General features: G+C 71.6%; 47 protein-coding genes, 1 tRNA gene and 1 other RNA gene (2 of these 49 running past the window's edge). 30 read left to right on the top strand and 19 right to left on the bottom strand.

Annotated elements, in window-relative coordinates; translation table 11 throughout:
* Both BLW32_RS26100 and BLW32_RS26095 read right to left on the bottom strand, forming a co-directional pair.
* Positions 1-806, bottom strand: partial view of a PE-PPE domain-containing protein gene (locus BLW32_RS26100; RefSeq protein ID WP_068742423.1) — the 5' portion only. It extends 718 nt beyond the left edge of the window; 806 of the gene's 1524 nt are visible here — the first part of the coding sequence; it begins with the start codon at positions 804-806; its stop codon lies off the left edge, out of view.
* 84 nt (positions 807-890) lie between these two features.
* Complete coding sequence (locus BLW32_RS26095; protein WP_068742422.1) at positions 891-1733, bottom strand: alpha/beta fold hydrolase; 843 nt, start codon at positions 1731-1733, stop codon at positions 891-893.
* Positions 1734-1818: 85 nt separating this feature from the next.
* Here BLW32_RS26095 and BLW32_RS26090 point away from each other — a divergent pair, with 85 nt between their 5' ends.
* The gene (locus BLW32_RS26090; protein ID WP_231857420.1) at positions 1819-2259 is read left to right on the top strand and encodes an SRPBCC family protein; all 441 of its coding nucleotides are present in this window, start codon (positions 1819-1821) and stop codon (positions 2257-2259) included.
* 61 nt (positions 2260-2320) lie between these two features.
* Here the strand turns inward: BLW32_RS26090 and BLW32_RS26085 are convergent.
* Positions 2321-2409: transfer RNA gene (locus BLW32_RS26085), tRNA-Ser, on the bottom strand.
* A gap of 61 nt (positions 2410-2470) precedes the next feature.
* On the opposite strand from BLW32_RS26085, the gene ffs reads away from it, so the two are divergent.
* The 7 genes from ffs to BLW32_RS26050 all read left to right on the top strand — a co-directional run bounded on the left by ffs (position 2471) and on the right by BLW32_RS26050 (position 11196).
* An RNA gene (gene ffs, locus BLW32_RS26080) (signal recognition particle sRNA small type) lies at positions 2471-2565 on the top strand.
* 34 nt (positions 2566-2599) lie between these two features.
* A complete protein-coding gene (locus BLW32_RS26075; protein WP_068742420.1) occupies positions 2600-3886 on the top strand; it encodes an aspartate aminotransferase type Ic in 1287 nt (428 codons plus the stop codon).
* A 28-nt stretch (positions 3887-3914) separates the two neighbouring features.
* Entirely contained in the window at positions 3915-5219 is a 1305-nt protein-coding gene (locus BLW32_RS26070; protein WP_068526012.1) for a glycosyltransferase 87 family protein, read from the top strand.
* Positions 5209-6432 (top strand): threonine/serine exporter family protein, encoded by a 1224-nt coding sequence (locus BLW32_RS26065; RefSeq protein WP_068627305.1) that lies wholly within the window; start codon positions 5209-5211, stop codon positions 6430-6432. Before BLW32_RS26070 ends, BLW32_RS26065 begins: the two co-directional genes overlap by 11 nt.
* Before the next feature lie 65 nt (positions 6433-6497).
* Positions 6498-7967, top strand: coding sequence for an alkaline phosphatase (gene phoA, locus BLW32_RS26060; RefSeq protein WP_068742419.1), 1470 nt, complete (start codon positions 6498-6500; stop codon positions 7965-7967).
* 242 nt (positions 7968-8209) lie between these two features.
* Positions 8210-8791, top strand: a complete 582-nt coding sequence (locus tag BLW32_RS26055; RefSeq protein ID WP_068742418.1) for a hypothetical protein — start codon at positions 8210-8212, stop codon at positions 8789-8791.
* Between the two features lie 77 nt (positions 8792-8868).
* Positions 8869-11196, top strand: coding sequence for a DNA polymerase III subunit gamma and tau (locus tag BLW32_RS26050; protein ID WP_074850855.1), 2328 nt, complete (start codon positions 8869-8871; stop codon positions 11194-11196).
* Between the two features lie 30 nt (positions 11197-11226).
* Here the strand turns inward: BLW32_RS26050 and BLW32_RS26045 are convergent, their stop codons facing one another.
* Together BLW32_RS26045 and BLW32_RS26040 are read right to left on the bottom strand one after the other, a co-directional pair.
* On the bottom strand, positions 11227-12528 hold the full coding sequence (locus tag BLW32_RS26045; protein WP_068526008.1) for a class I SAM-dependent methyltransferase: 1302 nt from the start codon (positions 12526-12528) through the stop codon (positions 11227-11229).
* Between the two features lies 1 nt (position 12529).
* Positions 12530-13927 (bottom strand): FAD-binding oxidoreductase, encoded by a 1398-nt coding sequence (locus BLW32_RS26040; protein WP_068742504.1) that lies wholly within the window; start codon positions 13925-13927, stop codon positions 12530-12532.
* 189 nt (positions 13928-14116) lie between these two features.
* On the opposite strand from BLW32_RS26040, the gene BLW32_RS26035 reads away from it, so the two are divergent.
* Positions 14117-14566 carry an SRPBCC family protein gene (locus tag BLW32_RS26035; RefSeq protein WP_068742416.1) on the top strand — a complete coding sequence of 150 codons (450 nt, stop codon included), beginning with the start codon at positions 14117-14119 and terminating at the stop codon, positions 14564-14566.
* Between the two features lie 37 nt (positions 14567-14603).
* Entirely contained in the window at positions 14604-15542 is a 939-nt protein-coding gene (locus BLW32_RS26030) for a pseudouridine synthase (RefSeq protein WP_068526006.1), read from the top strand.
* A 24-nt stretch (positions 15543-15566) separates the two neighbouring features.
* Here BLW32_RS26030 and BLW32_RS26025 read toward each other — a convergent pair whose 3' ends face one another.
* The gene (locus tag BLW32_RS26025) at positions 15567-16355 is read right to left on the bottom strand and encodes an Rv3717 family N-acetylmuramoyl-L-alanine amidase (protein WP_263865936.1); all 789 of its coding nucleotides are present in this window, start codon (positions 16353-16355) and stop codon (positions 15567-15569) included.
* 128 nt (positions 16356-16483) lie between these two features.
* On the opposite strand from BLW32_RS26025, the gene BLW32_RS26020 reads away from it, so the two are divergent.
* The 6 genes from BLW32_RS26020 to BLW32_RS25995 are packed head-to-tail and all read left to right on the top strand — an operon-like array spanning position 16484 to position 19661.
* Positions 16484-16792 carry a YbaB/EbfC family nucleoid-associated protein gene (locus BLW32_RS26020; protein WP_074850853.1) on the top strand — a complete coding sequence of 103 codons (309 nt, stop codon included), beginning with the start codon at positions 16484-16486 and terminating at the stop codon, positions 16790-16792.
* A gap of 10 nt (positions 16793-16802) precedes the next feature.
* Positions 16803-17456, top strand: a complete 654-nt coding sequence (gene recR, locus BLW32_RS26015; protein ID WP_068742415.1) for a recombination mediator RecR — start codon at positions 16803-16805, stop codon at positions 17454-17456.
* Between the two features lie 3 nt (positions 17457-17459).
* Entirely contained in the window at positions 17460-18008 is a 549-nt protein-coding gene (locus BLW32_RS26010; RefSeq protein WP_068526002.1) for a uridine kinase family protein, read from the top strand.
* Positions 18009-18040: 32 nt separating this feature from the next.
* The gene (locus BLW32_RS26005) at positions 18041-18637 is read left to right on the top strand and encodes a DinB family protein (RefSeq protein WP_068742414.1); all 597 of its coding nucleotides are present in this window, start codon (positions 18041-18043) and stop codon (positions 18635-18637) included.
* Between the two features lie 9 nt (positions 18638-18646).
* Positions 18647-19135 (top strand): SRPBCC family protein, encoded by a 489-nt coding sequence (locus BLW32_RS26000; protein WP_068742413.1) that lies wholly within the window; start codon positions 18647-18649, stop codon positions 19133-19135.
* A 1-nt stretch (position 19136) separates the two neighbouring features.
* On the top strand, positions 19137-19661 hold the full coding sequence (locus tag BLW32_RS25995; protein WP_068742412.1) for a methylated-DNA--[protein]-cysteine S-methyltransferase: 525 nt from the start codon (positions 19137-19139) through the stop codon (positions 19659-19661).
* Here the strand turns inward: BLW32_RS25995 and BLW32_RS25990 are convergent, their stop codons facing one another.
* The 3 genes from BLW32_RS25990 to BLW32_RS25980 form a co-directional block, all read right to left on the bottom strand.
* Positions 19662-19871, bottom strand: a complete 210-nt coding sequence (locus tag BLW32_RS25990; RefSeq protein WP_068742411.1) for a PIN domain-containing protein — start codon at positions 19869-19871, stop codon at positions 19662-19664.
* Between the two features lie 72 nt (positions 19872-19943).
* Positions 19944-20651, bottom strand: a complete 708-nt coding sequence (locus BLW32_RS25985) for a type 1 glutamine amidotransferase (RefSeq protein ID WP_068526291.1) — start codon at positions 20649-20651, stop codon at positions 19944-19946.
* 26 nt (positions 20652-20677) lie between these two features.
* Positions 20678-21919 (bottom strand): Mur ligase family protein, encoded by a 1242-nt coding sequence (locus tag BLW32_RS25980; protein ID WP_068627303.1) that lies wholly within the window; start codon positions 21917-21919, stop codon positions 20678-20680.
* 28 nt (positions 21920-21947) lie between these two features.
* Here BLW32_RS25980 and BLW32_RS25975 point away from each other — a divergent pair, with 28 nt between their 5' ends.
* Entirely contained in the window at positions 21948-22694 is a 747-nt protein-coding gene (locus BLW32_RS25975) for a class I SAM-dependent methyltransferase (protein ID WP_068742410.1), read from the top strand.
* On the opposite strand, the gene BLW32_RS25970 is transcribed toward BLW32_RS25975, so the two are convergent.
* A complete protein-coding gene (locus BLW32_RS25970) occupies positions 22581-23576 on the bottom strand; it encodes an EamA family transporter (protein WP_082791513.1) in 996 nt (331 codons plus the stop codon). The genes BLW32_RS25975 and BLW32_RS25970 overlap by 114 nt on opposite strands.
* A gap of 72 nt (positions 23577-23648) precedes the next feature.
* Here BLW32_RS25970 and BLW32_RS25965 point away from each other — a divergent pair, with 72 nt between their 5' ends.
* The gene (locus BLW32_RS25965; protein WP_068525995.1) at positions 23649-24539 is read left to right on the top strand and encodes a LysR family transcriptional regulator; all 891 of its coding nucleotides are present in this window, start codon (positions 23649-23651) and stop codon (positions 24537-24539) included.
* 57 nt (positions 24540-24596) lie between these two features.
* Here the strand turns inward: BLW32_RS25965 and BLW32_RS25960 are convergent, their stop codons facing one another.
* Genes BLW32_RS25960 through BLW32_RS25950 form a run of 3 tightly spaced genes read right to left on the bottom strand, consistent with a single transcriptional unit; the run spans position 24597 to position 28185 of the window.
* A complete protein-coding gene (locus BLW32_RS25960; RefSeq protein ID WP_068742409.1) occupies positions 24597-26351 on the bottom strand; it encodes an FAD-dependent monooxygenase in 1755 nt (584 codons plus the stop codon).
* Between the two features lie 59 nt (positions 26352-26410).
* Positions 26411-27331: a VOC family protein gene (locus tag BLW32_RS25955; protein WP_068742408.1), complete on the bottom strand. Its 921-nt coding sequence runs from the start codon at positions 27329-27331 to the stop codon at positions 26411-26413.
* 5 nt (positions 27332-27336) lie between these two features.
* Positions 27337-28185: a fumarylacetoacetate hydrolase family protein gene (locus tag BLW32_RS25950; RefSeq protein ID WP_068525992.1), complete on the bottom strand. Its 849-nt coding sequence runs from the start codon at positions 28183-28185 to the stop codon at positions 27337-27339.
* 130 nt (positions 28186-28315) lie between these two features.
* Here BLW32_RS25950 and BLW32_RS25945 point away from each other — a divergent pair, with 130 nt between their 5' ends.
* The 3 genes from BLW32_RS25945 (at position 28316) to BLW32_RS25935 (ending at position 30324) form a co-directional block, all read left to right on the top strand.
* Complete coding sequence (locus tag BLW32_RS25945; RefSeq protein ID WP_068525991.1) at positions 28316-28993, top strand: GntR family transcriptional regulator; 678 nt, start codon at positions 28316-28318, stop codon at positions 28991-28993.
* Positions 28994-29068: 75 nt separating this feature from the next.
* Positions 29069-29884 carry an MFS transporter gene (locus BLW32_RS25940; RefSeq protein WP_139286320.1) on the top strand — a complete coding sequence of 272 codons (816 nt, stop codon included), beginning with the start codon at positions 29069-29071 and terminating at the stop codon, positions 29882-29884.
* Positions 29827-30324: an MFS transporter gene (locus BLW32_RS25935; RefSeq protein ID WP_068742406.1), complete on the top strand. Its 498-nt coding sequence runs from the start codon at positions 29827-29829 to the stop codon at positions 30322-30324. Before BLW32_RS25940 ends, BLW32_RS25935 begins: the two co-directional genes overlap by 58 nt.
* Here the strand turns inward: BLW32_RS25935 and BLW32_RS25930 are convergent.
* The gene (locus tag BLW32_RS25930) at positions 30292-30873 is read right to left on the bottom strand and encodes a TetR/AcrR family transcriptional regulator (RefSeq protein ID WP_068742405.1); all 582 of its coding nucleotides are present in this window, start codon (positions 30871-30873) and stop codon (positions 30292-30294) included. The genes BLW32_RS25935 and BLW32_RS25930 overlap by 33 nt on opposite strands.
* Before the next feature lie 91 nt (positions 30874-30964).
* Between BLW32_RS25930 and BLW32_RS25925 the strand changes: the two genes are divergently transcribed.
* From BLW32_RS25925 to BLW32_RS25915, 3 genes are all read left to right on the top strand, one after another.
* Positions 30965-32680 (top strand): FAD-binding dehydrogenase, encoded by a 1716-nt coding sequence (locus BLW32_RS25925; protein ID WP_068742404.1) that lies wholly within the window; start codon positions 30965-30967, stop codon positions 32678-32680.
* Complete coding sequence (locus BLW32_RS25920; protein WP_068742403.1) at positions 32677-33483, top strand: SDR family oxidoreductase; 807 nt, start codon at positions 32677-32679, stop codon at positions 33481-33483. The genes BLW32_RS25925 and BLW32_RS25920 overlap by 4 nt, the downstream gene beginning before the upstream one ends.
* A gap of 98 nt (positions 33484-33581) precedes the next feature.
* On the top strand, positions 33582-34748 hold the full coding sequence (locus BLW32_RS25915) for a globin domain-containing protein (RefSeq protein WP_068742402.1): 1167 nt from the start codon (positions 33582-33584) through the stop codon (positions 34746-34748).
* On the opposite strand, the gene BLW32_RS25910 is transcribed toward BLW32_RS25915, so the two are convergent.
* Positions 34732-36144 (bottom strand): aminotransferase-like domain-containing protein, encoded by a 1413-nt coding sequence (locus BLW32_RS25910; protein ID WP_068742401.1) that lies wholly within the window; start codon positions 36142-36144, stop codon positions 34732-34734. The two genes, BLW32_RS25915 and BLW32_RS25910, sit on opposite strands and share 17 nt — an antisense overlap.
* Between BLW32_RS25910 and BLW32_RS25905 the strand changes: the two genes are divergently transcribed.
* Positions 36143-37120: a DMT family transporter gene (locus BLW32_RS25905; protein ID WP_068742400.1), complete on the top strand. Its 978-nt coding sequence runs from the start codon at positions 36143-36145 to the stop codon at positions 37118-37120. The two genes, BLW32_RS25910 and BLW32_RS25905, sit on opposite strands and share 2 nt — an antisense overlap.
* 361 nt (positions 37121-37481) lie before the next feature.
* Here the strand turns inward: BLW32_RS25905 and leuA are convergent, their stop codons facing one another.
* Entirely contained in the window at positions 37482-39350 is a 1869-nt protein-coding gene (leuA, locus tag BLW32_RS25900; RefSeq protein WP_068742399.1) for a 2-isopropylmalate synthase, read from the bottom strand.
* 561 nt (positions 39351-39911) lie between these two features.
* Between leuA and BLW32_RS25895 the strand changes: the two genes are divergently transcribed.
* The 3 genes from BLW32_RS25895 to BLW32_RS25885 are packed head-to-tail and all read left to right on the top strand — an operon-like array spanning position 39912 to position 52275.
* Entirely contained in the window at positions 39912-51185 is an 11274-nt protein-coding gene (locus BLW32_RS25895) for a non-ribosomal peptide synthetase (RefSeq protein ID WP_074850851.1), read from the top strand.
* Positions 51182-52021: an ABC transporter permease gene (locus BLW32_RS25890; protein WP_068525980.1), complete on the top strand. Its 840-nt coding sequence runs from the start codon at positions 51182-51184 to the stop codon at positions 52019-52021. Before BLW32_RS25895 ends, BLW32_RS25890 begins: the two co-directional genes overlap by 4 nt.
* A gap of 50 nt (positions 52022-52071) precedes the next feature.
* Positions 52072-52275 (top strand): MbtH family protein, encoded by a 204-nt coding sequence (locus BLW32_RS25885; protein WP_068525979.1) that lies wholly within the window; start codon positions 52072-52074, stop codon positions 52273-52275.
* Positions 52276-52377: 102 nt separating this feature from the next.
* On the opposite strand, the gene BLW32_RS25880 is transcribed toward BLW32_RS25885, so the two are convergent.
* Positions 52378-53598 carry a mannosyltransferase family protein gene (locus BLW32_RS25880; protein ID WP_068742503.1) on the bottom strand — a complete coding sequence of 407 codons (1221 nt, stop codon included), beginning with the start codon at positions 53596-53598 and terminating at the stop codon, positions 52378-52380.
* A gap of 47 nt (positions 53599-53645) precedes the next feature.
* Positions 53646-54443 carry a hypothetical protein gene (locus tag BLW32_RS25875; protein ID WP_068525978.1) on the bottom strand — a complete coding sequence of 266 codons (798 nt, stop codon included), beginning with the start codon at positions 54441-54443 and terminating at the stop codon, positions 53646-53648.
* Between the two features lie 151 nt (positions 54444-54594).
* Here BLW32_RS25875 and BLW32_RS25870 point away from each other — a divergent pair, with 151 nt between their 5' ends.
* Together BLW32_RS25870 and BLW32_RS25865 are read left to right on the top strand one after the other, a co-directional pair.
* Complete coding sequence (locus tag BLW32_RS25870) at positions 54595-55860, top strand: aspartate kinase (protein ID WP_068525977.1); 1266 nt, start codon at positions 54595-54597, stop codon at positions 55858-55860.
* Between the two features lie 2 nt (positions 55861-55862).
* Positions 55863-56888, top strand: coding sequence for an aspartate-semialdehyde dehydrogenase (locus tag BLW32_RS25865; RefSeq protein WP_068742397.1), 1026 nt, complete (start codon positions 55863-55865; stop codon positions 56886-56888).
* 76 nt (positions 56889-56964) lie between these two features.
* On the opposite strand, the gene fahA is transcribed toward BLW32_RS25865, so the two are convergent.
* A protein-coding gene (fahA, locus tag BLW32_RS25860) for a fumarylacetoacetase (RefSeq protein WP_068742396.1) crosses the window boundary here: on the bottom strand, positions 56965-57671 show its 3' portion. It continues 490 nt past the right edge of the window; the window shows 707 of its 1197 coding nt (coding positions 491-1197); its start codon lies beyond the right edge, outside the window; it ends in the stop codon at positions 56965-56967.

Raw genomic sequence — 57671 nt, 5'->3', positions numbered from 1 at the left:
CAGTTCGCGGTGGCGGCCTCGACGGCCGCGCGGACCTCGTCCGGGGTGTAGCCGATCGGCGTGGCCGACGGATCGTCGGAGCCCTTGGGGGTCAGCATCTTCCCGTGCACGTACCAGAACCCGGCGAGTGCGTTGGCCGTCGCGAGCAGGTTGGCCGGGTACTTGGGGAAGTCGGTGACGCCGTCGTACTGGAAGCCCACGTCAGTGGTGTTGACGGGGCGGGTAGGGGTGCCCGTGTTCGTGGGCGTGCCCGGGCCGAAGGTCACATCGAGGATCGGGGTGTGGCCGAGGAACGACGGCCGGGTGAAGAACCCGCCGTTGGGGCGGCTCGCGTTGCCGATGAGCACGAAGGAGACGTTGTCGGGGACGCCGCCGTTCTCGGCCAGCTGCTTCTTCACCGCCGTGACCACCGTGCCGCCCTGGGAGTACCCGAAGATCACGATCGGGGAGTCCTTGTCGGCGGCGGCGTACTGCTCGTTCAGGCTGGTGACGCCGCTCGCCACAGAGTCGTCCCACTTCGCACCCTCGAGCCCGCCCCAGCCGGAGAGCGGGATCGGCCAGAACTCGGCAATGTAGGGCACGGGCTTCGCGACGCAGGCGGTCGCGCCGCACGCGCCCGTGGGCTGCACGTAGTAGCCGATGACGTTCTCCTGGTACCCCGTCACCTTCGACGGATCCTTGGTCCCCGTCCCGGGGACGACGAGCACCGTCGTGGCCGCCCAGGCGACTGCGGACGTGAAGGTGAGGGCGATCGCACCGAACAGTGCGACCAGGACGTAGCCGAGCTTGCGGGCGGTTTCGCGCATGACGGTGCGACCTCTCGTGTTCAGGTTGCGCTCAGTTTCGCACGACTCGTCTCGTTGTGCTTGCGAACTCAATCGGCGCGGGGGCTACCGCCCGGCGGCGGCCAGGACGCGCTCCGCGCGGTCGGGGAGCAGGTGCCCCGCACCGGGCAGCAGGGTGACCGCGTCGTCGCCGAAGACGGCCCGCGCGTGCGCGGCGGCCCGCGGACCGTCGAGCATCTTGTCCCGGTCGCCGAACGCGGCGGTGACCGGCGCGGTGATGCCGGACAGGGCCTCGTCGGCGAAGACGGGTAGGCCGTCGGTGCGCGGCCGGAAGGCCCGGAACGTGAGGTCGCTGAACGCGGCGAGGTCGCGCTCGAGGCCCGGCTCGTCCGACGGCGTCCAGCCCGTGAAGTAGCGCATCGCGGCGCGCCGGCCGGGCGCGCCCAGCAGGCTCAGCAGGCCCGCGACCAGGAGCGGGGCCGTCCGGCGCGGCCCGAGACCGCCCGGCACGAGCAGGCCCAGCGACCGCACGCGCGACGGGTGCTCGGTGGCGTAGTCCAGGGCGACCCAGCCGCCGAGCGACTCGCCGATCACCGCGGCGCGCGGCGCGCCCAGGGCGTCGGTCACGCCCGCGAGCCAGGCGGCGTGCGCCCCGGGCTCCAGCGGCAGCCGTTCGACGACGGTGCCGCCCGGCTCGCCGGGGAGGTCCAGGGCGTGCACGCGATGGGACTGCGCCAGCAGGGGGATCTCCGTCGCCCAGTTCAGCGACGTGCCGCCCGAGCCGTGCAGGAGCACGACCGTGGGCGCACCGTCGGGCCCGGCGCTGAGGACGTGCGTCCCGTCGACGACGGTGCGCTCCACGTCCGGCAGGTGCGCCGACAGCAGCCGGTCGTACTCCTCGCGCACCGCGCGGCCACCCTCGTCGTTGCGGAATCGGTCGTCGGTCATCGCGCCCCCTCGTTCCGGTTCAGTCTGGCAGGCGCGAAGACCCCGGGGCGAGGCGCGACCGTGGTCTACTGGTCGCGTGTTCGAGATGGAGCGCGACCCGGCGATCGTGGAGCTCGACCGCTTCGTTCCGCGAGCCCCGGCAACGGTCTGGCGCGCCCTCACCGAGCCCGACATCGTGGAGCAGTGGCTGGTGCGGTCCGTCGGGCTCCGGCCCGCGGAGGGCACGACGTTCATCCTGGAGATCCCGTCGGACCCGCCGGGGGAGGTGTCCTGCGAAGTCATCAACGCCGTTCCCGCCGAGCGCTTCACGCACAGCTACACCGACCTCCGCGCCCCGCGTCCGGCGCGGTGGATCGTGGATTGGCGGCTGGTCCCGGAGGGCAAGGGCACCCGCGTCGTGATGACCATGTCGGGTTTCGACGCCGGCGACCGCAAGCAGATGTTCGCCCGCAACGCCGTGGAACGCGGCTACCGCAACACGCTGATCCCCAAGCTGGCCGACGCCGCCCTAGCGCTCGACGTCTGACCGACGCCCCGCGGATACAGGAACGGCCCGTGACCAACAGAGCTGGTCACGGGCCGTTCCGTGGCGGAGGATAGGGGATTTGAACCCCTGAGGGCTATTAACCCAACCCGCGTTCCAGGCGAGCGCCATAGGCCACTAGGCGAATCCTCCGTGGACCACTGTAGACGAAGGCCCCCGTCGACCCAAACCAGCCCGGACCCGTATAGTGGTCCACGGACTCCGCGCGGCGTCCATCCTGTGAACTCCCCCAGGGCGGGAACGCAGCAAGGGTCAACGGGCTCTGGCGGGTGCGCGGAGTCCCCTTTATGTCCGGGCCCGAATTCCGCCGGAGGCGCACCCGATGTCCACGTACGTGTCCCTGAGTCAGTCCGAACTCGCCGACGTCCACGCGAAGCTGACGGGGCTGTTCGAGACGCTGAAGGCGCAGGGACTGAAGCTGGACCTCACCCGCGGCAAGCCCGCCCCCGACCAGCTTGACCTGTCGAACGCGCTGCTCGCGCTGCCCGGCGAGGGCGACTACCGCGCCGCGGACGGCACCGACACCCGCAACTACGGCGGCCTCGCCGGCCTGCCCGAACTGCGCGGCATCTTCGGTGAGCTGCTGGGCATCCCCGTCGCGAACCTGTACGCGCAGAACAACTCCAGCCTGGAGATCATGCACCGCCTGATCACGCTGGCGTGGATCCACGGCACGGTCGACGGCGAGCGGCCCTGGGGCGCCGAGGAGAAGGTCAAGTTCCTCTGCCCCGCCCCCGGCTACGACCGGCACTTCGCCATCACCCAGGAATTCGGCATCGAGATGATCGTGGTGCCGCTCAACCCCGACGGCCCCGACATGGCGGTCGTCAAGGAGCTCGTCGCGAACGATCCCGCGATCAAGGGCATCTGGGCCGTGCCGAAGTACTCCAACCCGACGGGCTCGGTCTTCTCGGAGGAGGTCACCCGCGAGCTGGCGTCGATGCCGACCGCCGCGCCCGACTTCCGGATCTTCTGGGACAACGCCTACGCCGTGCACGCACTGGTGGGCGACGCACCGTCGGACCCCGACATCCTGGGCCTCGCCGCCGCGGCCGGCCACCCGAACCGGCCGTACGTGCTGGCCAGCACCTCGAAGATCACCTTCGCCGGCGCCGGCGTCAGCTTCCTCGGCGCCTCCGCCGAGAACCTCGCCTGGTACGGCAAGTACACGGGCCTGACCTCGATCGGCCCCGACAAGGTCAACCAGCTGCGGCACGCACGCTTCTTCGGCGACGCCGAGGGCGTGCGCGCGCACATGCGCAAGCACCGCGACCTCATCGCACCCAAGTTCGCGCGCGTCCTGGAGATCCTCGAGGACCGGCTCGGCGCCGCCAAGGTCGCGTCCTGGAGTGAGCCCACGGGTGGCTACTTCATCAGCCTCGACGTGCTGGACGGGACCGCCAAGCGGACCGTCGACCTGGCGAAGGAGGCGGGGATCGCGCTGACCGCCGCCGGCGCCACGTTCCCGCACGGGGAGGACCCGCACGACCGCAACATCCGGCTCGCGCCGACCTTCCCGTCGATCGCCGACCTTGAGACCGCAATGGACGGCGTGGCGACCTGTGTACTCTTGGCTTCTGCTGAAAAGCTGATGTCGCAGCCCGAGTAGGGCGCGCCTGAGCAGGAGGATCGCGCCGGTGGCGGACGAGAACAGCCGGCGGTTCCCCCGGCAGTGGTGGGTGCTGGCCCTCTTCGCGGTGTCCGCGGGCGTGGCGGTGTGGCAGCAGTTCGTGCGGATCCCGTTCTCCACGCCGATGTACGGGCTCTTCCACAACCAGATCGACGCCGAGGTCTACCGCAAGGGCGGGGAGATCGTCGCGCACGGGGGCGACGGGCTGTACGACGGTCCGCTGCTCAACGGCATCCTGCCCTTCACCTACACCCCGTTCGCGGGCGTGCTGTTCGTGCCGCTGAGCTGGATGTCGACCGACGTGCTGCGGTGGGTGTGGTCGATCGCGGTGCTGCTCGCGCTCCTCGCCTGCATCCTCATCGCCTTCCGGCTCGTCGGCTTCGTGCGCGACGGCCGCGTGTGGTTCGCGGCGATCTGCCTCACGCTGGTCGCGACGGTCCTCGAGCCCGTCCGCACGACCCTCTGGTTCGGCCAGATCAACGTCTTCCTGATGCTGCTCCTGCTGTGGGACCTCGGCCGCCCCGCGGGGTCGCGGTTCAAGGGCTTCAGCATCGGCATCGCCGCGGGCATCAAGCTCACCCCGCTCTTCTTCCTCGCCTACCTCGTCGTCACGCGGCAGTGGCGCGAGGCCCGCACGGCCCTCGCGACCCTGGCCGGCACCGTCGTGATCGGTTTCCTGGTGATCCCGCAGGAGTCGTGGCAGTACTGGTCGGGCACGTTCCTCGACGCGAATCGCGTCGGCGAGCCCAACCAGGTCGGCAACCAGTCCATCAACGGCCTCATCGCCTTCCTGACCAACGCGGAGAAGCCGTCGACGGTCGTCTGGCTTGCGGTCGCCGTCCCGGCCGCGCTCGCGGGCCTCGCCATCGCGGCCTGGGCGTTCCGGCGCGGCGTGGTCCTGCTCGCGGTCACCGTCGTGGGGCTCACGGCCTGCGCGGTCTCGCCCTTCTCGTGGGGCCACCACTGGGTGTGGATCGTGCCGCTCCTGGTCCTCCTCCTCGCCCTGGCGATGCTGACCGACGACCCGCGCCGGCGGGTGCTCGCGCTGCTCGCGGCGGCCGGTCTCGTTGCGGCGACCTTCATCTGGGTCACCTACTTCCCGACGCTGCAGCCCACCGGGGTCGAGGACGTCCACGACACGTACGCGATCGGCATCTTCCTGCGGCCGATGGACAACCCCGTGCTCAAGGCCCTCGCGGGCGGCGTCTACGTGTGGATCTTCGTCGCGACCCTGATCGGGTCGGCCTGGTACCTGCGGAGTACGGACGGGTCCGTGCCGGCGAGCGCGGAGCCGGCCGGCCGTGCAGCCTGACCGGGTCGACGACGACCGCCGCCTCCTCGCCTACCTCGGCGCCGCGATGATCGCGGGCGGCCAGCCCGTGCACGAGGTCGAGGACGAGCTCAAGAGCGTCGCCACCGCCATGGGGCATCCACTGGCGCAGATCGGGGCCACGCCCACCGGGCTCACCCTGGGCCTCGAACCCGGTGCCGCCGCCACGTTCGAGTCCGTCGACGGGCCGATGCGGCTCGACCAGTCGGCCGTCGTCGCTGACGTCCGACGGGGCCTCGTCGCACGAACCCTCTCGGTCGACGAGGCCTTCGCCCGCCTCGGCACCCTGCGCTCGCTGCCGCACCACTACCCGCAGTGGGTGCAGGACGTGTCGTGGCCGGTCATCGCCATCGGCATCGCGATGCTGCTGCAGCCCGGGTGGCCCAACATCCTCGCGGCGGCCATCGGCGGCGTGGTGGTGATGCTGCTGGTCAAGCTCGCGGGCCGCGTGCGGCTCGCCGCGACGCTGCTGCCGACGATCGCCGCGTTCACGGTGGGCGCGGGGGTCTTCGCCGCCGCGCAGGCGGGGTGGCTCGACGGTCCGCTGCGCACCCTCCTCGCGCCGCTCGCGGTGCTCCTCCCGGGCGCGCTGATGGTGACCGGCATGTCGGAGCTCGCCGCGGGCGCGATGGTCGCGGGCAGCGCTCGCCTCACCTTCGGCACGGTGCAGCTGCTGATGTTCTCGCTCGGCATCCTCGCCGCGACGACGGCGCTGGGCGTCGGGCCGGAGCTGCTGGTCAACGAGCGCGTGAATCAGCTGGGCTGGTGGGGCCCGCCCGTGGGCCTCGCACTGATCTGCGTGGGGGTGTGCCTCAACGAGGGCGCCTCGATGCGGTTGCTTCCGGCGATCGGCCTCGTGGTCGCGGCGGCGTTCGGCGCGCAGATCGCCGGGCAGCACGTCTCCGGCGCGGTGCTCGGCGGCTTCTTCGGCGCGATCGCGGGCAGCCTCGGCGCCTCGCTGGTGGCCTACCTGCGGCCGCAGTTGCCGCGCCTCGTGGTCTTCCTGCCGGCGTTCTGGGTGCTCGTGCCCGGCAGTCTCGGGCTGCTGTCGGTCACGTCGGTGGGGATCGACCCGGAGCAGGGCGCGCGCACCGTCGTGGACGTGGCCGCCGTGATCTGCGCGCTCGCGCTCGGCCTGCTGTTCGGTTCGGCGCTGGCGCAGGCGGTGATCGGTCGCGCGGAACGGGTTCGTTAGCGACGATCACGGGAAGTTCACCCGCGCATCCATACATGTTCACATGCGCATGTTTCGCTGCAGCAATGACGAATCTCGGTAGGGGCAAGGCCCGGACGGCGCTGGCCGTCAGTGCGGTGGCGGTTCTCGGTGTGGTCGCCGCGTGCGGCAGCAACGACAGCGGTCCCGGCACGTCCGGCGACACCGCGGCGAAGGTGGAGATCAACCGCCAGGCGGCCGGTGATATCACCACCCACGGCGGCGCCAAGCGGCTCGCCGGCGACCAGACGCAGGCGATCGCCGACTCGATCCAGCGCTCCACGGCCAAGAACGTGATCCTCGTGATCGGCGACGGCACCGCCAACCAGGAGCTCACGCTGGCCCGCGACTACGAGTGGGGCGCGGGCGGGAAGATCCCCGGCATCGACGAGCTGCCGCTCTCGGGCGACTACACCACCTACGCGCTCGACAAGACCACCAAGAAGCCCGACTACACCACCGATTCCGCGGCCTCCGGCTCCGCCTGGGCCACCGGCACCAAGACCTACAACGGGGCCGTCGGCGTCGACGTGAACGGCAAGCCGCAGCGCTCGATCCTCGAGATCGCCAAGGCCAACGGCCGCAAGACGGGCAACGTCACCACCACCGAGCTGCAGGACGCCACCCCGGCCGTGCAGGTCGCGCACGTGTCCCAGCGCAAGTGCTACGGCCCCGTCGCCACCAAGGAGAAGTGCAGCTCCGACGCGCTCGAGAACGGCGGACTCGGGTCCATCACCGAGCAGCTGATCGCGGCCCGCGCCGACGTCACCCTCGGCGGCGGCTGGAAGACCTTCCAGGAGACCGCGACCGCCGGTCAGTACAACGGCAAGACGCTCGAGGTGCAGGCCAAGGAACGCGGCTACCGGATCGTGCGGTCGGGCTCCGAGCTCGACGCCGTCTCCACCGCGAGTCAGGACGAGCCGGTGCTCGGCGTCTTCGCCGACGGCAACCTGCCGCGCGTGTGGGACAAGGCCACCGCCACCAAGGAGGGCGGTAGGGAGCCGGCCGTCACCTGCGCGCCCAACCCCGCCTTCGGCGCCACCCCGAAGCTCGCGTCGATGACGAAGAAGGCCATCGACCTGCTCAAGGGCGACAAGGGCTTCTTCCTCCAGGTCGAGTCCGGCTCCGTCGACAAGGCCAACCACGACGCCGACCCCTGCGGCCAGATCGGCGAGACGGTGCAGCTGTCCGAGGCCGTCTCCGCGGCGCTCGACTTCGCCAAGCAGGACAAGGACACCCTCGTCATCGTGACGGGCGACCACGCCCACACCAGCCAGATCATCGAGGCGGGCACCGTCACCCCCGGCCTCACCCGGACGCTGAACACCAAGGACGGCGGCGTGCTCACCGTCAACTACGGCACGTCGCTCGACCCGGGCGAGGAGCAGCACACCGGCGGCCAGGTCCGCATCGCCGCCTACGGTCCCGGCGCCGCCAACGTCGTGGGGCTGACGGACCAGACCGACCCGTTCTTCTACATCACCGACGTGCTCGGCCTGGATCGCGAGAAGAAGTAGGCGGGTGGGGCCGTTCGGCCATCACGACGTGCTCGGCCTGGATCGCGACAAGAAGTAGGCGGGTGGGGCCGTTCGGCCATCACGACGTGCTCGGCCCGGATTGCGACAAGAAGTAGCCCCTATCCGCGCCGCAGTGGCCCGGGCCGGTTCCGGGCCGCTGCTCTCGGCTTTCGCCCTTCTCCGCCGACGGTCCGCCCGCTACCGTGGGGTGCAGACGCAAACGTCGGAGGGGGAGGGCCCGCATGTATCCGATCGCCGCACCGCCGGTGCCACGCATCTATCGCGCGCTCGCGCTGATCCAGGCGTTGATCGCCGCGCTCACCCTGGTGGGCCTCGTGATCTGGTGGATGGCGTCGTACTCGTCGATGGGGGACGACTACGACGACGATCTCGGCTTCGGCGGGATGATGTTCATCCTGCTCGCGCCCACGCTGATCCAAGTGGCGCTCCTGTTCGTGCCGCTCATCGGCCTCGCGGTCTTCGTGGCGCGCGGTTCCCTCCCGGCCCGCGTCGCCAGCTGCTGCATCTGGGGTGTGCTCATGCTGCTGGGTCTCGTCGCGGTGCAGGTGCACCCCGCCTACGTCCTGGTGCTGTTCGTCGCGCTGTGCATGCTGCTCGCGCTGTCGTTCGCCGACCGCCTCGGCGGCGCACGCCCGGCCGGACCGCCGGTGCCGGGACCGGGCGGGTTCGCGCCCCCGCCGCCTTACCCGACGGGGCAGTTCCCTGCGGTCCCGCCGCACCCGACCGGCCAGTTCCCTGTCGATCCGCCGCACCCGTCGGGCCAGTTCCCCGCGGTCCCGCCGCAGGAGGACACGCGGCTGTGACGGGACCGTCCGGCGGGCGCGCGGACGGTGTCGGAGCGAGCTGCGCCGCTGTCGGACCCTGCCGGTAGCCTGGCACCGTGGCTCTCTACCGCAAGTACCGTCCAGCGACGTTCGCCGAGGTCGTGGGGCAGGAGCACGTCACCGAGCCGCTGAGCACCGCGTTGGATTCCGGGCGGGTGAACCATGCCTACCTGTTCTCCGGCCCGCGCGGCTGCGGCAAGACGTCGTCGGCCCGCATCCTGGCCCGCTCGCTGAACTGCGAGCAGGGCCCCACCAGCACGCCGTGCGGCGTCTGCAACTCCTGCGTCGCGCTCGCCCCGGGCGGTCCGGGCAACCTCGACGTCACCGAGATGGACGCTGCCAGCCACGGCGGCGTGGACGACGCACGTGAGCTGCGCGACCGCGCGTTCTACGCGCCCGCCGAGTCGCGCTACCGCGTCTTCATCGTCGACGAGGCGCACATGGTCACCCCGCAGGGCTTCAACGCGCTGCTGAAGATCGTCGAGGAGCCTCCGGAGCACCTCATCTTCATCTTCGCCACCACGGAGCCGGAGAAGGTGCTCACCACCATCCGCTCCCGCACGCACCACTACCCGTTCCGGCTGCTCGCGCCGAACGTCATGCGGCCGCTGCTGGAGAAGATCACGGGCGCCGAGCACGTCTCGGTCGAGCCGCAGGTGTACCCCCTGGTCATCCGCGCGGGCGGCGGTTCGCCGCGTGACTCGCTGTCGATCATGGACCAGCTCCTGGCCGGCGCCGGGCCCGAGGGCGTCACCTACCAGCGAGCCCTCGGGCTGCTCGGTGTCACCGACACCGCGCTCATCGACGCCGCCGTCGACGCGCTGGCCTCCGCGGACGGCGCGGCCCTGTTCGGCGCCGTCGAGCGGGTGATGGAGGCCGGGCACGACCCCCGCCGGTTCGCCACCGACCTGCTCGAACGCCTCCGCGACCTGATCCTCTTGCACACTGTCCCCGACGCCGCCGACCGCGGCCTCATCGACGTGCCGCAGGACGTGCTCGAGACCATGCGCGGGGAGGCCGCGAAGCTCGGCCTCGCCACCCTCACGCGCTGCGCCGAGGTCACGCACGCCTCGCTCGCCGAGATGCGCGGCGCCACCTCACCGCGCCTGCTGCTCGAGGTCATGTGCGCCCGCATGCTGCTCCCCGCCGCGGACGAGTCGCAGGCCGCACTGCTGCAGCGCATCGAGGCGCTGGAGCGCCGGCCCGCAGGTGCCCCCGTCGACGGTGCCGTCCCCGCCGCCGCGGCACCCGTCGCCGCGCCCGCAGCGCCCACGGGTGGCGGCGCTCCGCAGTCCGACGGTCCGCCGTCGCGTTTCGTCCGGCCCAGCCAGCGCCAGGCAGAGGCCGCCGCCGAGCCGGCCGCTGCGGCCGCTCCCGCCCCTCCGGCTCCGCCCGCGCCGACGCCGCAGCCGGTCGCTCCCGAGCCGGCGGCGCCCGCCGTCACCCCGCCCGTGCAGCCCGCCGCGGTCGCGGAACCCGCGTCGGAGGCCGTGGTCGCGGAGCCCGAACCGCGGGCCGCCCCGGCCGAGCCGGAGCCCGTCGCCCCGGCCGCCGAGCCGGCCGCCCCGGCCGAGCCGGAGCGCCCCATCGAATCGGAGCCGGTGCTCCACCGGCCCGAGCCGGACCCGGAACCCGTTGCGCCCCCGCGCCCGGCCGAGCCCGTCGCCCCGGCCCCTGCGGCCCCGGAGCGTGCCGCTGCGCCGGAGCCCGCGGCGCCCGCCGTCACCCCGCCCGTGCAGCCCGCCGCGGTCGCGGAACCCGCGGCCCCGGCGCCGTCCGGCCCCTCCGTGGAGGAGGTCCGCACGGCCTGGCCCAAGGTCCTCCGGGCGGTCAAGGACCGCAGCACGGTGACTTTCGCCCTCATGCCGAACGTGCAGGTGCTCGGCCTCGCCGGAGACGTTCTGCACCTCGCGCTGCCGATCCCCGCCCTGCTCAGCCGGTTCAGCGATCAGCAGCATGTCGGCAACTTGCGGGACGCGGTCCGCGAGGTCTTCGGGACGCAGTGGAACGTCGAGGTCGGCGACGGCAGCGGCGCCCGCGCGCAAGGGGCGCCCGCCGCCGCGCCCGCGCAGCAGCAGCGCCCCGCCGCCGAGCCGAAGAAGGCGCCGCCCACGTTCGAGCGGCGCAGCCGTGCAGGCGATCAGCGGCCGGACCCGCGGCCGGCGGGCCGGGAGAACCGCGCACCGTCGCACCACGACGACATCCCGCTGCCGCCCGAGCCGGACCCCGAGCCGGCACCGGTCGAGGAGGTCTCCGAGGAGGAGATGATCGACGCGGCGCACCGCGAGGACGCCGTCTCCGGCGGCACCACCGCCCCGCGCCGCGACCCGGACGAGATCGCCCTCGAGCTCCTCAAGAACGAACTCGGCGCCCGCCCCATCTGATCGGGGCGAGCGCCGGATTCGGGCGTTGTCCTAGGCGTCCCACCACGGGCGCAGCGGCAGGTCGCCGGCACCGCCCTTCTCGTCGAGCTTCACCGCGAGCACCTGGTGCAGCTGGACGACGTTGCGCTCGAAGCCGAGTCGCGAGCCGGCCATGTACAGGCCCCACACGCGGGCGGTGCCCAGGCCGACCTCCGCGACGGCCTCGTCCCAGTTCGCGACGAGGTTGCGGCACCAGGCGGCCAACGTGAGGGCGTAGTGCTCACGGAGGTTCTCCTCGTGCCGCACCTCCATCCCGCCGATGTCCTGGATCGCGGCGATCACCCGGCCGGAGCCGGTGAGCTCCCCGTCGGGGAAGACGTACCGGTCGATGAACTGGCCGCCCTTGCCCGACAGTTTGTTGTCATGCCGCGTGATCGTGTGGTTCAGCAGCAGCCCACCGGTCTTCAGCTTCTCGCGCAGCGACGTGAAGTACGACGGATAGTTGTGCACGCCGATGTGCTCGGTGAGCCCGATCGAGCTGATCGCGTCGAAGTCGCCCTCGGGCACGTCGCGGTAGTCGCTGTAGCGGACCTCGGCGAACTCGCCCAGGCCCTCGGCCTCGATCGCGGCCTGCGCCCACTCCGCCTGCTCCTTGGACAGCGTCGCGCCGATGACGTGCACGCCGCGGCGGGCCGCGAAGCGCACCATGCCGCCCCAGCCGCAGCCGACGTCCAGCAGCCGGTCGCCCGGCTTCAGGCGGAGCTTCTCGAAGACGAGGCGGTACTTGTTCTCCTGCGCCTCCTCCAGCGTCGCGTCGGCGTCCGGGTAGCACGCGCAGGTGTAGGTCATCGACGGGCCGAGCACCAGCTCGTAGAACCGGTTGGAGACGTCGTAGTGGTGGTGGATCGCGTCGGCGTCGCGGGCCTTGCTGTGCCGCAACCCCTCCGCGATGCGCCGCCAACGCGGGATCGCCTCCTGCGGCGGCGGGGCGATCGGGATCATGTGCTCGGCACCCACCGAGCGGGCGATCTGTGCGATGAGCCGTGGGCCCGGCTTGGCGAACTTCAGATCGTCGGACAGGGCCCGGAGCGCCTCGTACGGATCTCCCGGCGGCGCGCCGGTCAGTTCCAGGTCGCCGGCGATGTAGGCGCGGGCGAGGCCCATGTCGCCGGGTGCCGTGGCGAGGTAGGTCGTTCCGCGCGGGGTGAGCAGGTCGAGGCCGTAGGGCGCGTCGTCCGGTCCGGCCGACGAGCCGTCGTAGGCCTTCACCCGGATGGCGAGTTTCCCGCCCGCCACCTTCTCGATGATCTCGGCGAGGCTGAGCTTGGGGAGATGCTCAGTGGATCGCGTCAATTCACTGCCTCCTGACTGTCTTGTCGTACAGCCCCAGCAGGCGATCCTCCGGGTCGTAGCGGGACTTGTACTTCTCCAAGTGGGTTCCGCCGTAGAGCTCGTCGAATTCGGCGCGCTCGTAGAAGGACTCGGAGTACAGGGACTTGTGTCCACCGAGCTCCGACACCTTCTCCTCGATCAGGCGGTTCGCCCGGCCCTCGATCTGGCCGGGTTGCTTCGGGACCGCGGACCAGAAACCGACGTTGACGTAGGTCTCGCGGGGTTCCAACGGGTACAGCGGCCACGGGCGGTCCGGATCGGCGCCGTGCGGCAGCGGCTCGCGCAACCGCAACGGGCACAGCCAGATCGGCTCGATGGGGATCTCGTCCAGGAACCATTCGAGGAAGTCGACGGTCTCGTCGATGTGCACCTCGATGTCCTGCACCACACGCTCGCCGGGCGGCTCGCCCTTGCGTGCGGACAGCCGGTCGCCGATGTCCCAGCGGCGGTCCAGCGCCACGAGCTTCCAGTAGAAGCTGCTGCGCAGCAGGTGTTTCGGCCACAGGCGTCGCACCTTCGGGTTCTGCGCGCCGAAGGCGCGCGAGCACCAGAACCAGTCCGTGTCCCACCGCCACAAGTAGTCGTGCGTGGTGAGGCGGTCGCGCTTCACCCCGTCGTCGTGCTGGATCGACCGGTAGTAGATCGCGCGGTCGGTGTAGTCGCTGAGCGGCCCCGGTTCGTCGGTCTTACGACCGAGGACGAGGTAGGACTCCGTGGCGGAGAAGACCACCCCGTCGAGGTAGTCGACGGGCTCGCCCTGGTACTCCCGTGCATCGACGATGGCCGCCATCGACTCCTGCAGGTCGTCGAGCGTGTGGAAGCGCACGTGCCGCAGTTCGACGTACCGCGCGACGGGCTCCAGTTCGACGGTCAGCCTCGTCGAATAGCCCAGCGTGCCGTACGAATTGGGGAAGCCGAAGAACAGCTCCGCATCGGGCCCGTCGGGGGAGGCCGTCACCACCTCGCCGCTGCCGGTGAGGATGTCCATGGACAGCACGGCCTCGTGCGGCAGGCCGGCCCGGAAGGAGCTGGATTCGATGCCCATGCCGCTGACGGCGCCCCCGAGGGTGATGGTCTTGAGCTGGGGCACCACCGTCGGGGCGAGCCCGAAGGGGAGCGTCGCCGCGACCAGGTCCTCGTAGGTGCACATGCCGCCGACATCCGCGGTGCGGGCCTCGGGGTCGATCGAGATGACCGATGCCAGGCCGGAGACGTCGAGCCCGGGGGCGTCGGTGGCCGCACGGGCGCGGAACAGGTTGGAGGTCTTCTTGGCCAGGCGGACCCGCGCGTTCGGCGGGATGGCGCGATAGCTGTCGCGCAGCCTCGCGAGGCCCTCCTGGTAGGCGGCTTCGCCTGCGATCGGGACCGTCGACGGGGTTCGCGCCGGCGTTACGTTGCGAGCACTCACGATCACCGACGCTATACCTCTCGGGCGCGACGCGCGCGGGCCGTTACCGATTGGTTAGGCTGGCATCGAACCCGTCGGCGGTGCCGACACCCAGGCCTCCGACCTCCTCGGGGGCACCGATACTCAGAGGATCGAAGTACGTTGGCCCAGGTAACCGCCACAAAGTCCATCACCATCGCCGCCGCGCCCGAGAAGGTCCTGGCGGCCATCGCGGACTACACCCGCCGCGCCGAGATCCTGCCCCCGAACTACCGCGAGTACCGCGTGATCGAGGGCGGCCAGGGCTCGGGCACCGTCGCCGAGTGGATCCTGCAGGCCACCGAGAAGCGCTCGCGCGACGTGCGCGCCACCGTCACCGTCGACGGTGCGACCGTGACCGAGACCGACGCGAACAGCTCGATGGTCACCACGTACCGCGCCGTCGCCGCCGACAGCGCGGGCGACGCGACCACCGCCACCATCACCACCACGTGGCAGGGCGCCGGCGGCATCGGCGGCTTCTTCGAGAAGACCTTCGCGCCCAAGGGCCTCGGCCGCATCTACGACGAGCTGCTCACCAACCTCAAGGTGCAGGTCGAGTCCAACGGCTAGGCGACCCCGCCGGCACCGCGGCGCGCCCGTCGCGCCGCTGCCGCTACGCGACGGGGTCGACCCGACGCGGCTCGTCATCGCCGAGGAGGAGGCCGGGCGCACGCTCGGCGACGTCCTGGAGGCCCGGTTCCCGGGCACCGCGGAGTACGTGGCGCGGGAGAGCGCGGCCGGGGCCGTCCTGAGCTCCGACGGTGCCCGCCTCGCCCCGTCGACGATCGTGACCGCCCGGCAGGCGGTGTGGATGTACCGCGAGCTGCCCGACGAGATCGACGTGCCGTTCGCGATGCCGGTCCTGTACGAGGACGAGCGGATCGTCGTCGTGGACAAGCCGCACTTCCTCGCGACGATGCCGCGCGGCGCGCGCGTCGTGCAGAGCGCCCTCGTGCGGCTGCGCCGCGAGCTCGGCGAACCGCTGCTCTCGCCCGCGCACCGGCTCGACCGGCTCACCGCCGGCGTGCTGCTGTTCACCCGCGACCCGGCGGTGCGCGGCGCCTACCAGCAGCTCTTCGCCACCGGGCGGGCACGCAAGGAGTACGCGGCGCTCGCCCCGCTGCGCGCCGGTCTCGAGCTGCCGGTGGTCGTGGAGTCCCGCATCGAGAAGACGCCCGGCATCATGCGCGCCTACGAGGTCGACGGCCCGGTGAACGCGCGCTCCCACGTCGAGCTGGAGGCCGAGGTCCCGGGCGGGCGGGGCGGCACCGTCGGGCGGTACCGGTTGCGCCCGGAGACGGGCAAGACCCACCAGCTCCGCCTGCACATGTCGGGCCTGGGGGTGCCGATCCTGGGCGACCCGCTGTACCCGGAGCCGCGGGAGTTCGTGGACGGCGACTTCTCCGACCCGCTGCGCCTGCTGGCGCGCACGCTCGCCTTCGCCGACCCGGTGGACGGCACCGAGCGTGAATACGTGAGCGGGCGGGAACTGGCGGTCGTGAATGCGGCGGCTCCGTGCATCAGCGAGCCGGATGTGGCTTCGTAGCCCCGAATTCGGCAGGTTTCACGACTAGCGCGTCGCAGGAGAGCCCAGGTACGCGGCGAGCCCCGCGGCGATCGCATCGGCGAGCCGCTGCTGACCGTCGGCGGATTCGAGCATCTTCGCCTCGGTCGCGTCCCGGAGGTTACCCGCCTCGACCAGCACCGACGGCACCGTCGCGAGGTTGAGCCCGGCCAGGTCGGAGCGCGGGTAGAGGCCGCCCGAGCCGATGTAGGAGGCGGGGGTGAAGCCGCCCGCCACGAGCGCGTCGCGCATCTTCGCGGCGTACGCGGGGCTCGCGGTCTGTTGCGCGGGGTTGAGCGGCGGCGAGGAGAGATTCACGTGAAACCCTCGGTTACCGGGGGCGGAGCCGTCGGCGTGAATGCTCACGGCGGCGTCGGCGCCCCACGAGTTGGCGGCCGCTGCGCGGGCGTCGATGCAGGACGCGACCGAGGTGTCGTCGTTGCGGGAGAGCATCACCTGCGCGCCTGCGGCGGTGAGCGCCTGGTAGAGCTTGTACGCCACGGCGTAGTTGAAGGTGTGCTCGGGCACGCCGTTCACGCTGGTCGTTCCGGTGGTCTGGCAGGGCTTGGTGCCGCCGCGGCCGGTGGGGACCTGCTTGTTGATCGAGGCGTCGTTCGCGCCGTTGTGGCCGGGATCGACGAAGATCTTCTTCCCGGTCAGCGCGCCTGCGGCGAGCGGCGCCGCGTTGTTCACGAGGGCGGGCCCGGCGGGCGATAGGCTGGAGGGTGCGGCCGCGTTCCGCTGCTGTCCGGCGTCACCGATGGTGCAGCCGGACAGGACCAGTGCGGGGAGCATGGTCGCGGCGAGGAGGGTGGAACGGCGGTTCGTCACGGATCGCACTGTACCGCCCCAACCGGCACAGTGGTAACACAAGTAACACGAATCAGACATAGCGGGTCACCTGACCGGCGGAGGGAGACGGCATGCAGCCCGGAGGCTCGATGGAAGACCTGATGGCTCAGGTCGGCGCGATGCAGCAGCAGCTCATGGCGGCGCAGCAGGAACTCGCGGTGACGACGGTCGAGGGCCAGGCCGGTGGCGGCCTCGTCACGGTCACCGGCACCGGCGACGGCCAGGTGAAGTCGGTGACCATCGACCCCAAGGTGGTCGACCCGGAGGACGTCGAGACCCTGCAGGACCTGGTCCTGGGTGCGCTCTCGAACCTGGCGGACAACACCGCCGCCATCGCGCAGCAGAAGATGGGTCCGCTGGCCGGCGGCCTGCCCTTCTGACGGTCCGCCCGTGTACGAAGGACCCGTTCAGGAGCTGATCGACGAGTTGGCCAAGCTCCCGGGGGTGGGGCCGCGCGGTGCTCAGCGCATCGCGTTCCACCTCCTGGGGGTGCAGCCCACCGACATCGATCGGCTCACGAACGCGCTCACCCGCGTGCGCAACGACGTGCGGTACTGCGAGGTGTGCGGCAACGTCTCCGCCGAGACCCGGTGCCGGATCTGCTCCGATCCGCGCCGCGACGCCTCCAAGATCTGCGTGGTCGAGGAGGCCAAGGACGTCCAGGCCGTCGAGCGCACCCGCGAGTACCGCGGCCTCTATCACGTGCTCGGCGGCGCGTTGAACCCGATCAAATCGGTCGGCCCCGACAAGCTGCGGATCCGTGAGTTGCTCGTCCGCCTCGGCACGTCGGTCGACGGGGTCGACGTCGACGAGGTGATCATCGCGACCGACCCGAACACCGAGGGCGAGGCCACAGCGGCCTTCCTCGTGCGGATGCTCAAGGACTTCCCCGGCCTCACCGTCACGCGCCCCGCCGCGGGCCTGCCGATGGGTGCGGAGCTCGAGTTCGCCGACGAGCTGACCCTCGGCCGCGCCATGAGCGGCCGTCGGTCCCTGTCCGAGCCGCCGCGCGTGCTCGAGGAGTTCCCGCCCGCGGGCGGGTGAGGTATGGAGGCCCCCGAACTGCTGGCCCGGCTGGGCGGCGCCGAGGGCATCGTCGCGATCGACGGTCCGTCCGGCGCCGGCAAGTCGACGTACGCGCAGCGCCTCGTCGGCGATCTCCGGGCCGACGGTGCCCGCGTCGCCCTGATCCGCACGGACCACTACGCCACCTGGGACGACCCGGTCTCGTGGTGGCCGCAGCTCGTCGCCGAGGTGATCGATCCGCTGGTGCGCGGCCGCGACGCCTTCTACCGCCCCATGGTGTGGCGCGACGGCGTACCGACTCCCGGGGAGGAGCTGCGGGTGCCGCGCGCCTCGCTCATCGTCGTCGAGGGCGTCTCGAGCGCCCGCCGCTCGTTCGCCGACCGCTTGTCGCTGGGGCTCTGGCTGGACGGCGGCACCGCCGAGCAGCGGCTCGAGCGGGCCGTCGCGCGCGACGGTGAGGAGTCGCGGGCCGAGCTGGTGCGCTGGCAGGAGTTCGAGCGCGGCTGGTTCGCGGTCGACGGGACGCGCGAGCGCTGCGTCGTCGTCGAGCCCCGGTCGGTCGGGGCCTAGAACCTGTCGGTGCCGTGTGGCACCGTCGGGGCATGGCAGACCCGTCCTACGACGCGGCCCTCAAGGCCGATATTCAGCACTACTTGGATCGGGCGCGCGACGCGCTGCTCTGGAAGGTCGAGGGTCTCGGCGAGTACGACCTGCGGCGCCCGCTCACGCCCACGGGCACCAACCTCCTAGGCCTGGTCAAGCATTGCGCGATGGTGGACTCCGGCTATCTCGGCGGCTGCTTCGGCCGGCCGTTCACGCATCCGCACCTCCCCGATCCGGAGTCACCCGATTACGTCCCGGACGACGACCTGTGGGTCCGCGCCGACGAGCCGACCGCGGCGATCGTCGACCTGTTCACGCGAGCTCGCGCGCATGCCACCGCGACCCTCACCGAGCTCCCGCTCACCGCGACGGGCGTCGTACCGTGGTGGGGCGAGCGCGGCCGGGCGGTCACCCTGCACCGGCTCGCGATGCACACCTTCTACGACCTCGACCGGCACGCCAGCCAGGCCGATATCGTCCGCGAGAGCATCGACGGTGCCGCCGGCCTGCAGCCCGGCAACAGCAACCTCCCCGACGGCGTCGACTGGACCGCGTACCGCGCGAAGGTCGAGGCCGCTGCGCGGGCCGCGGAATAGAATCGAGCCATGCGCCTGCGCGACCATCCGATCGTCGAGGTCTCCCGGAAGCTCCCCTGCTCGCCGGAGGAGGCGTGGCGCCTCGTCACGGACATCACGCTCCCCACGCGGGCCGAGGGGGAACTGCAGCGCGCCGAATGGCTCGACGGTGCCGACGGCGTCGCAGTCGGCGCGCGGTTCCGCGGCCACAACGCCGACCCCGAGATCGGCGAGTGGTTCACCGAGCCCGAGGTCACCGAGGTCGAGGACGGGCGGCGTTGGGTCTGGCGGGTGGGTCCGGCCGGTGATCCGTTGGCCACCTGGGGATTCGAGGTCGAGCCCGCGGAGGGCGGCGCGCTGGTGCGGCAGTGGGCCCGTGCGGGAACGGGGACGTCGCCGCTGAGCGAGTACATCGCGCAGCACCCGGAGCAGGAGGCGCAGATCATCGACTTCCGCCTCGGCCTCTGGCGCGACTACATGGAGGCCAACCTCGATCTCCTCGCGCGGGAAGTGGGCTGACGTGCCCGCCGGGTTCGCCCTCTTCGACACCGCGGTCGGGCGGTGCGGGATCGCCTGGGGCACCGACGGTGCCGTGACCGCCGTTCGGCTGCCGGAGGACTCCGACGAGGCCACCGCGCAGCACCTCGGCGGTGGCGAAGCACCCTCCGAACCGCCGGAGTCGGTCGCGCGAGTGATCGCGGCCGTGGTCGCCCTGGTCTCCGGCGCGAACCTCGACGACGACCTCGCCTGGGTTTCGCTGGACATGCAGGGGCTCACCGATTTTCAGCGCGCCGTGTACGACGTCGCGCGGCGGATCCCGCCCGGCTCCACCCGGACCTACGGCGAGATCGCCACGGAGATCGGCCTCCCCGGCTCCGCCCGTGCGGTCGGCCGGGCGTTGGGCGAGAACCCCTTCCCGCCGGTCGTGCCCTGCCACCGCGTGACCGCGGCGAACGGCCGCACCGGCGGCTTCTCCGCCGGCGGCGGCGTCACCACCAAGATGCGCCTCCTCGCGACCGAACAGGCGGTTCTGGGGCTCTGGTGACTACTCCGCGCCTGGCGAGACCACAGTGAGCCCCTCGACCTCGGCTGCGTCGCGAAGGCGCTTGTCGTCCGTGACGAACGCGCTGATCTGATCGCGGATGCTGATAGCTGACGCCAAATGCTCTCGGGCGAGCACGTCGCTGATGACGGCTTCCAGGAGTTCCACGAGTGCCCGCTGAACCGGGCAGACGAAGCCATGCGTCGCGCGCATGGCTTCGCGCGGAGAGACACCTGTTCCGCAGGCCGGGCCGACCGCGCGTGAACCCGGACAGCCCCGCCGGTCCTACTTCCGGAGGCGCTCGCGCCGGAGCAGCTCCACGTCCGGCAGGTCCAACGGCTCCAGCGACCGCCCGGTCGCGCGGGACAGGAGGTGGTCGGCCAGCTCGGGGTTCCGGGCGAGCGCGGGGCCGTGCATGTACGTGCCGAGCACGCTGCCCTGGACGACACCGTCGACCGGCGAGCCGGCGCCGTTGCCCGTGCCCCGGACCACGCGCATCAGCGGCGCGGCGTCCGGGCCGAGAGCCGAACCGCCGCGGTGGTTCTCGAAGCCCGTGAGCGGCTGCGTGAGCCCGTCGACCAGCGGCACGCCCTCGATCTCGCCGATCGAACGGGTGGCCTGGGGAGTGGTGGTGAGGTCGAAGAGCGAGATGCCGTCCACGCGCTCGCCCTCGGAGGTCTCGTACCAGTGGCCGAGCACCTGGATCGCGGCGCAGATCGCGAGCACCGGCGCGCCCTTCGCCGCGGCCTCCTGCATGCCCGGGTACTGCGTGAGGTGGCGGGTGGCGAGCCGCTGCGCGTAGTCCTCGGCGCCGCCCAGCGTGTAGATGTCGCACGACGCGGGCACCGGATCGGCCAGCGTGATCGGCAGCACCTCGGCGTCGATGCCGCGCAGCCGCGCGCGCTGGCGCAGCACGAGGGCGTTGCCGCCGTCGCCGTAGGTGCCCATCACGTCGGGCAGCACCAGGCCGATGACCAGGGTGGACTCGGTGATCCGGGCCTCGGATCCGGAGAAGTCGATCACGCGCGCCGCCCTTCCAGAGCCGTGTTCAGGTCGCGGAACGCCGTGTAATTGGCGAGCACCTCGACGCGCCCGGGCGGGCACGAGGCGATCGCCGCGACCGGATCGGCGACGAGCGAATGCTCGGCGCCGGCGTAGGTGAGCCGCACGGCGAGGTCCGCGCCGCGCTCGCCCGACGCCACGACCTTGCCGTTCTCGAACCGCTCGAACTGCACGTCCCACAGCCAGGAGAGGTCCTCGCCGTCGGGGACCTGCCCGTTCACCGCGATCACCAGGCCCTCGGCGGTGCCGTCGATCATCGACATGGCCTCCTGCCAGCCGGCCGGGTTCTTCGCGAGCAGCATCCGCACGGTGTGCTCGCCGACGGTGACCGTCGCATACCGTCCGGCGACCTCGCCGACGGTGCCGACGGCCTCGACCGCGGCCCGGGCGTCGGCGCCCATGGCGACCGCTGCGGCCACCGCCTGCGCCGCGTTGCCGCGGTTGGCCCGGCCGGGCAGGCGCAGGGTGAGCGGCGCGACGAAGCCGTCGGGCCCGTGGATGTTCTCGTCGTCGACCCACCAGTCCGGCTCCGGGCGGGAGAAATCGGTCCCCGTCGAGTACCAGTGCGCGCCGTCGCGGACGATGGGCTCGCCCGAGCGGGGGCACGACGTGGAGTCGCTGGTCCAGCCCGCGCCGGCCGCGACCCAGACGACGTTCTTCGCGTCGTAGGCGACGGAAGTGACGAGCACGTCGTCGCAGTTGGCGATCACCGTGAGCTCGGGGTGCGCGTCGACGCCCGCACGCAGCCGTCGCTCGATGGCGTTGATCTCGCCGACCCGGTCCAACTGGTCACGGGACAGGTTCAGCAGCACCAGCGCCTCGGCAGTGGTCGCGTCCAGCACGTGCGGGACGTGCAACTCGTCGACCTCGAGGGCCGCGAGCGGCGCGCGCTGGTGCGCGGTGAGCGCGGCGACGATCCCGGCGTCCATGTTGGCCCCGTCGGCCTGCGTGGCGACCTCGCGGCCGAGCGTGCCGAGGGCGGCGGCGGTCATGCGGGTGGTGGTCGACTTGCCGTTGGTGCCGGTCACGACCACTGTGCGCTTGCCGGCGGCGAGCCGTGACATCAGGTTCGGCTCGATCTTGAGCGCGACGAGGCCGCCGATCATCGAGCCCTTGCCGCGCCCGGCGCGCTGCGACGCCCAGGCTGCGGATCGGGCGGCGAGCAGCGCCGCGCGGGCGCGGAGGGGAAGTCCGGGCATGCGCTCCAGGATAGGGCAAGCTGGATTCATGGCTGAACTGCACGAAGATCGGCGCCGCGCCCTCTCGTTCGGGGCGATCGCCGACGACTACGACAGGCTCCGGCCCCGCTACAGCGACGTCACGCTCGATGCGATCGCCACCGGCGGCACCGCGCTCGACGTCGGCGCGGGCACGGGCATCCTCGCCCGGCAGCTCCGGGACCGTGGGATGGACGTGCTGGCGGTGGAGCCCGACGGCGCCATGGCCGACGTCGCGCGGGCCTCGGGCGTGCCCGCCGAGGTCGCGACGTTCGAGGAGTGGGACGCGCGGGGCCGCACCTTCGACCTGGTCACCTTCGGCCAGTCCTGGCACTGGGTCGACGCCGACACCGCGGTCCCGCGCCTCGCCGGACTGCTCAACCCGGGCGGCCGCGTCGTGCTGCTCTGGAACAAGCTGCGGCCGACGGCACCGTCGAACGACGACCTGCGCGCCGCGAGCGAGGACTACGTCAACGTCGAGGCCGCGGGCGCGGGCACCGCGCACGACCAGATGTACGCGATGGCCGAGCTGCGCGGCCGTTTCGAGGCGGCCGGCTTCACCGTGGCCGAGCGCGAGGACTCGTGGACCGAGACGCAGGAGAAGGACCGATGGCTCGACCTGGTCTTCACCTACTCGGGGCACTCAACCCTGCCGGACGACCGCCGGGTCGCGCTGCGTGCCGCGCTCGCCGAGGTCATCGGCGACGGTGACGTCGAGCTCGCCGCCGGCACCATCGCCCTCGTCGCCGAGCGGTAGCGGCGCGGGCCGGCGCAGCATCCCCAGTAGGCAACCCGCGATCACGATCGCCGCGCCCGTCAGTGCCAGCGCCGTCGGGTGCTCGCCGAGGACCACGGCGCTCGCGGCGATGCCGACGACCGGGACGAGGAGCGTCGCGGGCGCGACCGTGGATGCGGGGTAGCGGGCCATCAGCGCGCCCCACAGCCCGTATCCGACGACGGTGCTGAGGATCGCGATGTACGCGACGCCCAGGAGCGCGAGGCGGCCGTCGGCACCGTCGAGGCTGTGGGCCAAGGCCTTCCAGCCCGTGGTGGGCCCCTCGAAGACGGCGCTGAGCGCCAGCATGGGCAGGGGCGGGATCACCGACATCCAGAGGGTGAAGCGGAAGGGCTCCGACGGTGCCGCCAGCCGCTGTCCGATGTTGCCGAACGCCCAGCTGAGGCCGCCGAGAAGCGTGAGGACGACGCCGAGCACTCCGACGCCCGCCGCGGCGTCCGCGCGGTCGGCGATGATCAGGCCCATGCCGACGACGGCGATGCCGATGCCCGCGATCTGCCGCACGGTGAGCTTCTCGTGCAGGAGGACGGCGCCGAGCAACACGGTGAACGGCGCCGACGACTGCAGTACCAGCGAGGCGAGTCCGGTCGGCATGCCGATGTGCATCGCCGTGAACAGCAGGCCGAACTGGAAGGTGCCCGAGCCGATGCCGTAGAGCAGCAGCCACTTCACCGGTCCCTTCGGCGGCCGCACGAAGAGCAGCACCGGCAGCGCCAGCACGAGGAAGCGCAGGGCGCCCAGGAAGAGCGGCGGGAAGTAGTCGAGGCCGTAGCGGATGGCGAGGAAGTTCAGCCCCCAGAGCACGACGACGGTGAGGGCGACGAGGCGGTGGCGGGGGCTCATGCGCTCCACTCTCCAGCGCCGAGACCGGAAGGACAATCGAATACTTCTTGACCGTCCATGTAGCTTGGCTACATGGACGTGCATCGCCTCAGGATCCTGCGCGAGCTCGCCGACCGCGGGACGGTCGCGGCGACGGCGCGCGCGATGGACATGACGCCGTCGGCGGTGTCACAGCAGCTCAAAGTGCTCGCGCGGGAGGCCGGGGTCGACCTGCTCGAGCCCGACGGCCGGCGCGTGCGCCTCACCGACGCCGGGCTGGCCCTCGTCGTCCGCGCGGAATCCGTTCTGGGCGAATTGGACCGGGCACGCGCGGAGATGGACCGCTACCGCTCGACGCCGATCGGCGTGGTCCGGCTGACGCTCTTCCCCTCGGCGGCCGAGCTCCTCCTGCCCGGCGTCTTGCGCCGCACCGCCGCGGCGGGGATCCAGGTGGCCGCCGCGGATGCGGACCTCCCGGGCACCGAGCTGCCGGCGATGCTCGCGGACGCGGACGTCGTGGTCGCGCACCGCGACGAGCGGGCTGCCCCGCTGGGCGGTCCCCGCATCGCCTCCCGGATCCTCATGCGCGAGCCCATCGATCTGGTGGTGCCGGTGGATCACCCGCTCGCCGAGGCCGGCCGGGTCGATGCGTCCCAGCTCGCCGACCTCGACTGGATCAGCGTGCGCGACGGCTTCCCCGTCGACGACGTACTCCGCTCGCTCGCGACGATCACCGGTGTGCAGCCGCGGGTGGTGCAGCGGATCAACGACTTCCACACGATCCAGGCGATGGTCGCGGCCGGCCTCGGGGTGGCGCTCGTCGCGCGCCACGCGGTGACGCACCCCGGCGTCCGCAGCCTGGAGATCGTCGGCGTCCTCGCCGCCCGCATCCTCGAGGTGGCGACTCGTCCCGGCGCCGAGCGCCGGCCGGCGGTGGCCGCAGTGCTCCGCGCCCTCGACGAGGAGGTCGCCGCGGTGAGTTGACGTCGCGCCGGCCGACCGGATGCCGTCCGCGCGGCAGTTCGGATCGAGTGGGCTGGCTCAGGCGTTCACGTCGGCGCGGCGGCACACCGCACGGTCCACGGCGCCACGCAGGGCGGCCACAGGGTCGCCGGCGGCGATGTGTGCGCGCCACGCGATGTGATGGTCCGGACGGACGAGCAGGGCACCGTCGTCTCCGATCTCGCGGACCGCTCCCCAATCGCCGAGCACGTCGTCGTACTCGCACCGGACCCCGACCGCGCGCACGTCGATCGGCAGCCCGGACTCGGCGGACACAGTCCGTGCGGCGTCCCGCCACGCCTCCCCATCGGGTCCCACGAGCAGCGTCATCCGTCCGTGTCCCGTGATGTCCAGAGTGGACACACGTCGTCGCTCGTTCTCCAGCCAGGCATGGGGGAGCCGGGCCCCGGGGTGCGTGGTCGGATGGTGGTACAGGACCCGGTCGCGGTCGTCCGTCGGTTCGGGGACGCCGTCGTCGATGATCGCCGCCGAGGAGTAGCGCTGGTCGAGTTCCATTCCGTGTGCGTTGAACTGGTAGTTCTGCTGCCGCACGGCGTCGGCGAGCCGTGCTCGTCGGGCCGAGCCACCCGGTGCGAAGAGGTCGTCGAGGTTGCGCCACCCGTCGGCGGCGGACTGCCCCGGCTCGAACCCGAGTGCCTCCGAGATCGGCCGCATGTCGCGTACGCTCTGCATCGCTCGGTCCACGACCTGGCGGCCGACCGGCTGACGCTCCTGCGTGTAGGTGTCGAGCAACTCCGGGCTCGACACACCGCGGAGCACGGAGGCGAGCTTCCACGCCAGGTTGAACGAGTCCTGAATCGAGGTGTTGGTGCCCAGGCCGTTCGCGGGCGGATGGCGGTGCGCCGCATCACCGGCGAGGAACACCCGGCCCTTCTGGTAGGTCTCCGCCACCACGTGGTTGATCTGCCATGTGCTGGCCGACTTGATTCGGATGTCCACGGACGGATCGCCGATCGTGGTGCGGGCCCGCATGATCAGAGACTCCTCGTCCATGTCGGGCGTGCCGTCGGCAGGGTCGTACATGCACAGTAGTACCCACTCGGTCCAGGGCTTCACGCAGATCCACGTGCCCGAACCGACCCAGTAGTCGTTGCCCGGCTGCGCCATCCAGTACAGGGTGCCGGGGCGGTGCGCGGTGTATTTCGTGAGGTCCGCCTCCAGCCAGATGTTCATCGCCGCGCCGAGGCCCATCTCGCCGATCATGGCGATGCCGGCCTGCTCCGCGACACGCGAGCGCCCGCCGTCGGCGCCGATCGCGTACTTCGCGCGGATCCGGTAGGTCTCGCCGGTGGTGCGGACCCGCACCGATGCGGTCACGCCGTCGTCGTCTTGGATGATCTCGTCGAGTTCGGTGGAGAAGCGCAGGTCGGCTCCGGCCTCCTCGGCGCCGGCCCGGATGATCGGCTCGAGCACGTGCTGGGGGATGTTGCACATCGCCGACGGGCTGGCCGCGGTGTAGTCGGCGTGGCGCGCAGTGCCCGAGCCCCAGGTCATCAGGCGCGCGATCTCGCGGCCCGCGAAGCTGGTGGCCCAGACGTTGTTGCCCATGAGCTCGTTCGGCACGGCCGCGTCTCGGACCCGTTCCTCGAGGCCCAGGTCGCGGAACACCTCGACGGTGCGCTGATTGGTGATGTGCGCGCGGGGCGAATGCGCGGTGCCGGGGTGCTTGGTCACGGTGACCGCCTCCACTCCGTACCGGGCGAGAAGGGCGGCGGCGGTGAGGCCGGCGGGGCCGGCGCCGACGATGAGGACGTCGGTCTCGATGTCGTTCATGGTGTTTCGACCTCTGTGTGAGGGTGGGCGGGTGCGCCCGTTGGGTTGTGAGGGGGGTGTCACCGCGCGCTGTGCGTGCCGGTCATCATGGCTGCGAGGTCTTCGGGAGCGAGGAAGGACGGAGGTGGCGGTGGCCCCCATCGGAAGAGCCCGCGAGCGCCCTCCAGGTCCTCCGGCGTCCACAGCTCGTCCTCGGGCACGCAGTCCATGTCGGAGTAGTACTCCGAGAAGTTGCCGGCGGGGTCCTTGAGGTACCAGAAGAAGTTGGACCCGGCGTAGTGCCGTCCGAGTCCCCAGACGTGGCGATCGGGGTGCCCGTCGAGCATGTCGTACGCCCCACGCCCCACCTCGTCGATGTCGTCGACCTGCCAGGACGTGTGGTGCAGGTACGCGACCGGCGCGGCGAGCACCAGGATGTTGTGGTGGTCGGTGGAGCAGCGCAGAAAGCTTCCGTGTCCGACGATGTGGTCGCTGATCCGGAAGCCGAGCCCGTCGACGAAGAATCGCCGGGTGGCGTCGAGGTCCGTGGTGCCGACCACGGCGTGCCCGAGCTTGCGTGGGCGGACGGGGCCCTGCCGCCGGATCACGTCCGCGCGGCCGGAGCGATCCACACGGCCTGGACCGTTGTACGGCGTGCGCGGGGCCTCCGGTTGCACGATGCGCGGGCGCATTTGCACATGGACGCGGATGTCACAGATCGGTTCCGTCGTGGTGAGGGACTCGGTGGTCACGTCGACCGGCAGGTCGAGTGACCGGAGTCGGGAAGCGATCCGGGCGATGTCGTCCGCGTCGTCGGCGGCGACGGTCAGCTCGAGGAGCCGTCGTGTGGGGGAGTGCACGATCCGAAGCTGTTCGCCGCCGTGGCTGGTGGACAGGGCGCCTCCAGCGCCGAGCGTCAGACCGAAATCGGTGTAGTAGGAGACGGTCTCGGTGACATTGGGGACCCCGATGGTCACTGAGGCCAGGCTGTGGAGGGCCATGACAACTACTCCCCGCTCGGCGCGACGAAGATCTGCTCCAACTCGCCGATCCCGGCGATCGACGAGCGCAGCACATCGCCGTCCATGAGGTAGCGCTGTGGGGTGCGTCCGAGTCCCACACCGTCCGGCGTACCGGTGAAGATGATGTCCCCCGGAAGCAACGGAGTGATGCCGGAGAGGTACGCGACCAGCTTCGGGACGGAGAACAGCATCGCGGACGTGCGGCTCTTCTGCATCTGCTCGCCGTTGACGGTACAGCCGATCTCGATGTCGTCGCGGTCCGGGAATTCGTCCGGCGTCACTAGGACCGGGCCGAGCGGTGCGAAGCCGGGGTACGACTTCCCGAGGCTGAACTGCGGAGGCTTCGCGTCGAACTGAGTGTCCCGTTCGGAGATGTCCTGGCCTGCGGTGAGGGTGGAGACGTAGTCCCATCCCTCCGCCTCGGGGACCTTGTGCGCGTACCGGCCGATGACGGCGACCAGTTCGACCTCCCAGTCCACGCTGTCACCGGGGAGTTCCACGGTTCCGCGGGGCCCAGCCAACGAGGTGCGGAACTTCGTGAAGGTCGGCGGGAAGTCAGGGATGGCGTACTGGGATTCGGCCGCATGCGCCGCGTAGTTGAGGCCGACGGCGAAGACCTGCCGAGGCTCGGGCACAGGATTCTGTAGCGCCTCCGCGTCGAACGGAACGCCGGCGGTCGCGTCGGCGTCGGCCGCCCACGCGGAGAACTCGTCCCAGTTCTCCAGGATGCCGGTGATCGCGGGACCGAAGCGTCCTGCGCTGGCCTCCGCCACGTCGAGGCCGTGGTCCCCGTCGATGATGACGGCTCTGCCGTCGAGAACTCCGATGCGCATCGCGCCGCTCCTTGGGTCGGTGAAGTGTGTCGGTGGTCACAGCTTGCTCCGGCAGATTCGTTAAGTCAAGCGAGATTCGAAAGTTGTTGGAAGATTCGCGAGATGCAGATGAGGGGCCTACGCTGGGGGCGTGGCTACCACGAATCCGAAGCGCACCCGCGTGGACGCGGTGTACGACGCGCTGCGCGCCGACGTCCTGGCGGGCAGGCGGCCCCCGGGCGAGCGGCTGAAGTTCCCCGATCTCGGCGCCGCCTACGGCGCCAGCGTCTCCGTCATTCGCGAGGCCCTGACCAGGCTCGCAGCGGAGGGGATGGTCACGTCGCAGGCGCATCAGGGCTTCACGGTGACCGAGTTGTCCGCGGACAGCCTCGGCGATCTCACCGACGCGCGCATCGCGCTCGAATCGCTGGTGCTCGCCCGGTCGATCGAGGAAGGTGATGTGGCCTGGGAGTCGCAGGTGGTCGCGACACACCACACGCTCGAGCGGACGCCGCTGCTCAGCGATGAGCCGGTTCGGGTGTCGGACGAGTGGGTGCAGGCGCACGCCGCGTTCCACGCCGCGATTCTCGCGGGGTGCTCCAATCGGCGTCTGGTGCAGATCACGCAGGCACTCCGGGACGAGGCCGAGTTGTACCGCAGGTGGTCGTTCCCGCTGGGGGTCGAACGCGATCGTGACCTTGCAGGTGAGCATCGCCGGATCATGGAGCTGACCATGGCGCGGGATGCGGCGGGCGCGACGGAGGCGTTGCGGGATCACATCGCGCACACGACGCGGCTTCTGGAGGAGTACATCGCGACCGCGACATAGCTGGGCGGCGGCGTCTCCGCCGCACTTCGTGCGGTGAGTTGACGGGAGCGTCAAAGTCATCCCATGATTTCGGGGATGACGTCGAGCCCGGAAGCCCCCGCCCCATTGCGGGCCGTCGGCGTCCTCACGTGCGCGGCGGCCCTCGTCACGATGGGCATCTGCCTGCGCCTGATCTTTGGCAGCTCGTCCGCTGTGCTCGACGAGATCCGCGACGCCTACGGCCTCAGTGGCGCCGAGGTCGCGCTGCTCACGACCGGCCCGGTGATCTGTCTCGGCCTGTTCTCCGCGGCCGCGCCGCGCCTGGCCCGCCGGTACACCGCGGTGGTGGTGGCGACCGCCGCGGTCGCCATGATCGCGGTCGGTAGCGCCCTGCGGATCGCGCCGAGCTGGGCCGTGCTGCTGGGCGGCACTATGCTCGCGGGCGCGGGCATCGCGCTCGGCAACGTCCTCGGACCGGTGCTCGTGCGGATCTTCTTCCCGCATCGGATCGGGCTGATGACGGGCCTGTTCACCTCCATGGTGTGCCTCTCCACCGGCTTCGCCTCGGCGCTCACGGTCCCCGGGGCGACGGCGCTCGGTGGTAGCTGGCGCGCCTCACTCGCGCTGTGGGCGATCCCGTCGCTGGTCGCCGCGGCACTGCTCGCGACGGTCACCGTGCGGTACCTCCGCTTCCGGCGGGACGTCCCCGAGGCCGACGGTGCCGCCGACCGCGGCGCCGCCCGGACTGTGCTGCGCAGCCCTGTCGCGTGGGCCGTCACCGGATTCATGGGGCTGCAGTCGCTGCAGGCGTACGCGCTGATCGGGTGGATCCCCACGATCTACGGGACCGGGGGATGTCGGCGGAGGCCGGCGGCGCGATGCTCGCGATCGGCGGCCTCCTCAGCGTGGTGACGGCGCTGACCTTCCCGCAGTGGGCGGCGCGGCGTCGCGAGCAGCGGATCGTCGCGGTCGCGGCCGTCGGGCTGCAGGGGATCGGAGTCTTCGGCGTCCTCGCGTTCGGGAACGGGCTCGGCGCGTGGATCGCGAACATCTTCGTCGGCTTCGGCCTGGGCGCAATGATCTCCCTGGCGGTGACGATGATGAACCTGCGCGCCGCGACCACCGCTGAGGCGGTGTCGCTGTCGGCCATGTCGCAGACGGTCGGCTACCTCTTCGCCGCGTGGGGCCCGATGCTCATGGGCGTGCTGCACGGCGTGCACGGCGACTGGACTCTCCCGCTCGTCAGCCTGCTGGTCCTGCTGGTACCGCTGCTGCTGTGCGGCCTGTTCGCCGGAGGGGACAGGACGGTGGCGGCGTCGTCAGCTCTCGACGGTGTGCAGGCCGGCGGGTAGGAACCGCAGGAGCAGCTCGCGGGCGGCGTCGGCATCGCGGTCGACGAGGTGCGTGAGCTGGACGCCCTCGTACAGCGCGATCGCGTACCGGGCGAGCGCCATTGCGTCGACCGGCCCGACGAAGCGGGCGAGCGCGGCGGAGAGGCGTTCGCGGAGGACGACGTCGCGGTCGGTCAGCCGTCGCGCGGCCTCGCCGTCGCGCGCGGCGTAGATGGTGAACTCGGTGGAGAGCAGGGCCCACCGCCGCTCGTCCGGGTCGTCGTGCGCCGCCGCGCGCGCGGCGGCGGCGATGGCGGATTCGAGGGAGTCGGCTGCGTCGATCACCGCGGTGATGCGGCCGATCTGGGTCTCGGCGTGGCGATCGAACAGGGCCAGGAACAGCGCCTCCTTGCCCGAGAAGTTCGAGTAGAAGGCGCCGCGGGAGAGCTCCGCGCGGGCGCAGATCTCGTCCATCGAGGCGGCGTGGAAGCCGCGCTCCGCGAACACCTCCAGCCCGGCGTCGAGGAACTTCTCGACGGTCCGCGCGCGTGTGCGTTCGCCCTTCGCCATGTTTCACCTCGAATCCGTTGACCGCGCCGTTGCTCCGTGCAAGGATAGCGATAACTAGACCCGCTAGTCTATTTATCGACGAGGAGGCCACGTGGGCGAGGATCGATCGCAGGTCGCAGGGTTCGAGCCGGACGCGATCGTCGTCGGTGCGGGGCTCGCGGGCCTGGTGGCCGCGTACGAGCTGTCGCGGGCGGGCCGTCGCGTGCTGGTGCTCGACCAGGAGAACCGCAACAACCTCGGCGGCCAGGCATTCTGGAGCCTCGGCGGTCTGTTCCTGGTCGACTCCCCCGAGCAGCGGCGCCTCGGCATCAAGGACTCCTTCGAGCTGGCCTGGCAGGACTGGACCGGCTCGGCCGGCTTCGACCGTGAGGACGAGGACCGCTGGCCCCGGCGGTGGGCGCGCGCCTACGTCGAGTTCGCGACGCACCGCAAGCGCGACTACCTGCGGCGCCTCGGGCTCGGGTTCACGCCCGTCGTCGGTTGGGCCGAGCGGGGCGGCGGCGCGGCGGACGGCCACGGCAACTCCGTCCCCCGGTTCCACCTCACCTGGGGCACCGGCCCCGAAGTCGTCCGCGTCTTCCGCGAGCCGGTCGAGCGCGCCGAGGCTCAGGGCCTGGTGCGCTTCGCCTTCCGCCACCGCGTCGACGAGCTCGTCACCGGTGACGACGGCGCCGTCGTCGGTGTCCGCGGCGCCGTCCTCGAACCCACCGACCTCGACCGCGGCGTGGCGAGCTCCCGCGATGTACGGAGCGAGTTCGAGTTCCGTGCGCCGACGGTCCTCGTGACCTCCGGCGGCATCGGCCACAACTTCGAGCTCATGCGGCAGTACTGGCCCACCGAGCGGCTCGGCCCGTTCCCGCAGCACATGATCGCGGGCGTCCCCGCGCACGTGGATGGTCGCATGCTCGCGATCTCGGAGGCGGCGGGCGCGAACATCGTCAACCGCGACCGGGTGTGGGCCTACACCGAGGGCATCCACAACTGGGCTCCGATCTGGCCCGACCACGCGATCCGCATCATCCCCGGACCGTCGTCGCTGTGGTTCGACGCGAACGGCAACCGCTTCACGGCCCCGAACTTCCCCGGCTTCGATACGAATTCGACGATGAAGGCGATCCTCGAAACCGGATACGACTACTCGTGGTTCGTCCTCACCGAGACGATCATCGAGAAGGAGTTCGCGCTCTCCGGCTCGGAGCAGAACCCGGACATCACCGAGAAGGACCTGAAACTCGCTCTCGGAAGAGTGAAGTCCAAGGGGGCGCCCGGCCCGGTCGAGGCGTTCAAGCAACACGGTGAGGACTTCATCGTCGCGGACACCCTCGAGGAGTTGGTCGCGGGCATGAACCGGATCGGCCGCGGCGGGCACGTCGATCTCGACCACCTGCGCACCCAGATCGAGGCGCGCGACCGGGAGACCGCCAACGCCTTCAGCAAGGACGCCCAGCTCCAGGCGATGCACAACGCGCGGAACTACCTGGGCGACAAGGTGGTGCGCGTCGCGAAGCCGCACCGCATCCTCGATCCCGAGCACGGCCCGCTCATCGCGGTCCGCCTGAACATCCTGTCCCGCAAGACCCTGGGCGGACTCGAGACCGACCTCTCGGCGCGCGTCCTGGGGGCCGACGGTGCGCCCGTCCCCGGCCTCTACGCCGCGGGTGAGGTCGCCGGGTTCGGCGGTGGCGGCGTGCACGGATACAACGCCCTGGAGGGCACGTTCCTGGGTGGCTGCATCTTCTCGGGCATGACGGCGGGCCGCGCCGCGGCCGCCGCGACGGGCGATCGAAACGGAGGTGCACGAGCATGAGCGCACGTACGGCACTGGTGACGGGGGCCACCTCCGGCATCGGCTACGAGACGGCGAAGCTGCTGGCGCAGAAGGGCTACCGGGTCCTCGGCACCAGCCGTGACCCGGAGGCGATCGCCGCGGACAAGCGGATCCCCGGCGTGGAGTACCTCGCGCTCGACCTCGCGGACCGCGAGTCCGTCGCCGCGTGCGCCGCGGCCGCCGGCACCGTCGACGTCGTCGTGAACAATGCGGGCGAGAGCCAGTCCGGGCCGCTCGAGGAGCTCCCCGCCGACGCCGTCGACCGGCTCTTCCAGACGAACGTCTTCGGTGCGGTGCAACTCACCCAGCGCCTCCTGCCGGCGATGCGCCTGCGGCGCTACGGCCGCGTGATCATGGTCGGCTCCATGCTCGCCAGCTTCCCGCTCGCCTACCGCGGCTCCTACGTCGCGGCCAAGGCGGCGCTCAAGGGCTTCGCCTCCGCGGCGCGGCAGGAACTCTCGCCCTTCGGCGTGTGGGTCTCCACCGTGGAACCCGGCTCCATCGCCACGGGGATCGGGGAGCGGCGCACGAAGTACGTCGCCGACGACTCCGTGTACCGCGCCGACTTCGACACCATGATCGAGAACCTCGACGCCAACGAGCGGGCGGGAATCTCGCCGGCACAGGTGGCGCAGGTGATCGTCAAGGCGATCGAGGCCGACAAGCCGCGCGAGTTCTACGCGGTGGGCAGTAATGCGCCCCTGGTCTTCCTGCTCAAGCGGCTGGTACCGGTCGAGGTGGTCTCCAGCATCGTGGCGCGCCGCCACGGCCTCCAGCGGTAGACGTCCCGGATCGTCGGGACATCCGTCCCTGGCGGTGGCGAGGAACTACTACATAACGTCGTAGTAGAATATTCCTTCTGCCCGAGGACCGATGCCCCATGCTCACCGACGCCCAGCTCACCGTCGTCCGCGACACCCTGCCCGCCGTGGGCGCCGCGATCGACGAGATCACGCCGAACTTCTACCGCCGCCTGTTCGAGGCGCACCCCGAACTGGAGCGCGACCTGTTCAACCGCGGCAATCAGGCCGTGGGGGCCCAACAGCGCTCGCTCGCCGCGTCGATCGCGATGTACGCCACCGCCGTCGTCGACGACCGGGTCTCGGCGCGGTCGATGCTGGAGCGAGTGGCGAACAAGCACGCATCGCTGGGGGTGGCACCGGACCAGTACCCGGTCGTGTACGAGCACCTGTTCGGGGCGATCGCGCAGGTCCTCGGCGACGCCGTCACCCCCGCTGTGGCGGAGGCGTGGACGGCGCTCTACTGGCAGCTGGCCGACGAGCTGATCACCCTGGAGAAAGGGCTCTACGCCGCTGCCGCGGTGAGCCCGGAGACGGTGTGGCGCACGGTGGTCGTCGCCGAGCGTCGCCAGGAGACGCCGCATACCGTCGCCTTCGTTCTCGTCGACCCGGCCGGCGACCCCCTGCCGACATATCTTCCCGGGCAGTACGTGTCGGTCGCGGTCCGGCTACCCGACGGTGCGCGCCAGATCCGGCAGTACAGCCTGTCCGGCGCGGGCGAAGGCCGGTGGCGGATCGGTGTGCGGCGCGACGGCGCGGTCTCGTCGTACCTGCACGAGTACGCCTTCGAGGGTGCGCGGCTGCAGGTTTCGCCGCCCTTCGGTGACATCGTGCTCGACAGCGACCCGGAGACCCCACTGGTACTCGCTTCGGCGGGCATCGGGATCACCCCCGTCCTCGGCATGCTCCACCACCTCGCCGAGGAGGGCGGCGCGCGCCGGGTGATCGTGGCGCACGCCGATCGCACGCGCGCGACTCATGCGCACCGGGCGGAGCTGGCGGAGCTCATCGGCCGGATTCCGGGGGCCGCGCTGCACACCTGGTACGACGAGCTCCCCGACGGATACCCGCTGGGCGCGGGGGAGTCCCGCGGCCGGATCGACCTCGACGGCCTCCCCGTCCCGTCCGACGCCCACGCGTATCTGTGCGGCCCGTTGCCGTTCATGACCGGTGTCGCCGAGCAACTCGAGGGCGTCGGCGTGCCGCGCGAGCGCGTGTGGTTCGAGGCCTTCACGCCGTCCGTGTGATCGCGGCCTGGAGAATCCGGGCGGCCTCCGGGAACCGCTCGGCCTGCGGCCCGGCGTAGGCGAGGCGGAGATGATTGCCCGTGGGCTCCGCAGGGAACCACTCGTCGCCGGGGCCGACGACGAGCCCGCTCCTCCGGCAGTTCTCGACGACGGCGCCGAGTTCGACGTCGTCGGGAAGTCGCGCCCACAACGCCAATCCGCCCCGCGGCACGGCGTCCACCGCCACCGCCGGCGCGTGCTCGTGCAGCGACCGTAGGAGTAGGTCGCGCCGGTCGCCGAGCTGCCTGCCGAGTCGCCGCAGGTGGGTGCGCCAGGCGGGGGCGGTGACCACGTCGAGCGCGACGGCCTGCAGTGCGCCGCTCACGTACATCGCGTCGGCCTGGGTGTCGGCGAGGATCCGGTCCCGTGCCGGGCCGCGCGCGATGACCGCAGCCACCCGCACGGCCGGGGCCACGCTCTTGCTCAGCGACCGGATGTACACCACGTGGCCGCCGTCGTCGCGTGTCGCGAGCGGTACCGGCGCCGCGTCGATCCCGAAATCGTGCGCGTAGTCGTCCTCGATGAGGAAGGCACCGGCCTCGCGCACCGCACCGAGGATCGCGGCGGCGCGCTCCTCGTCCCACACGGCCCCCGTCGGGCTGGCGAACGCGGGCTGTGCGTAGAAGGCCCGCGCCCCGGTTTCGGCGAACACGCGACGGACCATGTCGGGATCCGGGCCCGCCGGACCGCTCGGTACCGGGACCACGTCGACCCCGGCCTGCTCCGCGGCGAGGATCGCGCCCCAGTAGGTCGGTGACTCCATGACGAGCGGCCGACCGGCGCCGACGAGCGCGCGGAAGGCCGTGAGGAGTGCGCCCTGACTTCCCGGCGTCACGACCACGTCGCGGGCACTGACGGTACCGACCCCGGCGGGGGTGACCGCCGCGAGCTCTTCCGCGAACCAGGATCGCAGTTCCGGGAGCCCTGCGATCGGCGGCCGCCCCATGAGCGACTCGCTGCGCGAGGCCCGGGCCAGGGCCGGCCGCACGAGCCGCTCCGGTAGCAGCTCGCGCGCCGGGTAGCCGGAGTGCAGGCCGATCGCCTCGCTGTCCGACGGCAGCAGGGCGGTCGGGGCGGCTGGTGTCCGCCGTCCCGCGGCCCCGAGGGCGGCTGTCTGCCAGCCGAGGTCGACGGGGCGGGGGGCACGTGCGATCCGTGTGAAAGTGCCTACACCAGGTCGGGTCTCGATCGCACCGGCGGCGGTGAGGGAGCGCAGTGCCTGCTGCACGGTGACGGGGCCGACCCGGTGCTCGGCGACGAGTGCGCGGGTCGAGGGGAGCTTGCTGCCCGGCGGGGCCGCGGCGATCCACGCGCGCAGCGCTGTCGTCAGGCGCTCGCTACTGCTACCGTTGGACATGAGTCATCATGATAGCGCTACTCTTCCCGAGGCGTCGGTGATATCGGACCCGCATCCCGTGCGATCCGGTCTGCTGTGGGGCCTGCTCGGGGTGCTGGCCTTCTCGTTCACGGTGCCGTTCACGCGGGTCGCCGTCTCCGAGGGCGGGCTCCCGCCCCTCTTCGTCGGCGCCGGGCGCGCCGTCGTCGCCGCCCTGCTGGCCGCGATCGCCCTCGTCGTGACCCGCCAGGCGCTCCCGCGGGGCCGGCAGTGGGTCGGGGTGGGCGTCGTCGCACTCGGTGTGGTGATCGGCTTCCCCGTGCTCACCTCGTTCGCGCTCACCACCTCGTCGGCGTCCCATGGCGCCGTCGTCATCGCCGTGCTGCCGGCGGCCACCGCCGTCGTCGCCGTGTGGCGTACGGGGGAGCGGCCGCCGCCGGCGTTCTGGTTGGCGGCGGCCGTGGGGGCGGTGTGCGCCGTCGCCTTCGCCGTGGTGCAGGGCGGTGGGCTCGGCGCGCTGCGCCTGTCCGACCTGCTGCTGTTCGGCGCGGTGATCGCGGCCGCGGTCGGCTATGCGGAGGGCGGTCTGCTGTCGCGGGAACTCGGAGCGTGGCAGACGATCTCGTGGGCGCTCGTCGTGGCGGCGCCGTTCATGCTGGCGCTCACCGCCTTCGGCGCCCGCGGGGGTGTGGGCGGCACCGCGCCCGCCTGGTGGTCCTTCGCGTACCTCGGCGTGGTCAGCATGTTCCTCGGCTTCTTCGCCTGGTATCGCGGTCTCGCGATCGGCCCGATGGCCTCGGTGAGCCAGGTGCAGCTGGCGCAGCCGGTCTTCGGGATCGCCTGGGCGGCACTCCTGCTCGGGGAGCCGATCGGCTGGTCGACGGTGCTCGGCGGCTTCGCCGTCATCGCGGCGGGCGCCCTCGCGGTGCGCACGCGGGCGCGACCCCGACGGGATCAGCGGAGCGCCAGCAACTCCCGGACCGTGACGAAGCGGTAGCCGTCCGCGCGCAGCCGCTCGATGATCCGCGGCAGTGTGCCTCGCGGTCGGCTCGGCACTCGTCCGCGCAGAAGGGGTGCAAGAGCACGATCGAGCCGGGCCGCGTGCGGTCGACGGTGTACCGCTCGATCCCGCGGGCGTCGCCGGCATGGAAGCTATCGGGCTCCGCGTCCCAGGTCACCGTCGTCACGCCGCGACGGGACAGCTCCCACGGGACCACAGTATGTGTGCCGAGTGGCCGGACGACGGGCGAGCGGTGGATGGGTGTGCGACTGCGAGCGATTCTGCAGCCCCCGAGCCGCTAGGCGAGCGGGGCGAAGCCCAGCGAGCGGGCGCACACCCATCCACGGCGGTCAGAGACCTACGGCGCCCAGGTCCGCGTCGAGGCCTCGCCGACCGCCTCCTGAGCGGTGCGGCGGCTGCCGTTGGCCCGGTTCACCGCCGAGACCACGGCGCGCAGCGAGGCGGTGGTGATCGACGGGGCGATGCCCACGCCCCAGACGGTGCGGTCCTCTTCGCCGACGCGGACGATCGCCTCGACGTAGGCAGCGGCCTGTGCGTCGTCGCCCGCGGAGAGCGCGTGCTCGCTGTAGTCCAGCACGCGGACCTCGAAGCCGACGGTGCCGATCGCGTCGACGAAGGCCGCGAGCGGGCCGTTGCCCTCGCCCGAGATCTCCTGCTCCTTGCCGTCGACCTTGACCACGGCATCGATGCGGTCGACGCCACCGTCGACCTCGGACGCGGTCACCTTCTGGCGCATGCGCTCCAGCGGCAGGATCGGGTCGATGTACTCGCCGGCGAAGACGTCCCACATCTCCTTGGGCGTGACCTCGCCGCCCTCGCCGTCGGTGATCTTCTGCACCGACTGGCTGAACTCGATCTGCAGGCGGCGCGGCAGCTGCAGGCCGTGATCCGCCTTCATGATGTACGCGACGCCGCCCTTGCCGGACTGGCTGTTGACGCGGATCACGGCCTCGTAGTTGCGGCCCACGTCCTTGGGGTCGATCGGCAGGTAGGGCACCTGCCAGACGATGTCGTCGACGTCCTTGTCGGCGTCGTCGGCGTCGATCTTCATCTGGTCGAGGCCCTTGTTGATCGCGTCCTGGTGGCTGCCCGAGAACGCGGTGTACACCAGGTCGCCGCCGTACGGGTGCCGTTCGGGCACGGGCAGCTGGTTGCAGTATTCGACGGTGCGCCGGATCTCGTCGATGTCGGAGAAGGTGATCTGCGGGTCGATGCCGCGGCTGTAGAGGTTCAGACCCAGCGTCACCAGGCAGACGTTGCCGGTGCGCTCGCCGTTGCCGAACAGGCAGCCCTCGATCCGGTCCGCGCCGGCGAGGTAGCCCAGCTCGGCCGCCGCGACGCCCTCACCGCGGTCGTTGTGCGGGTGCAGCGACAGGATGACGCTGTCACGGCGTGCCAGGTTGCGGCTCATCCACTCGATCGAGTCGGCGTAGACGTTCGGCGTGGCCATCTCGACGGTGGCGGGCAGGTTCAGGATGATCGGCTTCTCGGGGGTCGGCGCGATGATCTCCGTGACCGCGTCGCACACCTCCTTGGCGAAGGAGAGCTCGGTGCCGGTGTAGGACTCGGGGGAGTACTCGTACCGCCACGCGGTGTCGGGGTACTTCTTCTCCTCTTCGAGCACTTTGTGCGCGGCGTCGGTGGCGATCTTCTTGATCGCCGCCTTGTCGGCGCGGAAGACCACGCGGCGCTGCAGCACCGAGGTCGAGTTGTAGAAGTGCACGATCACGTTCTTCGCGCCCTGGCAGGCCTCGAAGGTGCGCTCGATCAGCTCGTCGCGGCACTGCACCAGTACCTGGATCGTGACGTCGTCCGGGATGGCGCCGTCCTCGATGATCTCGCGGACGAAGTCGAAGTCGGTCTGGCTGGCGGACGGGAAGCCGACCTCGATCTCCTTGTAGCCCATGCGGACCAGCAGGTCGAACATGCGGCGCTTGCGCGCGGGGCTCATGGGATCGATGAGGGCCTGGTTGCCGTCGCGCAGGTCCACGGCGCACCACAGCGGAGCGGTCGTGGCGACCTTGTCGGGCCAGGTGCGGTCGGGGAGCGCGATGTGCTCGACCTCGTCACCGAAGGAGCGGTAGCGGTGGGCGGGCATGGCGCTTCCGCGCTGCTGGTTCCACGCGGGCTGGCCCGGGTTGCGGGGGCCGGCGGGAGCGGTGATCTTGGAAACGCCGGAGGTGTAGGAATCGGCTGCAGGGCTCATGTGTCGAGGTTACTTTCTCGGGTTCCCCCCTGCGAAGGGCAGGGACGGGGTTCGGCCGGGAGGGGCCGGGAGGACTCGACCGGCGCTGGAGCGACTGCACGGCTCAACCCGCGACGGGGAGCCGGTCTGGATCAGACCCCGCCGCGGCAACCGAGGAGAAGGGCGCGCCACTGCACGCCTCGAATGTAGCGCATCGCGCGGCGGCCGGGCAGGGGTGGGCCGCCCCGGACCTCGGATGTGGGGTGGCGGGGACGCCGCATGGATCGGACATATCGGTGTGATGTGGAACACGTTCTGGTGAAGTTCCCGTGAAGCGTTCTCGACGCCGATGTCGAATCGTGAAGACGAATCTGGGCATAGCGGCTTTGGGGTGCTGCAAACCTGCAGGATAGCGACCTATTCGTGAATTCTGTTGAATGCGACCCTCGCGACCTGCGGGGATTCTGTGACCTTCGCTCTCGGGAATCCCGGTTGGAGGTGTTGCAATTTCAAGCACGCCGTCCCTACAATTCTGCGATTGCAACCGTTGTGCGTTGTCAGCGTGATGTAGAGGAGACCTTGGTGGACCACGTGGTGCACTCCCTGACCGGAGCCCAGTACGGAATGTGGCTTGGCCAGCAGATGTCCCCGGACGTCGCCTTCACCGTCGCGCAGTACGTCGACATCAGTGGTCCGTTCGACGTCGAGACCATGCAGGCCGCGACCCGCGCCGCCAGCGACGAGTTCCTCTCCCCGTACGTCCGCATCGAGGTCGACGAGTCCGGCGCCCCGGTGCAGTGGCTCGACCGGAGCATCGACGGCGCCGCGCAGGTGATCGACCTGGGCCTCGCCGACCTGCCCGACGACCAGCGCATCGACGCCGCCGTGGCCTGGATGCGCGCCGAGTACTCGCGGCCGATCGACCTCGCGACGGACGAGCTCATCATCAACCGCCTGATCCGCGTCTCGGACGACCGCTGGCTCTGGTACGCCCGCGCGCATCACGCGGTCATCGACGGCTACGGCGCGTCGATCCTCCAGCGCCGCGTCGCCGAGCTCTACACCGCTCTCGCCACCGGTGCCGAGGCTCCGCCGCTCAAGCCCGCCCCGCTCGCCCCCGAGGGCTTCGTCACGGCCGAGGAGAAGTACTTCGCGTCCGCGCGCGCGGACGGGGACGCCGAGTACTGGGCCGGGGTCGTCGCGACCCTCCCCGAGGCGGCGGGCCTGAGCCGCACGGTCGCGGCACCGTCGACCCTGAACCGGCGCCGCAACGGCGTGCCCAGCGCCGAGGCGGGCGCCCGCCTCGAGGCCGCGGCCGAGCGTCTGGGCACCAACCGGACCGGCCTGGTGATCGCCGCTTTCGGCGCCTACGTCGCCGCGATATCCGGCCGCGAGCAGATCTCGGTCTCGGTGCCCGTGGCCGCCCGCACCACGGCCGCACTCCGCGGCTCCACCGGCATGACCGCCAACGTGCTGCCCGTTCCCGTGCGGGCCGGCGTGGGCGCCACCGTCTCCGACATCATCGACGGCACCGGCCTCGACCTGCGCAACGGCCTCCGGCACCAGCTGTACCCCGCCGCCCGCATGGAGGCGCCGACGTTGCGCGAGGGCGTGGTGGGCTCCACCTTCGGCGACACGATCAACATCATGATGTTCTCCTCGGCGATCGCGCTGGGCGAGGCAGCCGGCACCCTGAACCTCCTCACCTCCGGCCCGGCGGAGGACGTGGCGGTCACCGTCTACGAGTCCGAGCAGGGCGCCCTGCGGATCGACATGGAGGCCAATCCGGCCGCCTACACCGTCGCCGACCTGGATGCGCACTTCGAACGCTTCATGGAGTACCTCGAGCGGTTCGCGGCGGCCCCGGGAGGCACGCCGCTCGCCGCGCTCGCGGTCGTCGCCGACGCCGAGTCCGCCGACTGGGCCCGCTTCGCCGGCGCCGCCGTCGGCGCGCCCGCCGCCGCCGGTCCCTCGGTCCCGATGCCCGAGTTGCTGCGCCGCACCGCAGCCGCGCATCCCGAGCGGGTCGCCGTCGTCGACGGTGACCGCAGCATCACCTACGGCGAGCTCGACCAGTACAGCGACCGCCTCGCGCGCTATCTCATGACCGTCGGCGCCGCCCCCGAAGAGCGTGTGGCGCTGCGTATCCCGCGCTCGCTCGAGTCCGTGATCGCCGTCTGGGCCGTCACCAAGACCGGCGCCGCCTTCGTGCCGATCGACCCCAAGCTGCCCGCCGAGCGTGCCGAGCACATCGCCACCGACGCCGCCCCTGTCGCGACCCTCACCCCCGCGGACCTCGCCCGCGTGTGGGGACCCGGTGCGAACGCCGGTGCCAGCGACGCGGACTGGCCGGCGATCGACCTCGCGAACCCCGCCTACCTCATCTTCACCTCCGGCTCCACCGGCCGGCCCAAGGGCGTCAGCGTGACCCACGCCGGGCTGTCGAGCCTGGCGGCCGAGCTCGTCCGCTCACACGGTGTCGCCGACGGCTCGCGCGTGATGCACTTCGTCTCCCCGGGCTTCGACGCCTCCGTGCTCGAGCTCCTCATGGCCGTCGACAGCGCCTCCACGCTGGTCGTCGTCCCGCCGGACGTGTACGGCGGCGAGGAGCTGGAAGACGTTCTGGTGCAGGGCGGAGTGAACGGCGGCTTCATCACCCCGGCCGCCGTCGCCACGCTCGATCCGGCGAAGCTCCCCGCCCTCACCGCGCTCGGCGTGGGCGGCGACACCGTGCCGCAGGCCCTCGTCGATACGTGGGCGGGCAAGGGGCGCACCCTGGTCAACGTCTACGGCCCCACCGAGACCACGATCGCCGTGACGCTGGGCGCGCTCCGGGGCGGCGACCCCGTCCGCCTCGGTGGCCCGATCCCGGGCACGCGGCTGTACGTGCTCGATCCGTACCTGCGACCGGCGCCCATCGGCGTCGCCGGTGAGCTGTACATCGCGGGTCCGGGCATCGCCCGCGGGTACCACGGCAACCCCCGCCTCACCGCGGAGCGCTTCGTGGCCAACCCGTTCGAGGCCGACGGTGCCCGCATGTACCGCTCCGGCGACCTCGTGCGCTGGGACGCCGACGGCAAGCTCGAGTTCCTCGGACGCATCGACTCGCAGGTGAAGCTGCGGGGCTTCCGCATCGAGCTCGGCGAGATCGACGCCGCCGTCATGCGCGTGCCCGGCACCGAGCGGGCCGTCACCGTCGTCCACGGCGACGACACCGCCACCGCGGAGTTGGTCACCTACGTCACCGGCACCGCCGACGTCGACGCGATCACGGCGAGCGTCTCCGGGGAACTCCCGGCGTACATGGTCCCGGCGCACGTCATCGCGCTGGACGAGTTCCCGCTCACCGTCAACGGCAAGATCGACCGCAACCGGCTGCCGCAGCCCGAGCGCGCGGCCGTCGCGGTCTCCGCCGGCCGCGGCCCGACGACCGACGCGGAGCACCTCGTCGCCGAGGCCTTCGCAGAGGTCATCCCCGGCGTGAACAAGGACGACCTCAACGTCACCACCGCCCTGTTCGACCTGGGCGGGAACTCCCTGTCCGCCACCCGCATCGCGGCCCGCCTGGGCTCGGCCACCGGCACCCGCGTCAGCGTCGCGACGGTCTTCGCCCATCCGACCGTCGAGGGCCTCGCCGCCGCGATCGGCGGCGCACCCGTACCGGCCGCGGCGATCGCCGCCGCGGCTGAGACCTCGACCGCGACCCCCGACGCGACCGAGCCGGAGCCGGAGTTCGCGGCACCGTCGGACCCGGAGGAGGCGGCCGAACTGCTGCCGGCCCAGCACCAGATGTGGGTACGCAATCGCCTGAGTCCCGATGGTTCGTACCACATTCCGGTCGCGCTGCACCTGCGCGGCGACGTCGACGTCTCCGCGATGCGCGTGGCCCTGGGCGACGTCGTCGCCCGCCACACGCCGCTGCGCACCGTCTACCGCAACGGCCCCACCGCCGGCGAGCCCGAGGTGCAGGTGCTGCCGGCCGGCCCGAACCTGGTGCCCTTCACCGAGCGTTCCGTGCCCCTCGACGCGCTGATGGCGGCCGCCTCCGAGTACGCGGGCGAGCCCTTCGACCTCGCCGCCGACGTGCCGATCCGGGCGCGCCTGTACCGGATCGACGACCGGCACCAGGTGCTCGTGCTGGTGATCCACCACATCGCCGCCGACGGCTGGTCGATGATGCCGCTCGCCGGTGACCTCGCGACGGCCTACGCCTCGCGGACCAGCGGCAAGGCGCCGAAGTTCCCGCCGCTCCCGCGCACCTACACCGAGCACGCCCGCTCCTACAAGCATCGCCTGACGGGGGCGCCGCGCCAGTCGCTCGACCGCTTCTGGGCCGACGTGCTCGCCGATCCGCCGGCCGAGTCGGTGCCGCCCGCCGCCGTGCCGCGGTCCGGCGGCGTCGTCTCCGCGGCCCGCTCGATCGACACCCGCGTCGCGCCCGAGGTGTGGGCCGGCGTGGCGGGCCTCGCCCGCGCCCACACCACCACGCCGTTCATCGTGGTGCACGCGGCCCTCGCGGCGGCGATCTCGCGCCTCTCGGGCCAGAGCGATCTCGTGGTCGGCACCGCTGTCGCCGGCCGCGGCGAGGCCGAACTCGACGGCCTCGTCGGCATGTTCGTGAACTCGATCGCGCTGCGCACCCGCACGACGAACGAGATGACCTTCGCCCAGCACCTGGCGGCCGTCAGCCGCGGCGACCTCGACGCGCTGGACCATTCGGACCTGCCGTTCGAGTCCGTCCTCGAGCTGGTCGACCCGCCGCGCGCGGCCGGCCGGCACCCGATCTTCCAGGTGATGCTCAACCAGCGGCCCTTCGACACCCAGCACTTCCCGATGGCCGGCGTCGACGTCGAGGTCGTCCCGGTCGACGTGCCGATCGCCCGCTTCGACCTCGAGGTCACCCTCGGCGCCGACGGCACCATCGAGCTGCGCTACGCCTCCGAGCTGTACCGGGCCGAGCAGGCCGAGTCGATCCTCGACGCCCTCGTCGCGGTGCTCACCGCCGTGGGGCCGAACCCGCACACCACGGTCGGCGAGCTGCCGATCATGTCGGCGGCCCGGCTCGCGGAGCTCACCCCGGTGCGGGGCGTGGAGGCCGACTTCCACATCCCGCTGGGCCAGCTCATGCGCGAGGCTGCGCGTACCTACGCCAGCCGTCCCGCCGTGATCGACGGCGAGCGGGTGCTGACGTACCGCGAGCTGTACGCCGACGCGCGCAAGGTGGCCGCGGCCGTGCTCGCGGCGGGCTCGCGCCCCGGCGAGGCCGTGCTCACCGACCTGCCGCGCTCCGCGGAGTCCATCACCGCCTTCTGGGGCATCACCCTGGCGGGCGCGGCCGTGGCCCCCGTGGACCCGAAGTACCCCCAGGACCGTCGGGACTACATCGCGAACGACGTGCGCGCCCGCGTGGGCGTCACGGGCACCGGAACCGGTGTGGAGGGCGTCAACTGGGTCGCCATGGACAACCTGGACGGCGACGGCTACGACCCGCAGATCGTCCCGAACCTCGACGACGCCGCGTACGTCATCTACACCTCCGGCTCCACCGGCCAGCCCAAGGGCACGGTGGTCACCCACCGCGGCCTCGGCAACTTCGCCGAGGAGCTGCACGTGCGCCTGCAGACCGGCGCCGACACCCGGGTTCTGGCCTTCGCCTCCACCGCGTTCGACGCGACGGTGCTCGAGCACCTCATGGCGATCCGCGTGGGCGCGCCGCTCGTCGTGGTACCCCCGGGAACCACCGGCGGCCGCGAGCTGGAGAAGATCGTCGCCGATCATGGTGTGACGCACGGCTTCCTGACTCCGTCCACGCTCGCCACCGTCAACCCGGACGCCGTCCCGTCATGGACGCACGTCCTCGCCGGCGGCGAGGCGCTGGGCCCCGGCCTGGCGAAGAAGTGGAGCGTCGGCCGCCGCCTGCACAACGGCTACGGCCCCACCGAGACCACGATCATGACCGCGATCTCCGACGCGCTCTCCGGCGACGGCCGCGTGCCGATCGGCCCGCCCGTGCGCGGCCAGGGCCTCCTGGTCCTCGACGACGAGCTGCGCCCCGTGCCCGTCGGTATGCCCGGCGAGCTGTACGTGGCCGGCCCGCAGCTGGCGCGCGGCTACCACCGCCGCCCGCAGCTCACCGCCTCGCGGTTCGTCGCGAACCCGTACGGCGAGCCCGGCGCCCGCATGTACCGCACCGGCGACGTGGTCCGCTGGACCCGCAGCGACAGCGGGCAGCTCATCGTCGACTTCGTGGGCCGCAACGACTTCCAGGTCAAGATCCGCGGCATCCGCATCGAGCTCGGCGAGATCGACGCGACCATCGACACGATGCCCGGCGTCGACTTCGTCTCCACGCAGGTGCGCCCCGGTCCCGACGGTGCCCCCGCCCTCGTCGCGTACGTCAAGGGCGATGTGGACCCGTCCGCGGTCCGCGCCCACGTGCGGACCCGCCTGCCCGGCTTCATGGTTCCCGCCGCGGTGATGATCATCGCCTCGGTGCCCATGGGCAACACCGGCAAGCTCGACAACGCCGCCCTGCCCGAGCCCTACTTCGGCGGCACCGGCAATGCGGCCGCCAAGCCCACCACCCCCGGCGAGAGCCGCGTCGTCGAGGCCTTCCGCAAGGTCCTGGGCAGCGACGCCATCGGTGTCGAGGACGACTTCTTCGACCTCGGCGGCAACTCCCTGTCGGCGAACGAGCTGGTGGGCCTGCTGGGCAACGGGATCGAAGCGCGCACCGTCTTCGACCTGCGCACCCCCGCGGCCATCGCGACCGCCCTGACCGGCGACCCCGATCGCATCGCGAACGAGTCCGCGCTCGAGGATCAGGGCCTGCGCCGTGTGCAGCGCGGCGACCGCATGCCGCTCTCGTCCGCGCAGGAGCGGATGTGGCTGCAGAACAAGATCGACCCCGGCCCGACCTACAACATCGGTGCGGCCTTCCTCGCGAGCCGCCCCGTCGACAAGGCCGTCCTCGACGCCGCGCTGCGCGACGTGCTCGCGCGACACGAGAGCCTGCGCACCCGGTACCCGTCCTCGGCCGAGGGCCCGTACCAGGAGATCCTGCCCGCCGACGCGCCGGAGGTCCGCGACTTCGCGGCCGAGTTCGGCACGGCGACCTCCAACGTCGCCGGCCAGGAGTCGGCGATCGCCGAGTTCGTGGCGCGGCCCTTCGCACTCAACCGCGACGTGCCGCTGCGCGTCATGACGGCGCCCACCGGCAAGGGCTCGATCCTCGCGATCGCGGTGCATCACATCGCGGCCGACGGTGCCTCGGTGGTGCCGCTGACGCGCGACCTGATGGCGGCGTACCTGGCCCGCAGCACCGGTTCCGTGCCGCAGTGGACCGAGCTGCCGCTGCAGTACGCCGATTACGCGGTGTGGCAGCGCGGCCAGGCGGAGAAGGACGCCGGCGCGGTGGACTACTTCGCCGAGCGTCTCGCGGGCGTGCCCGAGGAGAGCTCCTTCCCGGCCGACGGCCCGCGCCCGACGATCGGCTCGACCGACGCGGGCGAGGTCGCGATCGTGCTGCCCAAGGCCCAGCGGGACGCCCTGGCGGACTTCGCCGGCAAGCGCGGCGTCTCCATGTTCATGGTGCTGCACGCCGGCCTCGCGGCCCTGCTGCACCGCGTCAACGGCGCCGACGACGTGGTCGTGGGCACCCCGGTCATCGGCCGCACGGACCGGCGCCTGCGCGACGTGGTCGGCATGTTCGTCAACACCGTGGCGCTGCGCACCGCGGTGACCGGTGAGGAGAGCTTCAACGCCCTCGTCGACCGGATCCGCAGCGGCGACCTCGACGACCTGGTCCACGCGACGGCGCCGTTCGAGCGCGTCATCGAGGCCCTGCAGCCGCCGCGCAGCCGCGACCGGCACCCCGTCTTCCAGGTGGTGCTCAGCCACCAGAACCTGGGCGACCCGCTCAGCGTCATCACCTCCGACGGTGGCGGCATGTTCGAGCTGGAGCCGCTGCCGCTGGCCGCGGCGACCACCACCTTCGACGCCACCTTCGAGGTGCGCGAGGTCGAGGAGGGGCTCCGGTTCAACCTGCGCTACCGCACGGACCTGTACCGGGCGGCGACGGCCGAGGGCATCGTCGGCCGCCTCGCGCGGCTGGTGACGGCGGGCGTCGCCTCGCCGGACACCCCGGTCGCCGACCTGCCGGTGCTGCTGCCCGAGGAGCAGGAACTCTTCCAGCGCGCGTCGACCTCGATCGAGCCGCACACGATGGCGGAGATCCTGGCGCGCGCCGTGCGGCAGCGCCCGGGCGCCCCCGCGCTGCGCGAGGGCGATCTCCACTACACGTACTCCGAGCTGGACTCCGCGGTGTCGGCGCTCGCCAATCGCCTCGCCGGCCTCGGCGTGGGATCGGGAACCCGCGTGGCCGTATCGATCCCGCGGTCCGCGGCCTCGGTCGTCGCCTTCTGGGCCGTGGCCCGGCTCGGCGCCGTGTACCTCCCCGTCGACCCGAACTACCCGGCCGAGCGGATCGAGTACATCCTCGAGGACGCCAAGCCCGCACTCGGCCTGACGGTCCGCGACGCGGTGGGCGGCCTGCCGAAGTCCGTCGACTGGGTGACGGTGGATCTCACGCCGTCGCGCGTCCAGCACCCGCCGGCCGAGGTCGCGCCGGTGGGCGTCGACGACCCGGCGTACGTGATCTACACCTCCGGCTCCACCGGCAAACCCAAGGGCGTCGTCGTGCCGCACCGCGGCCTCGCCGCGATGGCCGACACCCTGGTCCGCCAGCACGCCGTCGGTGCGGGCGCCCGGGTGCTGCACTTCGCCTCGCCCAGCTTCGACGCCTCGATCCTCGAGCTGCTCCTCGCGACCTGGTCGCGCGCCGAGCTCGTGATCGCGCCCGTCACGCTGTACGGCGGCGCACCGCTCGGCGACTTCCTGGCGGAGAACGAGGTCACCCACGCGTTCATCACCCCGGCGGCGCTCGCCACGATCCCCGATCGTGACCTGCCGCTGCTCGAGGCACTCAGCGTCGGCGGCGACGTGCTGCAGAAGGAGCTGGCGCGCCGCTGGTCGGGCGGCCGCATCCTGATCAACGCCTACGGCCCGACCGAGGTGACGATCGCGGCGACGATGGGCGCCGTCGACCCCGACAACGTGGGCATCGGCAGCGCGGTCACCGACGCGCAGCTGATGATCTGCGACGAGCGCCTCAACCTGGTGGCACCCGGCACCGTCGGCGAGCTCTACGTCGCGGGCCCCGGTGTGGCGCACGGCTACCTGGACCGCCCGGAGCTCACCGCGGCGCGCTTCGTGGCCAACCCGTACAACGACGCCCAGGGCTACAAGCGCATGTACCGCACGGGCGACCTGGTGCGCTGGCGCGCCTCGGACTCCGGCGAGCCGGTACTCGAATTCGTCGGCCGCAGCGACGATCAGCTCAAGGTGCGCGGCTTCCGCGTGGAGCCGGGCGAGGTCGCCACCGCCGTCGAGAGCCATCCGGATGTCCGGCAGGCCGTCGTGGTCGTCGATCGCGGCGACGGCTCGCTCGAGGCGCAGGCCGCGGCCCGCCTGGTCGCGTACTACGTCGCCGAGCGCGCCGTTACCGTCGACGCCCTCCGGGCCTGGGTCGGGGATCGTCTTCCGCGGCACATGATCCCGGCCGTCTTCCAGGAGATCGACCGCGTGCCGGTGACGGCGCACGGCAAGACGGACCTCAAGGCACTGCCGCCCGTCGGCGCCCTGTCGACCGGCGGCACGTCCGACGCCGAGCCGGTCTCGCCGCTCGCGGCCGTCGTGCGGCCCGTGACCCGACGGCAGCGCGCGGACTCGGCGGCCGATCTCGAGGGCGCCGTCGCCGAGATCCTCTCCGATGTACTCGGCGTGGCCTCGCTCGGCGCGGACGACGATTTCTTCGCCGTCGGCGGAACGTCGCTGCAGGCCGCGATCGCCGTCGACCGGCTGCGGGAGCGGTTCAACGCGGAGGACGCCAGCATCCGCTGGTTCTTCGAGGACGCCAAGGTGGGCACGATCGCAGCGCGGATCGGCGGCGCCCCGGCGCCGGTCTCCACCACCGCCGTGATCACCGGCGTGGCAGCGGATTCCGACACCGCCATCACGGATCCGATCCTGCCGCTGCGCGCGGGCGACCCGGGTGTCGACCCGCTGTACTGCGTGCACCCCGCTGTCGGCCTGGCGTGGAACTACCTCGGCCTCTCCGGCGAGCTCGACCCGAGCATCCCGATCATCGGCCTGCAGGCGCCCGGAATCTCCTACCCGATGCCGCCCGCGGATTCGATCAAGGAGCTCGCGCGCACCTACGTCCGCAACATCCGGGCGAGCCGGCCGCACGGCCCGTACAACCTGCTCGGCTGGTCCCTCGGCGGCCTGATCGCGCACGAGATGGCCGTGGAGCTCAGGGATCTCGGTGAGAAGGTCAACCTGGCCCTCATGGACGCCTACCCGCTGGGCGACTACCGCGGCGCCCGCGAGGAGATGTCGATCGCGGCACTGCTGCGCGAGTTCGTGGGCCTCGAGGTCGACGACGACGCCGAGCTCACCCCCGACGACGCGCTGGACCTGCTGTCCACCGCCGGCGGCCCGGCGCGCGAGCTCTCCCGCGGCCAGATGGAGCGGCTGCTGACGAACTACCGGCACAACACGACGCTCGGCTACTCCCACCGGCCGCGCGAGTACGACGGCAACATGCTGGTCTTCCGCGCGACGGAGCAGACCACGGGCGGCCTCGTGCCGCAGCTGTGGCGGCCGTACGTGACCGGCCTGGTGCAGGTGCACGACATCGAGGCCACGCACAACCAGCTCGGCGCGTCGCCGGCGATCGACGAGGTCGCCCGCACGATGAACGTCTTCCTCACGGGCAACTACACCGCGGTGGTCAAGTCCAAGAGCAAGACGCTCGACGACTCGAAGCCGCTGGTCAGCGTCCGCGGCCTGGCGCGCAAGTACGGGCGCGGCAAGAAGGCGGTCTACGCGCTCAACGGCGTCGACCTCGACATCGCGCCGGGCAGCGTGCACGCGCTGCTCGGCCCGAACGGCGCCGGCAAGACGACGACGGTGAAGATCATCTCGACGCTCATGAAGCCCTCCGAGGGCTCCGTGACCATCGACGGCGTCGACGCCCTGGCCGATCCGCGCCGGGCCCGGTCGATCATCGGCCTCTCGGGCCAGTACTCGGCGGTCGACGAGAACCTCACGGGCCGCGAGAACCTCGAGATGTTCGCCCGCCTCTACGGATTCGACAAGATCTCGGCGAAGGCCCGCGCGAACGAGCTGCTCAAGCAGTTCCGGCTCACCGCCGCCGCCGACCGCGCGTCGGGCACGTACTCGGGCGGCATGCGCCGGCGTCTCGACCTGGCCGGGGCCATCATCGCCCGGCCGCGCCTGGTCGTGCTCGACGAGCCGACCACCGGCCTCGACCCGCGCAGCCGCAAGGACGTGTGGGACGTGATCGCCCGGCTCAGCAAGGAGGACGGCATCTCGGTGCTGCTCACCACGCAGTACCTGGACGAGGCCGAGATCCTGGCCGACCTGGTCACGATCATCGACCAGGGCCGGATCATCCGGTCCGGCACCGTGCCCGAGCTGAAGTCGGCCGCCGCGGCGGACCTGATCCAGATCGGACTGCGCGAGCGCGACCGCGTCACCGCGTGGCCGATCCTGGCCCGGCACGCCATCGACGGCACCGCGATCCGGGAGGCCTCGGGCCTCAGCGCGATCCGGGTCGCCGACGGCCAGCACAAGCTCGTCGCCGTGCTCAACGACCTGCGGGAGGCCGGCGTCCACGTGGAATCGGCGATGCTGCGCGAGGCCACCCTGGACGACGTCTTCTTCGCCCTCACCGGCGAGGACGCGAACAAGACCGAGGAGAACAACGCATGACCGCGATCATCTTCCCGCGGGAGCGGGAGCCGTCGCTGGGCGGATTCCTCAGCGACTGCGCGGTGATGACCCGCCGCAACCTGACGACGCTGATCCGGATCCCGCAGCTCCTGCTGGGCGCGACGGTGCAGCCGATCATGTTCGTGCTGCTGTTCAGCTACGTCTTCGGGTCCGCGCTCGGAGGCGAGGTCGGCGGAGACCGCTACCGCGAGTTCCTGCTCGCCGGCATCCTCGTGCAGACGGTGGCGTTCAGCTCGGGGCCGACCGCGATCGGCGTGGCCTCGGACATGAAGAACGGCATCATCGACCGGTTCAGCTCCCTGCCCATGTCGCGCCTCGCCGTGATGGTCGGCCGCACCACGTCCGACCTCGTGGTCAACGTGATCAGCGTGGCCGTCATGCTGCTCGTCGGTCTCGCGGTGGGCTGGCGCATGCGCGGCAGCTGGGTCGATGCCGCCCTCTCGCTCGCGACGCTGTTCCTCTTCGGTTTCGCGATGTCCTGGCTGGGCGCCCTCATCGGCCTCTCCGTCTCGACCCCCGAATCCGCGCAGGCGCTGTGCATGATCGTCATGTTCCCGATGGCCTTCATCTCGTCGGCGTTCATCGCCTCCGGCGACCTGCCGGGCCCGCTCCGCACCATCGCCTCGTGGAACCCCGTGACCTCCATGGCGCGGTCGCTGCGCGAGGCCTTCGGTAACCCGCTGAGCCCGAAACCCGTGGTCAACGAGCCCATCAATTGGGCTGCGGAGCACGCGACCGCCTACTCGGCCCTCGTCTCCCTCGCGATGATCGTGATCATCGTCCCCCTCGCCGCCCGTGCCTACATGAAGCACTGACGGCCCACAGTCCGACCGACCCACCATCCCTCCAACAAGGAGAAACGAATATGAACAACCCCTTCGACAACGAGTCCGGCGAGTTCCTGGTGCTCGTGAACGACGAGGGCCAGCACTCCCTGTGGCCCACGTTCCGCGAGGCTCCCCGCGGTTGGACCGTCGCGTTCGGCGAGGGCGGCCGGTCGCGGGCGGAGTGCCTCGAGTACATCGAGTCGGCGTGGGCGGACATCCGCCCGCTCAGCCTGCGCGCCTGACCGCCGTACCGCCGCCGCGGCCGGCAGGGCTCAGCCCTGTCGGTCCGCGGTGCACGCCGCCGTGCGGCCGCCGCGACCCGTCGTGACGCACGACGGCCCGTCCTACATCGCGTGCGGGTACACGCTCACCATGTGCGCGCCGTACCAGCAGGTGACGGTCACGACGCCGACGCAGGTCCAGGCCTGCGCGCGCGTCGCGGTCTTCGCCAACGCGATGGCGATCGGGATCAGCAGGACGAAGGCCGGCAGGAGCAGGCGGGGGCGCGACATCATCAGTCCGCCCGAGCCGAGCAGCGAGATCACGACCAGCGCGCCGTACAGGGTGATCGGCCACGGCATCTTCGAGCGGACCGCGAGCACGATCAACACGATCGACGCCGCGAGCAGCGCGACCACCGAGAGGTCCGCGATGTCCGAACCGTTGATCAGCGTGTAGTTGACGAACTGCCAGGTCTGCACGCCCAGGTCGAAGGTCGTGCCCCAGCCCTCCGTCTGGATCCGGAACCAGCCGGTGAGGCTGCCGGTGTGGTGCGCCACGACCAGGAGGTAGGTCACCCAGCCCAGCGGGGCGAGCAGCACGCACAGCGCGGCCTTGACCCGCTCGGCACAGTCGGACGAGAGGACCGCGAGCAGCGCGGCGAGCGCGACCACCCCGATCAGGACCACCGACGTGGGCCGGCAGAAGCCGGCCAGCGCCGTGCAGATCCCGGCGAGGATCCACTTGCGTTCCATCACCCCCACCAACGCCCAACCGGCCAGGGCGCAGTACAGCGCCTCCGTGTAGGCCATCGTCAGCACGATGGACATCGGGGCGGCGGCGAACAGCACCGTCGTGAGGAGGCCCGCGCGCTCGGCCAGGTGGGTCGGGACCTGCGGCATGTGCTCGACGCAGAGGCGCCCCAGCCGGTACGCCGCGACCGCGGCCGCGCACCCGAGGATCACGTTGACGGTGAGGGCGGCGCGGTAGGCGTCGAAGCCGGGCAGCTGCGCCACGGCCCGCACCAGCATGGGGAAACCGGGGAAGAACGCGTAGGCGGTGTCCGCGGTGTGCTCGCCCCGCGCGTCCACGAACCGCCAGGGCATGTCGTTGTAGCCGTAGGTGGCCAGCCCGATCATCCATTTGCCGTCCCAGGCCGTCAGGAGATCGGCGAGGTTCTGGTTGCGGAGCTGCGCGAACCGGGCGAGGACCGCGAGCCCGATGCCGCGGATCGCGAGATAGAGGACGATCGGCAGCCAGACGTCGCGGGTGCGGTCGAGCAGGGACGACGGTGCCGTCGCGGCTCCGGAGTCGGCGAGGTCGGGGGCGGTCGGCACGGCTTGCATCGTACCGACGGTGTCGGGCGCGTCGCCCCCGCGCGCGCCGACCGACGTCACGGAGCGGCGACCCGGGTGATCGTGCAGTTCACGGCGTTCTCGCCGGACCGCGTGAACTCCTGCTCGTTGACCACGATGGTGCAGGTCACGGGACCGGTGCCGGTGACGATGAGCGACATCGTGTCGCCGATCGTCGCGGTGCCCTGCCAATCCCAGGGCAGTTTGGACGCCGTCGGCACGTCGGCGCCCCGGACGCCGATCACGACGACCCCGCCGCTGCCGGTCGCCGACAGCTTGAGCCGCACCGTCTGGCCGGTGCCCGCGCCGGTGGTGGTCTTCGGGGCGGTGGTGAGGAAGCCGTCGGACTGGGTCGCCGGTTCACTCGGCGGGACGACCGCGCCCGAGGTCGGGGCGCCCGCCGTCGTCGTGGTGGCGCCCGCGGAGAAGGTGACCGGCGAGGCCGTCGTCGTCGAGTCGTCGCTGCGCAGGCTCACGCCCAGGGCGACCGCCCCGGCGATGAGGACCACGGCGACGATCGCGACGATCGCGATGATCAGGCCCTTGTTGCCCCCGCCGTTGCCGCCACCCGGGCCGCCGCCGGCGGGGCCGTTCCCGTACGTCGGGGGACCGGCGGGGTACTGACCAGGCTGGCCGAAGCGCTGCGTGCCCTGCGGGCCGGCGGGCTGCCCGCCCTGGGGGACGGAGTATCCGCCCTGCTGGGGGCTGCCGGGGTAGCCGCTCTGCGGATACCCGCCCTGCCACTGTCCGGGCTGGGCGCCGGGCTGACCGCCCGGCTGCCCGGCGGGGCGTCCGCCGGCGTTCCGGCCGGGGTTCTGGCCGCCGTAGGGGTTCATGGGGATCTCCTGTGTTCGCGTTCGCACCGATTATCCGTGATGTCGCTGAACGACGGGTTGCGCACCGCTTGGAAGCGGTGCCCTCCGGGCCGAAGAACCCAGGTCGGTAGGATCAAGACGCACATCGAAGACCGCAACGGAGAGGTTCCACGTGGCACTCGTCGTCCAGAAGTACGGAGGCAGCTCCGTCTCCTCCGCCGAGCGCATCCGGCGCGTGGCCGAACGGATCGTCGAGACCAAGCGCGCGGGCAACGACGTCGTCGTCGTCGTCTCCGCCATGGGCGATACCACCGATGAGCTGCTCGATCTCGCCAATCAGGTGTGCCCCGCGCCGCCCGCCCGCGAGATGGACATGCTGCTCACCTCGGGCGAGCGGATCTCCAACGCGCTCGTCGCGATGGCCATCCACTCGCTCGGCGCCGAGGCGCAGTCCTTCACGGGCTCGCAGGCCGGCGTCATCACCACCAGCAAGCACGGCGCGGCGAAGATCATCGACGTCACGCCCGGGCGCGTCCAGGCCGCGATCGACGACGGCAAGATCGTCCTCGTCGCCGGCTTCCAGGGCGTCTCGCAGGACACCAAGGACGTCACCACGCTCGGCCGCGGCGGCTCCGACACGACCGCCGTCGCGCTGGCCGCGGCGCTCGAAGCCGACGTCTGCGAGATCTACACCGACGTCGACGGCATCTACACCGCCGACCCGCGCATCGTGCCCAACGCCAAGCACCTCAAGACCGTCTCCTTCGAGGAGATGCTCGAGATGGCGGCGTGCGGCGCGAAGGTGCTCATGCTCCGGTGCGTGGAGTACGCGCGCCGCTACAACGTCCCGGTCCACGTGCGCTCGTCGTACTCGACCAAGCCCGGCACCATCGTCAACGGATCTATGGAGGACATCCCCGTGGAAGAGGCAATTCTCACCGGCGTCGCCCACGACCGCAGCGAGGCGAAGATCACCGTGGTCGGCCTCGAGGACAAGCCGGGCTACGCCGCCCGCGTCTTCCGCGCGATCGCCGACGCCGAGATCAACATCGACATGGTGCTGCAGAACGTGTCGAAGGTGGACACCGGCCGCACCGACATCACGTTCACGCTGCCGCGCGAGCTCGGCCCGCTGGGCGTCGAGAAGCTCGAGGCCCTGCGCAAGGAGATCGGCTTCGACTCGGTGGTCTACGACGACCACGTCGGCAAGGTCTCGCTCGTGGGCGCCGGCATGAAGAGCCACCCCGGCGTCACCGCCACCTTCTGCGAGGCGCTGTCCACGGCCGGCATCAACATCGAGCTCATCTCCACCTCCGAGATCCGCATCTCGGTCCTCATCCGGGACACCGAGCTCGACGAGGCCGTCAAGGTGCTGCACGAGGCTTTCGACCTCGGCTCGGACGAAGAGGCCACCGTCTACGCCGGAACGGGGCGATAGTCATGGGCGTACGCGTCGGAGTCGTCGGCGCCACCGGACAGGTGGGCGCCGTCATGCGTCAGCTGCTGCTGGACCGGAACTTCCCGGCCGACGAGGTGCGGTTCTTCGCGTCCTCGCGGTCCGCGGGCAAGAAGCTGCCCTTCGGGGACCGCGAGATCGTCGTCGAGGACGCCGAGACCGCGGATCCGACGGGGCTCGACATCGCACTGTTCAGTGCGGGCGCGACGATGTCGCGGGTGCAGGCGCCGCGGTTCGCCGCCGCCGGTGTCACGGTGATCGACAACTCGAGCGCCTTCCGCAAGGACCCGGACGTGCCGCTTGTGGTCTCGGAGGTGAACCCGGAGCAGGTCCGCGACCTGAAGAAGGGCATCATCGCCAACCCGAACTGCACCACCATGGCCGCGATGCCCGTGCTCAAGGTGCTGCACGACGAGGCGGGCCTGCTGCGGCTCATCGTCTCGTCGTACCAGGCCGTCTCCGGCTCGGGCCTGGCCGGCGTCGAGGAGTTGGTCTCCCAGGTCCGCGCCGTGGAGCCGGAGGCGGAGAAGCTGGTGCACGACGGCTCGGCCGTGGAGTTCCCCGCGCCGAACAAGTACGTCGCGCCGATCGCCTTCAACGTGCTGCCGCTGGCCGGCGCGATCGTCGACGACGGCTCCGGCGAGACCGACGAGGACCAGAAGCTGCGCAACGAGTCGCGCAAGATCCTCGGCCTGCCCGAGCTGCTGGTGTCGGGTACGTGCGTGCGCGTGCCCGTGCTCACCGGCCACTCGTTGTCGATCAACGCCGAGTTCGCCGCGCCGCTGTCGGTGGCGCGGGCGCAGGAGCTGCTCGCGAGCGCTCCGGGCGTGAAGCTGGTCGACGTGCCGACGCCGCTCGCCGCCGCGGGCGCCGACGATTCGCTCGTCGGCCGCATCCGCCAGGATCCGGGCGTGCCCGAGGGCCGTGGCCTCGCGCTGTTCATCAGCGGGGACAACCTGCGCAAGGGCGCCGCGCTGAACACCGTGCAGATCGCGGAGCTGCTCGTCTAGCCACCCGGCCGCACCGACGAACGGAACGAACGGCCCGTGGAGGGGACTCCGCGGGCCGTTCGTCGTTCCCCCGGGGTCAGGCGGGCGTCGGGGCGATCCGCCCCGTCACCTCGCCGAAGTCGATGCGGCCGCCGCCGCACGCCGGCGCGGTGGCGCGGAGGGTGACCACGTCACCGTCCGCGAGGAAGGTGCGCGCGGAGCCGTCGGCGAGGCGCAGCGGCTCGGCGCCGTTCCACGTGAGCTCGATGAACGAGCCGCGCTGACCGCGCTCGGGACCCGAGATCGTGCCGGACGCGAACAGGTCGCCGGTGCGCAGCCGCGCGCCGTTCGAAGTCATGTGCGCCAGCATCTGCGCGGGCGACCAGTACATCGGCGCATAGGGCGGGCGGGACACGGTCTCGCCGTTGAGCTCGACCTCCAGCTCGACGTCCAGGCCCCAGTCCTCGACGTCGCGCAGGTGGGGGAGCGGCTCCGGGGACTGCGCGGGTACGGCGATCCGCGCGGCCTGCAGGGCCTCCAGCGGCACGATCCACGGCGAGATCGACGTCGCGAAGCTCTTCCCGAGGAACGGGCCGAGCGGTACGTACTCCCACGCCTGGATGTCGCGGGCCGACCAGTCGTTGACGATGCAGACGCCGAAGACGTGGTCGGCGAAACCGCCGGTACCCACGGGCGTCCCGGCGTCGCTGCCCGCGCCGACGACGAAGCCGAGTTCCGCCTCGATGTCCAGCCGCACGGACGGGCCGAACACGGGGGCCTCGTCCGACGGTGCCTTCCGCTGCC

Source organism: Tsukamurella tyrosinosolvens (assembly GCF_900104775.1).
GTDB classification, from domain to species: Bacteria; Actinomycetota; Actinomycetes; order Mycobacteriales; family Mycobacteriaceae; genus Tsukamurella; species Tsukamurella tyrosinosolvens.
The sequence above is the reverse complement of the archived record's forward strand: the minus strand, read 5'-3'. Positions and strand labels throughout refer to the sequence as shown.

Bases quoted from the DNA above. Each gene is read 5' to 3' on its own strand.
- BLW32_RS26095 (WP_068742422.1), bottom strand. From the start codon at position 1,733: ATGACCGACGACCGATTCCGCAACGACGAGGGTGGCCGCGCGGTGCGC.
- BLW32_RS26090 (WP_231857420.1), top strand. From the start codon at position 1,819: ATGGAGCGCGACCCGGCGATCGTGGAGCTCGACCGCTTCGTTCCGCGA.
- BLW32_RS26075 (WP_068742420.1), top strand. From the start codon at position 2,600: ATGTCCACGTACGTGTCCCTGAGTCAGTCCGAACTCGCCGACGTCCAC.
- phoA (WP_068742419.1), top strand. From the start codon at position 6,498: ATGACGAATCTCGGTAGGGGCAAGGCCCGGACGGCGCTGGCCGTCAGT.
- BLW32_RS26055 (WP_068742418.1), top strand. From the start codon at position 8,210: ATGTATCCGATCGCCGCACCGCCGGTGCCACGCATCTATCGCGCGCTC.
- BLW32_RS26025 (WP_263865936.1), bottom strand. From the start codon at position 16,355: ATGCTCCCCGCACTGGTCCTGTCCGGCTGCACCATCGGTGACGCCGGA.
- BLW32_RS26020 (WP_074850853.1), top strand. From the start codon at position 16,484: ATGCAGCCCGGAGGCTCGATGGAAGACCTGATGGCTCAGGTCGGCGCG.
- BLW32_RS26010 (WP_068526002.1), top strand. From the start codon at position 17,460: ATGGAGGCCCCCGAACTGCTGGCCCGGCTGGGCGGCGCCGAGGGCATC.
- BLW32_RS26005 (WP_068742414.1), top strand. From the start codon at position 18,041: ATGGCAGACCCGTCCTACGACGCGGCCCTCAAGGCCGATATTCAGCAC.
- BLW32_RS26000 (WP_068742413.1), top strand. From the start codon at position 18,647: ATGCGCCTGCGCGACCATCCGATCGTCGAGGTCTCCCGGAAGCTCCCC.
- BLW32_RS25990 (WP_068742411.1), bottom strand. From the start codon at position 19,871: ATGCGCGCGACGCATGGCTTCGTCTGCCCGGTTCAGCGGGCACTCGTG.
- BLW32_RS25980 (WP_068627303.1), bottom strand. From the start codon at position 21,919: ATGCCCGGACTTCCCCTCCGCGCCCGCGCGGCGCTGCTCGCCGCCCGA.
- BLW32_RS25975 (WP_068742410.1), top strand. From the start codon at position 21,948: ATGGCTGAACTGCACGAAGATCGGCGCCGCGCCCTCTCGTTCGGGGCG.
- BLW32_RS25970 (WP_082791513.1), bottom strand. From the start codon at position 23,576: ATGAGCCCCCGCCACCGCCTCGTCGCCCTCACCGTCGTCGTGCTCTGG.
- BLW32_RS25965 (WP_068525995.1), top strand. From the start codon at position 23,649: ATGGACGTGCATCGCCTCAGGATCCTGCGCGAGCTCGCCGACCGCGGG.
- BLW32_RS25960 (WP_068742409.1), bottom strand. From the start codon at position 26,351: ATGAACGACATCGAGACCGACGTCCTCATCGTCGGCGCCGGCCCCGCC.
- BLW32_RS25955 (WP_068742408.1), bottom strand. From the start codon at position 27,331: ATGGCCCTCCACAGCCTGGCCTCAGTGACCATCGGGGTCCCCAATGTC.
- BLW32_RS25950 (WP_068525992.1), bottom strand. From the start codon at position 28,185: ATGCGCATCGGAGTTCTCGACGGCAGAGCCGTCATCATCGACGGGGAC.
- BLW32_RS25940 (WP_139286320.1), top strand. From the start codon at position 29,069: ATGACGTCGAGCCCGGAAGCCCCCGCCCCATTGCGGGCCGTCGGCGTC.
- BLW32_RS25935 (WP_068742406.1), top strand. From the start codon at position 29,827: ATGTCGGCGGAGGCCGGCGGCGCGATGCTCGCGATCGGCGGCCTCCTC.
- BLW32_RS25930 (WP_068742405.1), bottom strand. From the start codon at position 30,873: ATGGCGAAGGGCGAACGCACACGCGCGCGGACCGTCGAGAAGTTCCTC.
- BLW32_RS25920 (WP_068742403.1), top strand. From the start codon at position 32,677: ATGAGCGCACGTACGGCACTGGTGACGGGGGCCACCTCCGGCATCGGC.
- BLW32_RS25915 (WP_068742402.1), top strand. From the start codon at position 33,582: ATGCTCACCGACGCCCAGCTCACCGTCGTCCGCGACACCCTGCCCGCC.
- BLW32_RS25905 (WP_068742400.1), top strand. From the start codon at position 36,143: ATGAGTCATCATGATAGCGCTACTCTTCCCGAGGCGTCGGTGATATCG.
- BLW32_RS25910 (WP_068742401.1), bottom strand. From the start codon at position 36,144: ATGTCCAACGGTAGCAGTAGCGAGCGCCTGACGACAGCGCTGCGCGCG.
- leuA (WP_068742399.1), bottom strand. From the start codon at position 39,350: ATGAGCCCTGCAGCCGATTCCTACACCTCCGGCGTTTCCAAGATCACC.
- BLW32_RS25890 (WP_068525980.1), top strand. From the start codon at position 51,182: ATGACCGCGATCATCTTCCCGCGGGAGCGGGAGCCGTCGCTGGGCGGA.
- BLW32_RS25885 (WP_068525979.1), top strand. From the start codon at position 52,072: ATGAACAACCCCTTCGACAACGAGTCCGGCGAGTTCCTGGTGCTCGTG.
- BLW32_RS25880 (WP_068742503.1), bottom strand. From the start codon at position 53,598: ATGCAAGCCGTGCCGACCGCCCCCGACCTCGCCGACTCCGGAGCCGCG.
- BLW32_RS25875 (WP_068525978.1), bottom strand. From the start codon at position 54,443: ATGAACCCCTACGGCGGCCAGAACCCCGGCCGGAACGCCGGCGGACGC.
- BLW32_RS25865 (WP_068742397.1), top strand. From the start codon at position 55,863: ATGGGCGTACGCGTCGGAGTCGTCGGCGCCACCGGACAGGTGGGCGCC.